42 protein-coding genes are annotated in these 43,504 nt (G+C 59.6%); 18 read left to right on the top strand and 24 right to left on the bottom strand.

Going from position 1 to position 43,504, the window contains the following annotated elements:
- Positions 1–316: 316 nt before the first annotated feature.
- Positions 317–1,057, top strand: coding sequence for a VWA domain-containing protein (locus tag E1297_RS17160; protein WP_155140379.1), 741 nt, complete (start codon positions 317–319; stop codon positions 1,055–1,057).
- Between the two features lie 4 nt (positions 1,058–1,061).
- Positions 1,062–1,778 (top strand): DnaJ domain-containing protein, encoded by a 717-nt coding sequence (locus tag E1297_RS17155; protein ID WP_155140377.1) that lies wholly within the window; start codon positions 1,062–1,064, stop codon positions 1,776–1,778.
- Positions 1,779–1,795: 17 nt separating this feature from the next.
- Here E1297_RS17155 and E1297_RS17150 read toward each other — a convergent pair whose 3' ends face one another.
- The gene (locus tag E1297_RS17150; RefSeq protein ID WP_155140375.1) at positions 1,796–3,463 is read right to left on the bottom strand and encodes a D-alanyl-D-alanine carboxypeptidase; all 1,668 of its coding nucleotides are present in this window, start codon (positions 3,461–3,463) and stop codon (positions 1,796–1,798) included.
- A gap of 700 nt (positions 3,464–4,163) precedes the next feature.
- On the opposite strand from E1297_RS17150, the gene E1297_RS17145 reads away from it, so the two are divergent.
- The 3 genes from E1297_RS17145 (at position 4,164) to clpA (ending at position 7,712) form a co-directional block, all read left to right on the top strand.
- Positions 4,164–4,496, top strand: a complete 333-nt coding sequence (locus tag E1297_RS17145; protein ID WP_155140373.1) for a phasin family protein — start codon at positions 4,164–4,166, stop codon at positions 4,494–4,496.
- A 417-nt stretch (positions 4,497–4,913) separates the two neighbouring features.
- The gene (gene clpS / locus E1297_RS17140) at positions 4,914–5,246 is read left to right on the top strand and encodes an ATP-dependent Clp protease adapter ClpS (protein ID WP_155140371.1); all 333 of its coding nucleotides are present in this window, start codon (positions 4,914–4,916) and stop codon (positions 5,244–5,246) included.
- A 12-nt stretch (positions 5,247–5,258) separates the two neighbouring features.
- A complete protein-coding gene (gene clpA, locus E1297_RS17135) occupies positions 5,259–7,712 on the top strand; it encodes an ATP-dependent Clp protease ATP-binding subunit ClpA (RefSeq protein ID WP_368669595.1) in 2,454 nt (817 codons plus the stop codon).
- 93 nt (positions 7,713–7,805) lie between these two features.
- Here the strand turns inward: clpA and E1297_RS17130 are convergent, their stop codons facing one another.
- Entirely contained in the window at positions 7,806–8,678 is an 873-nt protein-coding gene (locus E1297_RS17130) for a LysR substrate-binding domain-containing protein (protein ID WP_196223344.1), read from the bottom strand.
- Between the two features lie 118 nt (positions 8,679–8,796).
- Here E1297_RS17130 and E1297_RS17125 point away from each other — a divergent pair, with 118 nt between their 5' ends.
- The 3 genes from E1297_RS17125 (at position 8,797) to E1297_RS17115 (ending at position 10,692) form a co-directional block, all read left to right on the top strand.
- The gene (locus E1297_RS17125) at positions 8,797–9,501 is read left to right on the top strand and encodes an SDR family oxidoreductase (protein ID WP_155140367.1); all 705 of its coding nucleotides are present in this window, start codon (positions 8,797–8,799) and stop codon (positions 9,499–9,501) included.
- A gap of 82 nt (positions 9,502–9,583) precedes the next feature.
- Positions 9,584–10,342, top strand: a complete 759-nt coding sequence (locus tag E1297_RS17120) for an AzlC family ABC transporter permease (protein ID WP_209015827.1) — start codon at positions 9,584–9,586, stop codon at positions 10,340–10,342.
- On the top strand, positions 10,339–10,692 hold the full coding sequence (locus E1297_RS17115; RefSeq protein WP_155140365.1) for an AzlD domain-containing protein: 354 nt from the start codon (positions 10,339–10,341) through the stop codon (positions 10,690–10,692). The genes E1297_RS17120 and E1297_RS17115 overlap by 4 nt, the downstream gene beginning before the upstream one ends.
- Here the strand turns inward: E1297_RS17115 and E1297_RS17110 are convergent.
- The 4 genes from E1297_RS17110 to E1297_RS17095 all read right to left on the bottom strand — a co-directional run bounded on the left by E1297_RS17110 (position 10,689) and on the right by E1297_RS17095 (position 13,943).
- Positions 10,689–11,117 carry an HIT family protein gene (locus E1297_RS17110; RefSeq protein WP_155140363.1) on the bottom strand — a complete coding sequence of 143 codons (429 nt, stop codon included), beginning with the start codon at positions 11,115–11,117 and terminating at the stop codon, positions 10,689–10,691. The two genes, E1297_RS17115 and E1297_RS17110, sit on opposite strands and share 4 nt — an antisense overlap.
- A gap of 186 nt (positions 11,118–11,303) precedes the next feature.
- On the bottom strand, positions 11,304–12,581 hold the full coding sequence (locus E1297_RS17105; RefSeq protein WP_155140361.1) for a GNAT family N-acetyltransferase: 1,278 nt from the start codon (positions 12,579–12,581) through the stop codon (positions 11,304–11,306).
- Between the two features lie 84 nt (positions 12,582–12,665).
- Positions 12,666–13,427, bottom strand: a complete 762-nt coding sequence (locus tag E1297_RS17100; RefSeq protein ID WP_155140359.1) for a glycerophosphodiester phosphodiesterase family protein — start codon at positions 13,425–13,427, stop codon at positions 12,666–12,668.
- 54 nt (positions 13,428–13,481) lie between these two features.
- Positions 13,482–13,943, bottom strand: a complete 462-nt coding sequence (locus tag E1297_RS17095) for a RidA family protein (RefSeq protein ID WP_155140357.1) — start codon at positions 13,941–13,943, stop codon at positions 13,482–13,484.
- A 262-nt stretch (positions 13,944–14,205) separates the two neighbouring features.
- Here E1297_RS17095 and E1297_RS17090 point away from each other — a divergent pair, with 262 nt between their 5' ends.
- Positions 14,206–15,048: a cell envelope integrity EipB family protein gene (locus E1297_RS17090; RefSeq protein ID WP_155140356.1), complete on the top strand. Its 843-nt coding sequence runs from the start codon at positions 14,206–14,208 to the stop codon at positions 15,046–15,048.
- Positions 15,049–15,063: 15 nt separating this feature from the next.
- Here E1297_RS17090 and E1297_RS17085 read toward each other — a convergent pair whose 3' ends face one another.
- Genes E1297_RS17085 through E1297_RS17075 form a run of 3 tightly spaced genes read right to left on the bottom strand, consistent with a single transcriptional unit; the run spans position 15,064 to position 17,377 of the window.
- On the bottom strand, positions 15,064–16,392 hold the full coding sequence (locus E1297_RS17085) for a DNA polymerase IV (RefSeq protein WP_155140354.1): 1,329 nt from the start codon (positions 16,390–16,392) through the stop codon (positions 15,064–15,066).
- Positions 16,393–16,416: 24 nt separating this feature from the next.
- Positions 16,417–17,088 carry a hypothetical protein gene (locus E1297_RS17080; protein WP_209015826.1) on the bottom strand — a complete coding sequence of 224 codons (672 nt, stop codon included), beginning with the start codon at positions 17,086–17,088 and terminating at the stop codon, positions 16,417–16,419.
- The gene (locus E1297_RS17075) at positions 17,078–17,377 is read right to left on the bottom strand and encodes a DUF3572 domain-containing protein (RefSeq protein ID WP_244327794.1); all 300 of its coding nucleotides are present in this window, start codon (positions 17,375–17,377) and stop codon (positions 17,078–17,080) included. Before E1297_RS17075 ends, E1297_RS17080 begins: the two co-directional genes overlap by 11 nt.
- Before the next feature lie 136 nt (positions 17,378–17,513).
- On the opposite strand from E1297_RS17075, the gene E1297_RS17070 reads away from it, so the two are divergent.
- The 3 genes from E1297_RS17070 to E1297_RS17060 all read left to right on the top strand — a co-directional run bounded on the left by E1297_RS17070 (position 17,514) and on the right by E1297_RS17060 (position 20,694).
- Positions 17,514–17,885 (top strand): response regulator, encoded by a 372-nt coding sequence (locus tag E1297_RS17070; RefSeq protein ID WP_155140352.1) that lies wholly within the window; start codon positions 17,514–17,516, stop codon positions 17,883–17,885.
- A gap of 634 nt (positions 17,886–18,519) precedes the next feature.
- Positions 18,520–19,458, top strand: coding sequence for an alpha/beta fold hydrolase (locus tag E1297_RS17065; RefSeq protein ID WP_196223343.1), 939 nt, complete (start codon positions 18,520–18,522; stop codon positions 19,456–19,458).
- Positions 19,459–19,707: 249 nt separating this feature from the next.
- The gene (locus tag E1297_RS17060) at positions 19,708–20,694 is read left to right on the top strand and encodes a zinc-dependent alcohol dehydrogenase family protein (RefSeq protein WP_155140348.1); all 987 of its coding nucleotides are present in this window, start codon (positions 19,708–19,710) and stop codon (positions 20,692–20,694) included.
- Between the two features lie 74 nt (positions 20,695–20,768).
- Here the strand turns inward: E1297_RS17060 and E1297_RS17055 are convergent, their stop codons facing one another.
- The 10 genes from E1297_RS17055 to E1297_RS17010 all read right to left on the bottom strand — a co-directional run bounded on the left by E1297_RS17055 (position 20,769) and on the right by E1297_RS17010 (position 32,341).
- Positions 20,769–21,233: a hypothetical protein gene (locus tag E1297_RS17055; RefSeq protein WP_155140346.1), complete on the bottom strand. Its 465-nt coding sequence runs from the start codon at positions 21,231–21,233 to the stop codon at positions 20,769–20,771.
- Between the two features lie 273 nt (positions 21,234–21,506).
- The gene (rpmG, locus tag E1297_RS17050) at positions 21,507–21,674 is read right to left on the bottom strand and encodes a 50S ribosomal protein L33 (RefSeq protein ID WP_155140344.1); all 168 of its coding nucleotides are present in this window, start codon (positions 21,672–21,674) and stop codon (positions 21,507–21,509) included.
- 171 nt (positions 21,675–21,845) lie between these two features.
- Positions 21,846–22,589 carry an NUDIX hydrolase gene (locus E1297_RS17045; protein WP_155140342.1) on the bottom strand — a complete coding sequence of 248 codons (744 nt, stop codon included), beginning with the start codon at positions 22,587–22,589 and terminating at the stop codon, positions 21,846–21,848.
- Positions 22,586–23,053 (bottom strand): DUF983 domain-containing protein, encoded by a 468-nt coding sequence (locus E1297_RS17040; protein WP_155140340.1) that lies wholly within the window; start codon positions 23,051–23,053, stop codon positions 22,586–22,588. The genes E1297_RS17045 and E1297_RS17040 overlap by 4 nt, the downstream gene beginning before the upstream one ends.
- Positions 23,050–25,305: a ribonuclease R gene (gene rnr / locus E1297_RS17035; protein ID WP_155140387.1), complete on the bottom strand. Its 2,256-nt coding sequence runs from the start codon at positions 25,303–25,305 to the stop codon at positions 23,050–23,052. The genes E1297_RS17040 and rnr overlap by 4 nt, the downstream gene beginning before the upstream one ends.
- Positions 25,306–25,367: 62 nt before the next feature.
- Positions 25,368–28,103, bottom strand: coding sequence for a type I DNA topoisomerase (gene topA, locus E1297_RS17030; protein WP_155140338.1), 2,736 nt, complete (start codon positions 28,101–28,103; stop codon positions 25,368–25,370).
- 156 nt (positions 28,104–28,259) lie between these two features.
- Entirely contained in the window at positions 28,260–29,399 is a 1,140-nt protein-coding gene (gene dprA / locus E1297_RS17025) for a DNA-processing protein DprA (RefSeq protein WP_368669593.1), read from the bottom strand.
- Complete coding sequence (gene plsY, locus E1297_RS17020; protein WP_368669592.1) at positions 29,396–30,046, bottom strand: glycerol-3-phosphate 1-O-acyltransferase PlsY; 651 nt, start codon at positions 30,044–30,046, stop codon at positions 29,396–29,398. Before plsY ends, dprA begins: the two co-directional genes overlap by 4 nt.
- 25 nt (positions 30,047–30,071) lie before the next feature.
- Entirely contained in the window at positions 30,072–31,373 is a 1,302-nt protein-coding gene (locus E1297_RS17015) for a dihydroorotase (protein ID WP_368669591.1), read from the bottom strand.
- A gap of 11 nt (positions 31,374–31,384) precedes the next feature.
- Entirely contained in the window at positions 31,385–32,341 is a 957-nt protein-coding gene (locus tag E1297_RS17010; protein ID WP_155140334.1) for an aspartate carbamoyltransferase catalytic subunit, read from the bottom strand.
- Positions 32,342–32,487: 146 nt separating this feature from the next.
- On the opposite strand from E1297_RS17010, the gene E1297_RS17005 reads away from it, so the two are divergent.
- Positions 32,488–34,155, top strand: a complete 1,668-nt coding sequence (locus E1297_RS17005; protein ID WP_368669590.1) for an acyl-CoA dehydrogenase family protein — start codon at positions 32,488–32,490, stop codon at positions 34,153–34,155.
- Positions 34,156–34,280: 125 nt separating this feature from the next.
- Here the strand turns inward: E1297_RS17005 and E1297_RS17000 are convergent, their stop codons facing one another.
- Together E1297_RS17000 and ruvX are read right to left on the bottom strand one after the other, a co-directional pair.
- The gene (locus E1297_RS17000; protein ID WP_155140332.1) at positions 34,281–35,213 is read right to left on the bottom strand and encodes an AEC family transporter; all 933 of its coding nucleotides are present in this window, start codon (positions 35,211–35,213) and stop codon (positions 34,281–34,283) included.
- Positions 35,214–35,243: 30 nt separating this feature from the next.
- Positions 35,244–35,750 (bottom strand): Holliday junction resolvase RuvX, encoded by a 507-nt coding sequence (ruvX, locus tag E1297_RS16995; RefSeq protein WP_155140381.1) that lies wholly within the window; start codon positions 35,748–35,750, stop codon positions 35,244–35,246.
- A gap of 133 nt (positions 35,751–35,883) precedes the next feature.
- On the opposite strand from ruvX, the gene E1297_RS16990 reads away from it, so the two are divergent.
- Together E1297_RS16990 and mdlC are read left to right on the top strand one after the other, a co-directional pair.
- The gene (locus tag E1297_RS16990; RefSeq protein ID WP_155140330.1) at positions 35,884–36,591 is read left to right on the top strand and encodes a metal-dependent hydrolase; all 708 of its coding nucleotides are present in this window, start codon (positions 35,884–35,886) and stop codon (positions 36,589–36,591) included.
- 160 nt (positions 36,592–36,751) lie between these two features.
- A complete protein-coding gene (gene mdlC / locus E1297_RS16985) occupies positions 36,752–38,356 on the top strand; it encodes a benzoylformate decarboxylase (RefSeq protein WP_155140328.1) in 1,605 nt (534 codons plus the stop codon).
- A gap of 127 nt (positions 38,357–38,483) precedes the next feature.
- On the opposite strand, the gene E1297_RS16980 is transcribed toward mdlC, so the two are convergent.
- The 3 genes from E1297_RS16980 to E1297_RS16970 form a co-directional block, all read right to left on the bottom strand.
- Entirely contained in the window at positions 38,484–39,404 is a 921-nt protein-coding gene (locus tag E1297_RS16980) for an alpha/beta fold hydrolase (RefSeq protein ID WP_155140326.1), read from the bottom strand.
- Between the two features lie 149 nt (positions 39,405–39,553).
- The gene (locus tag E1297_RS16975; protein WP_155140324.1) at positions 39,554–40,042 is read right to left on the bottom strand and encodes a YHS domain-containing (seleno)protein; all 489 of its coding nucleotides are present in this window, start codon (positions 40,040–40,042) and stop codon (positions 39,554–39,556) included.
- Positions 40,043–40,166: 124 nt separating this feature from the next.
- Positions 40,167–40,754, bottom strand: coding sequence for a TetR/AcrR family transcriptional regulator (locus E1297_RS16970; RefSeq protein WP_155140322.1), 588 nt, complete (start codon positions 40,752–40,754; stop codon positions 40,167–40,169).
- Between the two features lie 108 nt (positions 40,755–40,862).
- Between E1297_RS16970 and gatC the strand changes: the two genes are divergently transcribed.
- The 3 genes from gatC to gatA are packed head-to-tail and all read left to right on the top strand — an operon-like array spanning position 40,863 to position 43,157.
- Positions 40,863–41,150: an Asp-tRNA(Asn)/Glu-tRNA(Gln) amidotransferase subunit GatC gene (gene gatC, locus E1297_RS16965; protein WP_155140320.1), complete on the top strand. Its 288-nt coding sequence runs from the start codon at positions 40,863–40,865 to the stop codon at positions 41,148–41,150.
- Positions 41,151–41,166: 16 nt separating this feature from the next.
- On the top strand, positions 41,167–41,676 hold the full coding sequence (locus E1297_RS16960) for a GNAT family N-acetyltransferase (protein WP_155140318.1): 510 nt from the start codon (positions 41,167–41,169) through the stop codon (positions 41,674–41,676).
- A complete protein-coding gene (gene gatA / locus E1297_RS16955) occupies positions 41,673–43,157 on the top strand; it encodes an Asp-tRNA(Asn)/Glu-tRNA(Gln) amidotransferase subunit GatA (RefSeq protein ID WP_155140316.1) in 1,485 nt (494 codons plus the stop codon). The genes E1297_RS16960 and gatA overlap by 4 nt, the downstream gene beginning before the upstream one ends.
- Positions 43,158–43,504 lie beyond the last annotated feature (347 nt).

The following is a 43,504-nucleotide window of genomic DNA, read 5'->3' as shown; positions in this document are numbered from 1 at the left end:
TTGATCTTGGTGGCGTCGGCATCTATTCCCTGCTTTTGCGGTAGATGCCCTTCGGGGCGATCCTTGGAATTGTTTTATCAGACCCGTCAACCCTCACCGGTTGGCGGGTTTTTCACGGCTGGCTCCCCGCGCTGTTTCGTTCTGTGGTTCCTTGATGCCTGCATCCGAAAAGCGGGGGAAGCGGGAGCGGTATGACTGGCTTTCACGGGAATGCGAGCTAAATTCCTTGAGGACTGGAAAGTGTGCGGGAGGGGTGCTGCCGGTTAGGGCCCGAACCTTGCCGCGATTTGAGGTGTTTTAATCCGCGGGCGTGTGCATGAGCAAATCTCCGATAGACAAAACGGGTTCCGGACCGTCCCTCAAAAGCAGAAGCGGGCATTCGCCACCACAGAGTTCCTCGGCGTCGGATGTTGCTGCGTTTTTGAAAGCGGCCAAGCAGATTGACCCGGAAGGCCGGGGGCGCTTGGTGTTTGCGCTTGATGCTACCATGAGCCGTCAGCCGACATGGGATCAGGCCTGTCACATCCAGGCGGACATGTTTCGCGAAGCGGGGAAGATTTCCGGGCTCAGCATCAAGCTTGTCTATTTTCGCGGGTTCAATGAATGCCGGGCTTCACGTTGGTTTACCGACGCGGGGGAGCTGGCTGGTGCCATGTCCCGCATCGACTGCCGTGGCGGCCGGACGCAGATCCGGAAGGTTCTTGCTGCTGCCATTGAAGCCGCGCGTGACAGCAAGATCAGCGCGGTGGTCTATGTCGGCGACTGTATGGAAGAAGACATCGACAAGTTGTGTCACAGAGCTGGCGAACTGGCACTGTTCGGAGTGCCGGTTTTTCTGTTTCAGGAGGGGAGAGACCCGGTGGCGGAGCAGGCGTTTCGCGAAATCGCGAGGATCACAAAGGGGGCTTACTGCCGGTTCGATGCCGGTTCGGCGCGCCATCTGGCGGATCTATTGAAGGCCGTTGCAATTTATGCTTCCGGGGGCCGTCAGGCATTGACGGCGCTTGGAAAATCGGGACATTCCGGAGCGCGTCTGTTAATCGGTCAAATGAAATAACCGCATGATCTATTTATTGTTGGGCATTGCCGCACTTGTCCTGTTCCTGTTCATTGCCAACAGTTTCGTGAATGCCAACCCGCGGGATCTTGCGCGTCAGTTGCGCCGGCTCGCTGGGTGCGTTCTGATGTTGGTTGCGGTTCTTTTTGCGATCACCGGACGGTTTGCCTTTGCCATTCCGCTGGCGGCATTCGGTCTGTCGCTGCTGGGCTGGGGCGGAATTTCACGTCTGGGAGGATTTTCAGGTGCGGGCAGCGGCCAGCCCTCGGGCGGGCAAAGGTCGCGGGTGCGCACGGCGATGGTCGAAATGGAGCTGGACCACGACAGCGGTGACATGACCGGCACGGTTCTGGCCGGGCAGTTTCAGGGGCGGACGCTTCAGGATCTGCAGCCGCCGGATCTGCATGCGCTATGGCAAGAGGCTGCGGTTGACGAGCAGAGCCGCGCCCTAATCGAAGCTTATCTCGACCGCAGGTTTTCCGGTTGGCGTGAAGACTTCGAGGCGGATGGAGCAGAGCGGCAAGGCAGCCCGGCGGGCGCGGGCCCCATGACACAGGAGGAGGCCTACCAGGTCCTGGGGCTTTCTCCCGGCGCCCGGGACGCGGAAATTCGAGCGGCGCACAAGCGGCTTATGAAGGGGGTCCACCCCGACCAGGGGGGGTCCACCTTCCTGGCCGCGAAACTCAACGAGGCTAAAGACACGCTTCTCAGAAGACATTGAGACCATCCGTTACGCGTTTACTGGTAAATGGCGAAGCAGGCGAATTTTGCCTTCTTCAGTGTTTTGCAGGCATCCCAGGCGGCGGTTTTGGTTTCAAAGCCGACAAAGCGTGCGCGGTAAAGGGTCTGGCCGCCGGATTCGACCGGCTCGGTGTAGGGAACCCGTGACCGCAACGTAGACCCGGTCGCGTCGGAAGCCTTTTTCAGCATTTGCATGGCGCCCGTTTCGGAATCGGTCGCGGCAATCTGGATTTGCCACATCGGTTCCTGAACGGGCGTGTTGTTGGTGGCAACCGTGATCGAGGTTGTTTCCTCTGCGTCGGCGCCTGCCACCTGTGCAACGGGCGTGTCCGGGACGGCAGGGACGGCTGCCGGTTCGACAGCAGTGGCGGCGGCCTTTTTCCTGGCCGTGTTCTCCGTCACGCTGCCGTCTTCCGCCAAAACACCGCTTTGTGCCTCAACGCTGTCCTCGGTGACAATCGTGACCTTGGCCATCGTGATTTGCGGGCTTCTTTCCGGAGCCGGGGTCGGGACCGGGGGCAGGCTGGCCACTTCAAACGTGTTGTCGAGCCTCGAGCGGACGTCTTCGGCCGGAATGTCTACGGTTTTCGAGATCAGGGCGGAAATGCCGGTTTCCGCTTTTACAGGCGGTGCTGCGAGCGCCAGAACAACCGGAGCTTCCGGAGCTGTCTGGGGGAGCGGCGCCCGGGGCGCTTCCACGGCTGCGATCTGGGTTCCGGGCTTAGCAAAGGGCAGCGGTACATTCTTCAGGGCTGCTGCCTCAAAAGCGGGTTGCAAGCTGCGTGATGCAATCAGGGGCGCGGTACGGCGGCCCTTGCTCGCCTTGGGAAGGTACTGCTTGATCAACTTGGTCATGAAGGCGTTGCGCGACGCGCCGGTTTTGCCGCCCATCACAACGGCAACGATGTGCCGGTTGTTGTGATTGACATTTGACACAAGGTTAAAGCCCGACGCTCGGATATATCCGGTCTTGATACCGTCCACACCCTTGACCCGGCCAAGCAGCTTGTTGTGATTTCCGTAGGTCCGGCCCTTGTAGGTAAACGAACGGGTGTTGAAATAAGTGTAGTATTGCGGAAATCGTTCCTGAATGGCGCGGCCGAGTGTTGCCATGTCCCGGGCTGTTGTCCGTTGTCCGGAGTTCGGCAGCCCGTGCGGGTTCTTGAAGGTCGTTTTCGACATTCCCAGCTGGCGGGCGGTCCGGGTCATGCGGCGGGCAAATCCCGCTTCCGATCCGCCGATGTTCTCCGCAACCACGGTGGCGACATCGTTGGCCGATTTGGTCACGAGCGCCAGGATGGTATCCTTGACCTTGATGGTCGACCCCGGCTTCAGGCCAATTTTTGACGGCGGTCGTCCGGAGGCATAAGCGGAGACATTGAACCGTGTGTTCAGCCCGATGCGGCCAGCCTCAAGTTCCTCAAAGACGATGTAAAGCGTCATGATCTTGGTCAAAGAGGCCGGGTACCGGTAGGCGTCCGCAGATGAGGCGTAAAGGGTCTTGCCTGTCTTGGCGTCAACCACGATACCTGCATATTTCGGATTGGCGTTGGCTGGAGGCGGGGCAGTTGCAAGTGCTGCCGCGAGGATTACAGCCTTGACGGCCAATCCGATTTTCCCGGCGATGTTGATCCGACCAATCCCAAACACAATAATCAATCCCATTTTGGGTCAAAATTTAACTTTCTGACAAGGGCCGCCTGAGCTTGGTGCGATGGCTAAAAGGCTCGGGAGCCCCGACGGATCCTTGGAGTATTTGACTGAAGCGCGGTTACGAATGTGTAAAGAAGGTTTCCAATTTTGGTAAAAAAGTTTAGATGAAAATTAATGTTAATAAAGTGCTAAATGCATCTCGTTTGACCGCTGGTTGTGTTTTTTATTGATGTTTTTGACCGTGTTTAAAATACTAATCTAATTAATCTCGCCGGTTTCGAGCTTTTGTTTTTGTTGATGTTTCTTAATTGATCGGTTCTGCGATTGTTTTCAGTTGGATATTTATCCGCAACAAATAATGCGCGCTCGTTATGCTGCATTTTACCGTTTTTCTGCCGGTGAGGGCTCCTTGGGTGGATAGGGTTTCGCCTTGCCGGTGTCAGGTTGCTGGGCGTGTGCGGCAACTCTGCTCAAATCGTTAACGCCGGGCTGTCTGTGCCGTTTTAAAGGCCCGTACATTGCTGTTTCGCATCTTGATTGCGGACATGTAGGTAATGGTTTCATTGAAAAAATTTGCAATCTTTGAGGGATGTTGCGGTGCAAAATATCGCTTGACTTCCATTGTGCAGTGCATAAAATTCTCCCGCAAGGTTACTCGCGACCAAATCGGTTCGGGGCCGCTCCGACTCGGTGTCAGAAAAAGGGCAGAAGAATGCTGAATAACTTCGAAGAAATTCAGAAAATGGGCAAGGATCAGATGGATATGGCTCTGGAATCCTTAGGCTCGATGAGCAAGGGGTTTCAGGCGATCGCGTCAGAGGTGGCCGATTATCAGAAAAAGTCCTTCGAGGAAGGTTCTGCCGCGTTTGAAAAGGTGGCTGCGACCAAGTCCCTCGACAAGGCTTTCGAAGCTCAGGCCGACTACATGAAAACCGCCTATGAGGGGTTTGTCGGCGAAATGACCAAGATTGGTGAAATGGTGACTGACTTGTCCAAAGATGCCTACAAGCCCTACGAAGGCTTGTTCGCAAAAGCGGGTAAGTAACGCGGTTGCACCTGACATAAAATGACTTCTGGAAACCCGGTCTCATTAAAATTGGCCGGGTTTTTGTTTTTTCACAGGCTAATTTCAGACTTTTGAACAGGCTCGAGGTATTTTCGCCGGGCTTGCCCGCATTCATGTGATGTCCTGATCTTTTAAACCAAAATTGCCACCCTACATCCAATTTTGAACAGGCGCTCCGGCGCGCGATTGCCGTTCCTCGCGGACTTGCCAAAATCGGCCATTGCGCCGGAAGGGTAAGCGCGGCAGGATCGTGGATCAACGTTCGAGCCGCAGGGGTTGGGTGTACGGGAAACGCTGTCCGAAGATACCGGGCATACCCGTGTTTCCGGACTTTTCCTCTCGTCTTGGCGTTGTTAGGATCGTGTCGGTCGTCAATGAAAAGGCAAGAGCACAGCAATGGCAAGCGGGGCTGATTATGGCGGCGACGGCGGAGATGCCGGAACGGTCGTCGTTACCAGGACCAAAACCGTCACGAAGCGTCCGAACCTGTATCGGGTGCTGCTGTTGAATGACGACTACACTCCAATGGAGTTCGTGATCCATGTTGTCGAGGCTTTCTTCCAGAAGAACAGGGAAGAAGCGACCCGGATCATGCTTCATGTTCATCACCACGGCGTTGGGGAGTGCGGGATTTTTTCCTACGAGGTCGCCGAAACGAAAGTGACGCAAGTCATGGATTTTGCCAGAAAGCACCAGCATCCCTTGCAGTGCGTCATGGAAAAAAAATGAAGGATAAAGCACGTGCCGTCATTTTCCCGCAGTCTTGAAAAGGCCCTTCATCAGGCGCTGGCGTTCGCCAATGAGCGGCAGCAGGAATACGCGACACTGGAACATCTTCTGTTGGCTCTCCTGGACGATCAGGATGCGGCAGCGGTCATGCGCGCTTGCAACGTCGACCTTGATGTTATCAGGCGTAACCTGGTCGAATACATTGACAATGAACTCGACAATCTGATTGTCGACAGCGAAGACGACTCCAAGCCGACTGCCGGATTCCAGCGGGTGATCCAGCGGGCCGTGATCCATGTCCAGTCCTCGGGCCGCGAGGAGGTGACCGGCGCGAATGTGCTTGTTGCGATCTTTGCCGAGCGTGAAAGCCATGCCGCCTACTTCCTGCAAGAGCAGGACATGACCCGCTACGATGCGGTCAATTACATTTCTCACGGGATCGCCAAGCGGCCGGGCATGTCGGAGACCCGCTCCGTCGAGGGTGCGGACGAAGAGGACACCGTAACCGGCACCGAAAGCGAGAAGAAGCCGAAACAGAAGACGGATGCGCTTGAAGCCTATTGCGTCAACCTCAACAAGAAGGCCGTCACCGGCAAGATCGATCCTCTGATCGGCCGCGACGAGGAAATCTCGCGCACCATCCAGATCCTGTGCCGCAGGTCCAAGAACAACCCTCTGTTTGTCGGGGATCCCGGCGTTGGCAAGACAGCGATTGCAGAAGGCCTCGCCCACCGGATCGTCAATGGCGATGTGCCGGAGGTTCTGAAGGACGCCACGATCTTCTCGCTCGACATGGGCGCGCTTCTGGCCGGTACCCGCTATCGCGGGGACTTCGAGGAGCGGCTGAAGCAGGTCGTCAAGGAAATCGAGGATTATCCCGGTGCGGTGATGTTCATCGACGAGATCCACACGGTGATCGGGGCAGGGGCGACTTCGGGCGGGGCGATGGATGCATCCAACCTGCTGAAACCGGCTTTGGCCTCCGGCGCGATCCGCTGCATTGGTTCGACCACCTACAAGGAGTACCGGCAGTTCTTTGAAAAGGACCGGGCCCTTGTGCGCCGGTTCCAGAAGATCGATGTCAACGAGCCGACCATTTCCGACGCGATCGACATTCTGAAAGGGCTCAAACCCTATTTCGAGGACTTCCACAAGGTTCGCTACACCAATGATGCGATCATCACGGCGGTGGAACTTTCAGCGAAATACATCAGCGACCGGAAACTGCCGGACAAGGCGATTGATGTGCTGGACGAGACCGGCGCGTCGCAGATGCTTGTCCCGGAATCCAAGCGCCGCAAGACGATCGGCGTGAAGGAAATCGAAACCACGATCGCGACCATGGCGCGGATCCCGTCGAAATCTGTCTCCAAGGATGATGCGGAAATCCTGTTGAGTCTGAATGCCGATCTGAAGCGGGTCGTTTATGGGCAGGATCAGGCAATCGAAACCCTGTCCTCTGCAATCAAGCTGGCCCGCGCCGGCTTGCGTGAACCTGACAAGCCGATCGGCAGCTATCTGTTCTCCGGTCCGACCGGTGTCGGCAAGACCGAGGTTGCGCGGCAACTGGCTTCCTCGCTCGGTGTGGAACTGATCAGGTTTGACATGTCCGAATATATGGAACGTCATACGGTCAGCCGGCTGATAGGCGCGCCTCCCGGCTATGTCGGGTTTGATCAGGGCGGTCTCCTGACCGACGGCATCGACCAGCATCCGCACTGCGTCCTGTTGCTGGACGAGATCGAAAAAGCCCATCCGGACCTGTTCAACATCCTCCTGCAGGTGATGGACCATGGCAAGCTGACCGACCACAATGGCAAGCAGGTCGATTTCCGAAACGTGATCCTGATCATGACCACGAATGCGGGCGCGTCCGACATGGCCAAGATGCCCGTCGGATTCAACCGCGTGAAGCGGGAGGGCGAGGACGCGGAAGCCATCAACCGCTTGTTTACGCCGGAGTTCCGCAACCGTCTCGATGCGATCATTCCGTTCGGCAACCTGCCGATGGACGTCGTCTACAAGGTGGTCGACAAGTTTGTCATGCAGCTTGAGGCCCAGCTGGCCGACCGCAATGTCACGTTCGAACTGACAGACGGGGCGACCAAGTGGCTGGCAAGCAAGGGGTATGACAGCCAGATGGGCGCACGCCCGCTCGGCCGGATCATTCAGGAGCACATCAAGCGGCCGCTTGCGGATGAGGTGCTGTTCGGCAAGCTGAAGAAGGGCGGTACGGTCAAGGTGTCCGTTTCCGAAGACGAGGCCGGTCTCCTGCTCGAAAGCGTCGAGGAGCGCAAGGCGCCACCTCCGAAGCCAAAGGAAAAGCCCAAGGCCAAACCGAAGCGCCGCCGGAAGCCGGCAACGGCCAAGGCTGCCACGGCAACCAAGTCGACCAAACCGCCGTCACGCAAGGGCGGCGGGTCCGCAAAGAAAAGTCTGGTTCCGAAAGTGCCGCTGGCGGATTAGGGACATTCAGGAAAATCCCGACGGGCGCCGGTTTAGCGCCCGTTTTGTCTCGGGGCTTTTGCCAAGCCGGTTTGGGGCGCCCCGGGGCATCCTCTATGCGCTGCGTTCCTGATCCAGCAACCAGTCCAGGGCCAACCGGGGAAATGGGGCGAGACCGTCCCGTGTTTTGGGATAGACCACATAGTAGCCGGACATGGATGGTGATGGTGTGCGCCAAAAGGCCTGAAGATCGCCGGTTTCGATCATGTGTTTGGCAATCAGTTCCGGAACGAGCGCAACTCCGTGCCCGCTTCTGGCCGCGTCAAGCGCCAGCCCGGCATGATTGAACGCTAGTTCTGCTACAGGTGGTGTCAGTCCACCCGCGTCGAAGCATTGGCGCCAATAGGCATGATTGTCGAAAATCAGGGGGACGGAGAGAAAGTCGCTCAAGACCGGAGCAGCCGGAATAGTCTTTGCGACAGCTGCATTCCCGACCGCCACCAGATCCATGCCGGACAGCAGGTGATGTGCTAGCCCGACGAAAGGCGGCCGTCCGATCCGGATTGCGAGATCGCTTCCGTCCTTGCCAAAGACCGTCAATGCCTCGCTCGCCTCGACCCGCAACTCGATGTCCGGATGCGCGGCCCGAAAGCCGGGGAGACGTGGAAGAAGCCATTTGGAGGCAATGGAAGGCGGGACGCTGAGCGTGACCTTTCGAGGCTCTTGCCGTTCGAACACCCGAAACGCATCACTGACCTGCGCCAGTCCTTTGGCCAGTTCCTTGTGGAAGTCCAGGCCGGCCGGGGTCAGGGCAACACCGCGTGCGAGGCGCACGAACAGTTTTTGACCAACTTCGGCTTCCAGGGTCCGAACCTGCTGTGCGACTGCGCCGGGCGTCAGGTGAAGCTCGAGTGCCGCCTTCCGGAAGTTGAGGTGCCGGGCGGCTGCATCGAAAGTCTTGAGCCGGTTCAGATTGGGATGCTGCATGGGGCCGTAAGCAAGTAGTTTTTCTACACCCTCGCAGGAGAAACGATCGTTGGTCAAGCCGTGCGGTGAGGCATATTTGTAAACGCGCGGACGATTGACCATGAAACGGAGAAAAGCGATGGCAGACCTGAAGGTGGCTCTTATCATGGCGGGTGGCAGCGGCATGGGTGCGGATGCGGCGCGGCGGCTTGCAGCCGACGGGTTCAAGGTTGCGATCCTGTCGTCGTCGGGCAAGGGAAAGGCGCTTGCCCAGGAGCTGGGCGGCCTCGGTCATACGGGTTCAAATCTGTTTCACTCCGATTTGCAGGTGCTGGTCGACAACACGATGGCTGCGTTCGGCCGGATCGATGTGCTGGTCAATTCGGCGGGCCACGGACCCAAGGGTGATATTCTGGAGATCACGGATGAAGACTGGCATCAGGGCATGGAAGTCTACCTGATGAATGTCATACGGCCTGTCCGTCTGGTGACGCCCTTGATGGTCCGTCACGGCGGCGGGGCGGTGATCAATATCTCGACCTTTGCCACGTTTGAACCGGATCCGAATTTTCCGACCTCTGGTGTATTCCGGGCCGGGCTTGCGAGCTTCACAAAGCTCTTTGCCGACAAATATGCTCGTCACAATGTCCGGATGAACAATGTATTGCCGGGTTTCATCGACAGCCTGCCTGAGACAGAGGAGCGCAAGGCCCGGATACCGATGGGCCGTTATGGCCATCAGGCCGAAGTCTCCTCGCTGATTTCTTACCTTGCATCCGATGAAGCGGCCTATGTGACCGGTCAAAACATCCGGATCGATGGCGGGCTGACCCGATCGGTCTGAAGGCGGGAGCGCATTGACATGGGTGTCGTGAAGCGATTTATAAGGTTCCCTTCCTATTTCCAGATCTCAAGGCAGCGACCTCGTGTCCGGCGACCTGAAGCTTTCCGATAGTATCTTGCAAACCGAGCATCCGGCATCGTTCTGGTTATGGTGCGGCGCGCGCGCGGCGGTATCGATCCCGGCCTTCATCCTGACGGCTGCATTCATTGGCTATGCAGGCCTGGCGCGCGAGAGCGGGCTGACACTGTATGAAACCCTGGCCATGACCGGTTTCATCTGGGCCTTGCCATCAATCGTCATTCTGACCGGAGCGATGTCGTCGGGCATGGGCTTGATCCCGGCGGCAATTGCGGTTGCTCTGGCGTCGGTGCGGTTGATGCCCATGACCATGGCCTTGATGCCCTCGATGAAAGTGCCCGGCAAGACACGCACCTGGCAGCTGTTGGTGGCGTCCCACTTCATTGCTGTTACCGCCTGGGTGTTCGCCATGAGAAACCTGCCGGATCTGCCGAGAGCCGCCCGGCTGCCGTTTTTTGTCGGCTTTGGCGGTGCCGTCAGCAGCTTTGTCTTCGTCATGACCGGGATTGCCTATGTGGCGGTCGAACGTCTGCCGGATGTTGTGGCCGGCGGTCTTGTGCTGCTGACGCCGGTCTATTTCCTTTGTTCGCTGTGGGGCGCTGCGAAGCTGACGGCGGACAAGACGGCGATGGTGGCGGGGCTGATCCTCGGGCCGTTTTTCTTTCTGGTCCTGCCCGGACTTGACCTGCTGTGGACCGGACTTGCGGGCGGCACACTCGCCTATGCCGGGTCTGCCGTTTATCGCCGGGGGCTGCTCAAATGACCGGCGAGGAGCTGGCGTCTGCCTGGTGGTGGCCCTATGTCATGATTCTGGTCGCGGGCTGGCTGGCGACCGATATCTGGCGCTGGCTGGGAGTGCTGGCGGGTGGACGGCTTCGTGAAGACGGAGAGCTGCTGATCTGGGTGCGCTGCGTGGCAACGGCCCTTGTTGCAGGTGTCATCTCCAAGCTTGTGCTGTTTCCAGAAGGTGTGCTCGGGTCGACGCCTGTTTGGTTGCGGCTGGCGGCGGCCCTGATCGGCTTTGTCGTGTTTCTCGCGGCCCGGCAGCGGGTCATTTTTGGCGTGCTGGCCGCCGAAGCATCTCTGATCGGCGGCTGGTTGCTGCTGGTTTAGTTGAGTGCCGCACGGATCTTGTCCGCGTTTGCTGCCAGTTCGTCGTTGTCCGCCATCTGGCCGGTGTGCGGTTTCAGGCCGACCCCCTCGAAACGCGGGATCACGTGAACATGGGTGTGAAACACGACCTGCCCGCCAGCAGGCTCTGAAAACTGCTGGACGGTGGTGCCATCTGCGCGGAAGGCCTTCATGACGGCGCGCGCCATTTTCTGGGCCGTCGCCATCACGGCTGCGAGGTCGTCCGGGGCGATGTCGAAAATGTTTCTGGACGGTGCTTTCGGGATCACCAGAACATGGCCGTCTTCCCGCGGCATGATGTCCATGATCGCGAGCGTCTTGTCATCCTCGTAGACTGTGTGGCTGGGCAATTCACCGCGCAGGATTTTGGCAAAGACGTTTTGATCGTCGTAATCGGCTGTCCACATGTCGAAAGGGTTCCCTTGGAAAATTTCCTGGCCGGAAAGAGTGGCTTTGTGCGGCGCGAAGACTAGCCCTTCAGTCAGCCTGAAAGCAAGGCATCGTCTGCGGGTTCAAGCCTTCATGTGGGGGCTGCTTCACAAGTCTTGCAGGCTCAGGGAAATGATTCAGGAGTTTTGGAACTCATGAGTTCCTCATTCCGGTGAGCCGGTTTTCTTGAACGGGGCATGCTCGGACAGGATTGCGTTTTCGCGTTCAACCGCGCGGCGCTCGTGATCCAGAAAATCGGACACCGCATCACGAAGGCCGGGATGGGCGATCCAGTGTGCGGAACGCGTGGTCGTTGGCATGTAGCCGCGCGCGAGCTTGTGAGCCCCTTGTGCGCCGGCTTCAACACGCTTCAACCCGCGTTCAATGGCAAAGTCGATGGCCTGATAGTAACAGACTTCGAAATGCAGGAACGGGTGATGTTCAGTGCAGCCCCAATTGCGGCCGAACAGGATGTCCGAGCCGATGAAATTGAGCGCACCGGCGATGTACCGGCTGTTGCGTTTGGCCATGACCAGAAGGATCTGGTGCGACATCTTTTCGCTGACGGCAGAAAAGAAGGTTCGATTGAGATAGGGACGTCCCCATTTGCGCGCGCCGGTGTCCTGATAAAACCGGTAGAACGCATCCCAATGCGCTTCGGTGAGGCCGTCTCCTGTCACCCACTCGATCTCGATATCGGCGGCTTCGAGTGCGGCACGGCGTTCCTTCCTGATCGCCTTGCGTTTGCGCGACGCCAGATCGCCCAGGAAGTCGTCAAAGGAGGCATAGCCGCGATTGTCCCAGTGAAACTGCTGGTCGGTGCGCTGCAGATAGCCGATTTCACCGAGATCATGCCATTCCGGCTCGGTCAGGAAGGTGATGTGGACGGACGACGCGCCACTGCGGCTACAGACCTCGACGAGACCGGAAGCAAGCGCTTGAAGACCGGCGCCGCGGTCAATATCCGGTGCTGTCAGGAAACGGCGCCCGGTCGCGGGCGTGAAGGGAACAGATACCTGCAGTTTCGGGTAATAGTCTCCGCCTGCCCGCTGAAACGCATCCGCCCAGCCGTAGTCGAACACATACTCGCCCTGGGAATGGCTCTTGAGATAGGCCGGGACGGCCCCCCAGATCCCGCCGTTTTCCGATTCCAGGATCAGGTGCCGGGGCATCCAGCCGGTCTGCCGTGTCGTGCAGCCGGTTTCTTCCAGAGAACTCAGGAAGGCGTGTGAAATGAACGGGTTGAACGCTGTGTCCCGACAGAGTGGTTCCGGTGTTTCAGCCAGGGATTCAAGCGTGTCCGGCAGTCCTTGGGTGCGGAGTTTTCCCTTGGGGCCAAGGCACCAGCCGGGATTGGCGACCCGGTCCCAGTCTGCAGGTGCGATGTCCGTCAATGAACCAAGGATTCGCAGCCGTGCTGTTGGAACGTCGGGTTCTTCCATGGGTGTGTCGATCCCCTCCGGGCTCGGGTCTTTGGCAACAGCACTTAAGATTAGGGTTGTTGTGCTGCGGCGCAAGACCGGGTTTTAGCCCTTGTCCGGGTTGAAGCCCTCGAACACGATCTGATCGGCGTAACGCGCGGCAATCTCGCGTTGCCCGGTGGTCCGCACCGTCCAGGTCATGAGCGGAACATTGAACAGGCGGCGCAAGACCGTGGGGCCGAGGCGGGGCAGGTCGTTGACGCCATAGGATACGAAATGCGGCCGGGTACGCGGCGCATGGAGGATGTGGCGCATGATGAACCGGTCGATCCGTGTGAAACGGCGGTAATCGCCCTTGTTGTGAGCGCCGTCCGCGACGATCCCGCGCAGGACATGCCGGTTATGTGCCTTTGCAACAGACAGCATGTCGGCATCGAAGCTCTTGATGCAGGCAGGGCCCTTGTAGGCGGCCACCTGATCGACGACATGACGGACGAAATCGGCTTGTGCATCCGGCCGCATCAGCGACTTGACTTCGATCACTAGCGGGACCCGGCCATCCACTAGGCCCAGAAGGTCTTCAAGCCGCCAGAGCTTGTCGGTCCCGGTTTGCATGTCGATGCAGGTCAGTTCGGACGCGGTCTGGCCGATTACCGGGCCGGTTCCATCGGCAAGCCGGTCCAGTGTGTCGTCGTGGAAAACAAGCGCCTTGCCGTCTGCCGTTTCCTGAACATCCACTTCAATTCCGAAATTCCGGTCCATCGCGGCGGAAATGGCGCTTGGTGTGTTTTCGATTACCCCGTCATCGGGCATGTGAAAACCGCGATGCGCGATCGGGCGTGCCATGATCGCCTTCAGATCGTTCATGAAACTGATGTCCCCATGCAGAAGGCGCCGAGCCGTGCCCGGCGTCTTGTCAAGTTATTCGACTTCGAAAATGGCTTCGATTTCAACGGCAACGCCGAAGGGCAGGCTGCCTGCGCTGACGGCCGAGCGTGCGTGACAGCCCTTGTCGCCGAGAACCTCGACCATGAAGTCGGAAGCGCCATTGATGACCTTGGGCTGCTCGGTGAAATCCGGCGTCGAATTGACGAAACCGACCAGTTTGACCAGACGCACTTTTTCAAGGTCGCCGGTTGCTGCCCTGGCCTGCGCCAGAAGGTTGATGGCGCACAGTTTGGCCGCGGCCTGTCCGCCGTCCACGGAAATGTCCGCACCAACCTTTCCGACATGCTGAATGCCGTCCGCATTCATTGGGAGCTGACCGGAAATGAACAGTTGATTGCCGGTCTTGACGAAAGGCACATAATTGGCGGCCGGGGCCGCTGGCGTCGGCAAGGTAACGCCGAGGGCTTCGAGACGTGAGTCAACGGTCTGTGACATCAAAGAAAACTCCGGTAAGAATCAGGGGCCTGCGTGTCTTGGCCGATCTTTTGAAGGGACGCAAGGCACGATATCGGTCTGGAAGTGACGCCATTGCCTTTATCGAGGAAAGCTTCAGCCAGATACGTGGTCCACAAGCTGTGGCAACAAACGCGGAAGGCCCGTCACGGGGTGGTTCTTGCCCCGGCAAGCGTCTAGAGTTCTCCCTGTCTGTGACCGCCGATAACACTTGATCCATGTTCCGGCGGGATAGGAGAAAAGTATGCAGCGTATTTTTGGTGCCCTTCTGTGTCTTGCGAGCGCAACCGGTCTGTCCGGGACCGTCCATGCTGCGGGAGCCCCCGTGTCGCTTGCGCCGCACCGGGCGGTCTATGACATGCAGCTTGGGGATCTGGGCCAGAACTCCGGTCTGGCTGGCCTGAGCGGCCTGATGGTTTACGACTTTAGCGGCAATGCCTGTGACGGCTACAGCGTCAGCTTCCGGTTCGTGACCGAATTTCAGGATGCAAACGGCGGAACGCAAGTCACGGACCTGCGAACCACGTCGTTCGAGGCGCCCGATGCCGGATCCTATCAGTTTCTGACCAAGATCTACATTGATCAGAAGCTGTCTGAATCGACAAAGGGAGAAGCGCGGGCCCGCAACGGCAAAAAGCAGGTCGAGTTGAAAGAACCCGAAGAGCGGTCACTCAGCATCGGCAACACGGCCATGTTTCCGACCGAACACCTGAAACGGGTCATTTCGGCAGCCCGATCCGGCGAACGTTTTGTGGCAGCCGACATTTTCGATGGCTCAGAAACCGGCGACAAGGTCTATACGACGACGTCCGTGATTGGTGCAGGCCGGAACGAAACACTGCCTGCGCCCGCAAATCTTGCCGGTCTCGAACGGGCCCTTGATACCGCCACGCATTGGCCCGTCACGATTGCCTATTTTGAGCCTCTGGAGGGCCTGCAAGGTGAACAGATGCCGGTCTATCAGCTTTCCTTCGAACTCTATGAAAACGGTATCAGCCGGCAGTTGAAACTGGACTATGGTGACTTCACCATCGAGGGAAAGTTGCGCGAGCTGGAGTTTTACGACACCGCGCCCTGCGTCCGGTAAGCGTCCGGCGACAATTCAGCGGTCCTCCCGTCCGCTCCCCGGCCCAAGCGACAGGCCGAGTTCGACTGCCGACTTGCCGAACTTGTCCCGGAGGCTGTCCATGGCAAGCTCCGCTTTCTTGCGCCGTTCCGCAGTTTCGTCGATGAGATCTTGCGGATCGGCACGCTCATCATCGCTCAGGTCGCTGACGCCAATGCCGATCAGGCGGAACCGCCTGCCGTCGGCCTCCCGTTCCAGAAGGTCCACCCCGGCCTGGTAGATCTTTCCGGCCAGTTGGGTCGGGTCGGACACCTGGCGTGCGCGGGTGACCGTCTTGAACTGGGCTGTCTTCAGTTTCAAGGTCACTGTCCGGCCGGCAATGCCCGCCGTCTTCAAACGCGCGGACACCTTTTCCGACAGTCTCCAGAGAATCCGGCGCAAGGCGTCGAAGTCCGAAATGTCCTGATTGAAGGTCGTCTCGTTGCTCACGCTCTTGACTCCCCGCTCCGGTTTGACGGTGCGCTCGTCCTCGCCCTGACACAGCTGCGAAAGACGCAGGCCCATGACACCGTATCGGGCGGCAAGATCCGAAGGCTCCATGGTCTGGAGCTGACCGATGGTCCTGATCCCGTCGGCATAAAGCTTTTTCTGGAACACCTTGCCGACACCCCAGATCAGGCTGACCGGTTTGTCCGAGAGGAAGTGTTTTGCTTCCGCCTGACCGATGACCGAAAACCCGCGCGGTTTTTCCAGATCCGAGGCGACTTTCGCGAGAAACTTGTTGGGGGCGAGGCCGACCGATGCAGTAATCCCGATTTCGGCCTCGATCTCCCGGATCAGGCGGGCCAGTGTTTCGGCCGGACTTGCATGATGGAGCCGCTCGGTTCCGGTCAGGTCGAGAAACGCCTCGTCGATCGAGAGCGGTTCAACAAGCGGGGTCAGCGCCTGCATCCGTTCGCGGATCTCGCGGCCAACAGCGACGTATTTTTCCATGTCGGGCCTGATCACCACCGCGTCGGGACAGGCCTCCAGCGCCTTGAACATCGGCATGGCCGAGCGAACACCATAGATCCGCGCGATGTAGCAGGCGGTCGACACCACCCCGCGCCGGCCGCCGCCGATGATCACCGGCCGGTCCGAGAGATCCGGATTGTCCCGCTTTTCGATGGACGCATAAAAGGCATCACAATCGATATGGGCAATCGTCAGCTGGTCCAGTTCCGCATGGATCACCAATCGCGGGCTGCCGCAAGACGGGCACCGGGGAAGATGGGCCTCAGCACGGAGACCGCAGTCCCGGCACAAGGCCTTGCGCGGAACACAGGAGGTGTGCGTTCCCGGTTTGTTTTCAATATTGTCTGTCATGCCAATTCACGGCGCCAAAATGCTTTAGTTTGTCACAATAGCGCTGATGAACGCAGCTGTCTCGGCCCAGTCACTGGTCAGAAGCGCAATATGGGGATCAGGCGTGAGGACCGTCCTGAACCGTTGATCGGCAATGAACTGGATCTGGACGGAAGAGGGCAGGCTGGCGCGGACCGACCTGTGATTGATGTGGCTGTCATCGATAAACACCACCGGGGCCGGACGGCCTGCCGACAGGGCTGCGACTGCGCCGCCCTTCGGACCCGCATTGGTCACGACCGGATAGGGAAAGCCGCAATCGGACAGGAGCTTTTCCCGGATTGCCTTGTTGTGCGCTCCCGGCAAATTGGTCAGGAACACGATATCCCACATGTCCGAAAGCTGCTTCAGGGCCTTGTCCGCACCGTCGACAGGTCTTTGACGGTGGCTCTCTGAATCAAAAAAGGTTTCCAGATGCCGTCTGACCTCCTCCGACGGCAGCGGCTCTGTTTCACCCCGACGTGCGATGTTTCCGGTCAGCTTGTATTCGAAGCTGAGGAACACCAGACCGAGGTCTTTGAGGTATTGTTCCAGATGGCTTGCCAGATGCAGGATCACTTCGTCCACGTCACATACGATCAGAGGCCGGTGTGACCGCGGCAGGGCGGCAATCTGGTCAAGGACGTTGCGGCTTGCCGGGTGCGGCTCAGACATCATAAAGACCGTCATCGGAGAGGGTAAAGCGCGCGGCGGCGATCATCGTCGGGCGCAAGCCGGCATTCTCGCAAAAGGCCAGGAGCAGGGCTTCATCGCTCATGTAGAACTCCAGAACACCGGCCAAAAAACCGGGTTCTGCAGCCGCTTCGCGAATCGATTCCGGCCCAATACCGGCCATGGCCAGAAACCGTCCCACAAGTTCCGGGTCGCGCGCCAGTTGGGTCAGAGCCTCCATCGCGATTTTCTGGGCTTCTTCGGGTGCCATCGTTTTGCCGGGCTTGGTCAGCATGGGGATCTTTGCCTTTCTGAAACGATTACGCTTTAAAAGGACCTACCTTGGAGAGGTCACGCGTTCCAGTTTCTAGAGGCGAGCGAGACTTTAATACAGTGCAATTCCTCGGCCGGGCCGGAAAAAGGGCTTTGACATGGCGAAAACAGTTTTGATCGTTGAAGACAATGAGCTGAACATGAAGCTCTTTCATGATCTTCTGGAAGCGCACGGCTATGAGACCCTTCAAACCCGGACCGGCATTGAAGCGCTGGACCTGGCCCGCGGCCATCATCCCGATCTGATCCTCATGGATATCCAGCTGCCCGAGGTCTCCGGCCTTGAGGTGACGAGGTGGATCAAGGAAGACGAGGACTTGCGCACCATACCGGTGATTGCCGTGACTGCCTTTGCGATGAAAGGCGACGAGGAACGCATCCGGCAGGGCGGCTGTGAAGCCTACATTTCCAAGCCTATTTCGGTGGCGAAGTTTCTCGAGACTGTGCGCACTTACTTGGGCGATGCATGATATCTGCGAAGTCTCGCAAGCATATCATCAAGTGTAGCCTGTGGTTTTTCCCGAGGTGATTCGCCGCGAGCCTTTAATCGGAAAATGTGGATTTACCATGGTTGACGACCACATGTGTAAAACGTCCGGAAATTGTTGATTTCCTGCACCACTCCGCTAGGGTGACGAATGGTTATCGGTTACTAGTTAGTTAGCCATAACATGACAGGTCTTGAGGTGCCCTATAATAAAGGGACCCGGGGCTGGTCACGGCAAACAGATTCCCTACGGAATGCTCAGGTCCGCCGCATCTCCTGGGTCCGTGGGGTCGGCCGGCGGCGAGGCGGGACAGCGAGTGGCCTCCTCGATCCCCGATACTCCCGCCGGCCACCTATTGCCCTGAAGCATTTCATTTCGAGTGAAACCCGCGAACCTTGTGGCTGGCTTGTCTGTGTCCGGGCCTGACTGCGGCACTGCGACGAAAGACTATTATATTCCGTAGCGTTATCCCCGGTAAATGGTGGTTGGTAATTCCGGAGGCAAAACGCATCCTCCAGACGTCTCGGACCCTGTCACATTTTCGCAGGGGCAAATCGTCTTGCTTGAGAAGGGCGGGCTGTCGCGCGCCGCAATTTGCTCAATGGGAGGTTGTTTCATGAAGAAAAGGATCGTAGCCGCGGTTGTACTGGCCGTGGCGTTGGTGTCTGCCGGTTTCACATTGTACACCCCGGATCTGGGGCGCACGGATCTGGAGGCCCGGTATGCAAACACGGATTCGAAATTTGTCGAGGTCGACGGGTTGAGAATGCACTACCGGGATCAGGGGAGCGGGCCTGCGTTATTGTTGATCCACGGGTCGAACGCATCCCTGCACACCTGGGAAGGCTGGGTGAAGGAGCTGTCAGACGATTTCCGGATCATTTCTTTCGATCTTCCGGGCCACGGGCTGACCGGACCGGACGCGAAGAAGCGTTATGGCTGGATTCCGCAAGCGGAACTTGCCGGCCGGTTGATGGAGGCGCTGGACATTGAACGGTTTTCCGTTGCCGGCAATTCGCTTGGCGGCGCCATTGCGTGGAACCTCGCCGTTCTTGAGCCGGAGCGTGTCGAGAACCTTATCCTGATCGACAGCATCGGCTACCCGCGCGAGGAGCCGTTGCCTCTGATCCTTCGGGCCTATGGCACGCCTGTGCTCGGCGACGTCCTGACGGTCGTGACCCCGCGTGCGGCCATCCGCGACAGTCTGGAGAGTGTCTATGGCGATCCTCAAAAGGTTGGGCCGGAGATGGTGGAGCTGTATCACGACCTCAATCTGCGTGAGGGCAACCGGCAGGCGACCCATGAGCGTTTGTCACTGGCCGACGACAATGATCACCTGAACAAGCTGGCGTCCCTGCAGGTGCCGACGCTGATCCTTTGGGGGGCGAAGGACACCTGGGTGCACCCGAAATATGCCGGTTATTTCGCCCGCGATATCAAGAACAGCGATGTCATCATCTATGATGATCTGGGGATGTTCCGATGGAGGAAGCGCCTGCCCGGACTGCTTCGGATGCGCGGGCGTTTCTTGTGCAGTGACGGGATGTTTGTGTAAGCTGTGAGGCCTCGCCGCAGGGAGGCGGCAGGCACTGAAATCCTGAAAAGCGCATGCGGGCAGATGTTTGCCTGAATGCGCTTTTTTCAATTGTACTGTTCGTTGCAGCAAGTTGCGCAAAGGCTGCCCGCATTGCTGTTCAGGACGCGATTATGCCGGAAAGCGGAAAACTGAATTCAAGATCTGCTGCGTTTTATCGGGTTTGAATGGAAATTAGATAGGTCTTCCAACAATCAATGGAGACCTCCGATGAAGTCGATGATCCTCAATGCATATGGCGACGCTGCCAAATTCGAGAGGGCCAATCTTCCGCTGCCGCCGGTCAAACCGGGCCATGTCCTGGTTCGGGTGGCTGCGGCCAGCGTGAATACGGTTGATACGATGATCCGCCAGATGGGCAAGGACCTGCCGTTTTCTCCGGATCTTCCGGCTGTTCTGGGCATGGATTTTGCGGGCACCATTACCCAAATCGGCGAAGGCGTCACAGGTTTTGCGGTTGGGGACGAGGTTTATGGCTGTGCAGGTGGCCTTGCGGATCTTCAAGGTGCGCTTGCTGAATACATGTTGGCCGACGCCCGGCTGATTGCAAGGAAGCCGAAGTCCCTGTCGATGCGCGAGGCGGCGGCCATTCCGCTGGTTGGCATCACCGCTTACGAGGGGCTGGAACGTGCCGGTATTGCCAGGGACAAAAAGATCCTGATTCAGGGTGGGGCCGGGGGTGTCGGTCATGTTGCCGTTCAGTTGGCACGGCATTTCGGTGCCGAGGTCTACGCGACCGGGGGAGGTGACAGGCAGATCGCGGTTATCGAAGGTTTCGGCGCGACGGCCATCGATTTCAAGGCTGACAGGATCGAGGACTATGTTGCGCGCCATACTGGCGGCGCCGGGTTCGAAATCGTGTTTGACACGGTCGGGGGCGCGAACCTACCGAATTCCTTTGAGGCTGCGGCCCTCAATGCGCAGGTGGCCACGACAGTTTCGCTTCTGGAGCTGGACTTGTCACCGGTTCACGTGAAGGGCTTGTCGCTGCACGTGGTTTTCATGTTGATCCCGATGCTGCACGACCTGCAGCGCCAGAACCACGGCAACATTCTCGCCCGTTTGGCAGAGATCGCGGACAGTGGTGCTTTGAGGCCGGTGCTGGATGAAACGACATTTCGTCTGGAAGACGTTGGTGCAGCCTATGACCGTCTGACCAGCGGCAAGGCCATCGGCAAGGTGGTTGTCGAGATGTGATCGTTTCCGATTTGCCGGAACGCACAGGACTGGCGTGCGCTCCGGAGAAACGGCCGCGACCCGTTCCAGGCGGCTTAATTGAGGGCGGGAGACAATTCCCGTCGCAACACAAACTGCCAAGTCCACAACAGTAACAGGATCTGCAAGGGGGCCCGGATGACAAGGTAAACCGGCCCCCATGCGTGGCCGCCCATATCGGCATAGGCCAAAGCCGCATGAATGTTTGCCGGGAAAAAAGCGATCAAAACGGCCGTTGCAGCATATCCGGCAGCGCGCCTGCTTGCGCGAAACACAAGGCCCAAGGCGATTCCGAATTCCAGAACACCGGTTGCCAGCACAAGTTCGCGCCGATAGGGGACGGCTTCGGGAAGCATCGCGATCATGCCGTTTGTTTGAACGAAGTGCCCGACCCCAAAGAAGACAAAGGCCATGGCAAGCCCGATATGGCCGCCAAAACGTGCCCCGTCCGGTCCGGCAAGAACCCGTCCACCAAGCAGGGGCAGGGTTAGAATAGCCAATATCACCAAAGGTGTGGTCATGGAGATCCCCGCTGAAACAGTTCGGGCGTCACGATCATGTGTGACGTAATGGTAAACCGTGTTCCTGGGGGATTTGCAACCCTTTAGCGTACCGGGTGCGATAACCCCGTCTGAGATGCGATGGTCCGGTATTGGCCCGGACCGGCGTGGGCTTCCGGCTTGTAGGGCTCGAAAAACGCGACTGAGGCACCGTGAGTGCATGCTTTGGGGGGGTAAAAAAACAAAAACCGCTGGAAGGTCCAGCGGTTTTTTTGCGTCTGCAGTACAGAAAGCTTACTTGATCTTTGCTTCCTTGAAGTCGACGTGCTTCTTGGCAACCGGGTCGTACTTCCGCTTGACCATCTTTTCGGTCATGGTGCGGGAGTTCTTCTTGGTGACATAGAAAAATCCGGTGTCAGCCGTGGAAAGAAGCTTGATCTTGATTGTTGTCGCCTTGGCCATGGCCTTGGATCCTGTGTTGTTTGGTCGGGCAAACGGTTCTTATGGCCAGAGTGGCTGGCGAATGATCTGCCCCAGTGTCTGAAATCAGCGCGCAACCTACTCATCATGGCGCCAAAGTCAAGGCTTTGCAGGATTTGCAGGGCGGAATCTTGTTAGGTTGGCGTTGCCGTTTCAGATCTCGGTTCTGACAAATGACCCGGCCCGGAAATAGTAATAGGGGACGCCGGTTGCCGGGTTGAGGTCGGGGTCCGACGCCAGCCGGGTTTCGAGATCCGAGAGAATCGTTTTGGTGATGAAGGGCAGGTCCTTCGTGCGGGCTTCTTCCAGTGTCAGCCAGGCAACGTCTTCAAGTTCGCCTGATGGTCCCATGCCGGTTTCCAGCCGGTCTGCGATGGCTCCCGACCAGACGGCGAAAAACCGTGTGTCGAACCGGCGCGGGCGCTTGGGCGGGGTGATTGCACGGGCAACCAGCCGCATCGGGGCGAGGTCCGGACGGACGCCATGCTGTTCGAAGGCCTCGAAACCGGCACCGATCCGGTCAGGCTTGTCCGATTTGCGGCCGATAAAGAGCCCGGCCTCCTCATAGGTTTCGCGGATCGCTGCAAGCGCCAGTCCCTTCAGACGGCCGTCGCTGCGCACGGCCTTGGGGTCCTTGCGAAGCTTGGCTTCCACCTCCGGATGATAGGAACTGGTTACCTTGATGCGCGAATCGGAGGCATCGAGCCGCCCGCCGGGAAAGACGTATTTCCCGGGCATGAAGGTGTGGCGCATATGCCGGCGCCCCATCAGCACGCGCACCGGTCCGCCGCTGGTCCGGTCCAGGATCAAAAGGGTCGAAGCGTCCTTGGGGCGGATATAGGGGTGATCGCCGATCTGTTCGTCACGGGCGAGTTTGTCGGCCATCGATTCGCTCATTTCAATTGTCCGGCCGGGTCGGGTTCCGGCAGGTCCTCCTGTGCGTCAGGGTCAAAGCCGTGCATGTAAAGCGCCCATTGCAACCCGATGAGTGCGCCCTTGATGGGCCTGAGCAGACCAAGGGACAGGATCAGCGTCAAGGGGATCCACAAGGATAAATGCGCCCAGACCGGTGGCCGGTAGAGCAGCTCAACGGCCAGAAGACCCGGGATGATGACATGCCCGACCACGGTGATGGTGAAATAGGGCGGCGCATCATCCGCGCGGTGGTGATGCAGGTCCTCGCCGCAGGAGTTGCAAGCCGTTTGCGTTGCCAGATAGCCCTTGAAGAGCTTTCCCTTGCCGCAATTCGGGCACTTTCCCAAAAAGCCGCGCATCATGGCGGGCATGGCCGGGCGTTTCGGCTTGCTGTTGGATGTGTCCTCGACCGGGCCCGGATCGCCGCTGGTGTATTGAACATTCATTTGCTTTTTCTGCCCCGTTTGGAGCGCACAGGCGGCGCCGCACCCCGGCGGCTCGCCCGGCTTTTTTGAATGCGGGACTTCGAACCGGTCTTCTGGGCACGCTTGCCGCCCGTGCGGCCTTTGCTTTCGATCTCGAAACGCAAAGCACCGGCAAAGGGCGCGGCCTCCACCAGCTTCACGTCGACAAGGTCGCCAAGCTGGTAGGTTTCTCCGGTCTTGTCACCTATGAGGGCATGCGACCCTTCGTCGTATCGGTAATAATCGAGGCCAATGGTTGAAGCGGGAACGAAGCCGTCGGCCCCGGTGTCCTCGAGCCGGACAAACATCCCGGACTTCACCACGCCCGCGATCCGGCCCTTGAAACTGGCTCCGATCTGATCGGCCATCCAAAGCGCAATCAGCCGGTCGATGGTCTCGCGCTCGGCCAGCATCGCGCGGCGTTCTGCCGCGGAAATCTCGGCGCCGATGGCTTCCAGCTTGGACTCGATCCCCTCCGGCAAGCCGTCCTCGCCAAGTCCCAGTGCCGAGATCAGCCCGCGATGCACGATCAGGTCCGCATACCGGCGGATCGGCGAGGTGAAATGCGCATAGCGGCGCAGGTTCAATCCGAAATGGCCGATATTCTGCGGCGCGTATTCGGCCTGGGCCTGAGAGCGCAGGATCACTTCATTGACCAGATGTGCCTGCGGTGTATCCCTGACCTTGCTCAGAATGCCGTTGAACACGGAAGGTCTCAAGCCCCCGGAGGAGGGCAGCTTCATGTTCAGGGTCGACAGGAATTCCTTAAGGTTTTCCAGCTTTTCCGGCGTCGAAGCATCGTGGATGCGGTAGAGCAGGGGAGACTTCTTTTTCTCCAGTGTCTCGGCCGCGGCCACATTGGCCTGGATCATGAACTCCTCGATCAGCTTGTGCGCATCGAGACGCTCCGGCACATAGACATGATCGACGGTGCCGTCTTCCTTCAGCTTGATCTTGCGTTCCGGCAGGTCGAGTTCGAGCGGCTCGCGCGCGTCGCGGCCCTTTTTCAGGCAGCCATAGGCCTCCCATAACGGTTTGAGAATACCGTCGACGAGGGTTTCCGTGGACGCGTCGGTGATGCCTTCAATGGCCTTTTGCGCCTGTAGATAGGACAGCTTGGCAGCCGAGCGCATCATCACCCGGTGGAAGCTGTGGCTGATCTTGCGGCCCGTCTTGTCGAACACCATGCGCACCGCCATGGCCGGGCGGTCTTCCTTTTCCCGCAGCGAGCACATGTTGTTGGAGATGCGTTCGGGAAGCATCGGGATCACCCGGTCGGGGAAATAGACCGAATTGCCGCGTTTCAGCGCTTCCTTGTCGAGTGCCGAGCCCGGGCGGACATAATGGGCCACGTCTGCAATGGCGACATAGACGACGTGGCCGCCCTCGTTTTCCGGGTCCTCATCAGCTTCTGCAAAGACCGCATCGTCATGGTCCTTGGCGTCGGGCGGATCGATGGTGACAAGCGGGATCTGCCGCCAGTCTTCCCTTTTCCCGGGAGTGACCGGTTTGGCCGCTTCCGCTTCCGCCTCGACAGCGGCAGGGAACACATGCGGGATGCCCTGGGATTGCAAGGCGATTTCGGAAATCGCCTTTTCCGAATGCATGGAGCCGAACCGTTCCACTACCGAGGCAACAGGGTGCCCGTAGCGGCCCGAACGTGTCACCTGAACGCTGATCAGGTCGCCGTCTTGGGCCTCCTTCAGATCGGTCGGGTCGATGTCGAGTTCGCGCTGCTTGCGGTCGATCGGCTCAAGATAGGCCGGGCGGTTGGCGTCGCGCTTGCGGAAGATGCCAAGGATCGCCCCCTGCCGCTTTTCCAGAACGCGGATAACGCGGGCGGCGTGGCTCGCTTCCTTGCCGGTTTCTGCTTCCGTCAGCCGGATCAGGGCGCGGTCGCCAACGCCGGGCTGGGCGTTCTTGGACTTCCCCGTAAGGACGAGTATGCGCGGCGCATTTCCCGCTTCGTCGTCCCAGTCGACGGGTTCGCCCAGCAATTCGCCATCGCCGTCGCGGGTCACGATATTGGCCACGAACACGGGTGGCAGGTCACCCGGGCGGATCATCCGTTTTTGCCGCTTTTCGATCAGCCCGTCCTGGGCCAGATCCTTCAGGAGCTTCTTCAGATGGATTCGCGCGCCGCCGATGATGCCGAAATGGCGGGCGATTTCGCGCTTGCCCGCCTTGCCCGGATTGTCGGCGACAAAAGCCAGAATGTCCTCGCGCGAAGGCATGTCGCCGGGGACCTTGGCATGGGCGCGTTTCGCGTGTTTTCTCGGATTAATCCGTTTGGCACTCAAGATGCATCATCCCACGGCACCTCATCGGAAGATGCATCAACCGTGGTCTTGGCTGTGGTTTTCTTCGCGGTGGTCTTCTTGGCAGCCGTTTTCTTTGTGGTTGTTTTTTTCGCTGTCGACTTGGTCTCGCCGTCAGCGGCGGCCTTTTTGGCGGTTGTCTTTTTTGCGGCCGTCTTTTTGGGAGCGGCTTTTTTCTTGGCTCCGCCCTTGGCCGCCTTTTCGGCAATCAGCTTCAGGGCCTGTTCCAGGGTGACTGTTTGCGGATCGGTGTCCTTGGGCAGGGTCGCATTGATCTTGCCATGCTTGACGTAAGGCCCGTAGCGCCCGTCATAGACATTGATCGGCCCGCCCTCTTCCGGATGGTCGCCAAGTTCCTTGAGCGCCGTGGCAGCTGCGCGTCCGCGGCCACCCTTGGAGCGCTTCTCGGCAAGCGCATCAACCGCCCGGTTGATGCCGACGGAAAAGACCTCTTCCGGCGACGACAGATTGGCATAGGTGCCCTCATGCAGCACAAACGGGCCATAGCGGCCCAGCCCGGCGGTGATCATCTTGCCGTCTTCCGGGTGCGGCCCGACCTCGCGCGGCAGTGACAACAGCTGAAGCGCCTTTTCCAGATCAAGGTCAGCGGCGGACCAGCCCTTTGGCAGGGACGACCGCTTTGGCTTGGCCTCTTCGCCCAACTGGACATAGGGGCCGAAGCGGCCCGTCCGCAGGGAGACATCCAGGCCGGTTTCGGGATCCTGCCCGAGCAGTTTCGGACCGTCCGCCCCCGCCTCGCCGTCGCCGTCTGCGGATTTGGCGAGTTGGCGCGTGTAGTTGCATTCCGGATAATTCGAGCAGCCGATAAAGGCCCCGAAGCGGCTGACCTTCAGGGACAACTGGCCGTTGTCGCAGGACGGGCAGGCGCGCGGATCGGACCCGTCTTCCTTTGGCGGGAAGATGTGCGCGCCCAGAACCTCGTTGAGGGCGTCGATCACCTCGGAGACGCGCAAATCCTTGATTTCATCGACATTGCCGGAGAAATCCCGCCAGAAGGCGCGCAGAACATCCAGCCAGGACAGTTCACCGGACGAAATCTTGTCGAGCTGCTCCTCGAGACTTGCGGTGAAATCAAACTCGACATAGCGGTTGAAGTAACTTGCAAGGAACGCGATGACGATCCGCCCCTTGTCCAGCGGGACAAGCTGTTTCTTGTCCAGTTCGACATAATCGCGGTCGCGCAGGGTTTGCAGCGTGGACGCGTATGTCGACGGCCGGCCGATGCCGAGTTCTTCCATCTTCTTGAGGAGGCTGGCTTCGGTGTAGCGCGGTGGCGGCGTGGTGAAATGCTGGCTGGCCTCGATCGGTGCGGACTTTCCGTCGATGGAGGCTGCAGTGAGTGCTGCGCCTTGCTCGACCGCAGGCAGGCGTTTGGAGCTTTCGTCCTCGTCGTCGTCGCGGCCTTCCTGATAAAGCGCCAGAAAGCCGTCGAAGCGGATAACGGAACCGGTCGCGCGCAGGTTTGCGGTCTTGCCGGAACCGGACGCCAGAACCTCGATGGTGGTCCGTTCAAGCACCGCCGATTCCATCTGGCTCGCCATGGTGCGCTTCCAGATCAACTCGTAAAGCCGCGCCTGATCCGGATCGAGGAAACGGGCGACATCCTTCGGGCGGCGGGACAGATCCGTCGGGCGCACCGCTTCGTGGGCCTCCTGGGCGTTCTTTGCCTTGGAGGAATAAAAGCGCGGCTTTTCGGGCACATACTGGTCGCCGAAGTCCTGACCGATCACCTTGCGGGCAGCAGAAATCGCCTCGTTGGCGATCTGGACACCGTCGGTACGCATATAGGTGATCAGACCGGAAGTCTCGCCGCCAATGGAGATGCCCTCATAGAGCTTCTGCGCCACCTGCATGGTGCGGGAGGCGGAAAAACCGAGCTTGCGGCTTGCTTCCTGCTGCAGCGTCGAGGTGGTGAAGGGCGCTGCCGGATTGCGTTTTGCCGGTTTGGAGACAACGCTCTCGACCGCAAAGCTGGCGCTTTCCAGCATGGTCTTGATGCGGGAGGCGTTTTCTTCCGTCTTGATGTCGAGGCGGTTGATCTTCTTGCCGTCAAAACCTGTCAGGCCCGCCTGAAAGCCCTTGTCGTCCGGTGTTTTCAGGTTGGCGAGGATGGACCAGTACTCCTGCGGTTCGAAAACCTCGATTTCCATTTCCCGGTCGCAGATCAGGCGGAGGGCAACCGATTGCACACGGCCGGCAGACCTTGCGCCGGGCAGCTTGCGCCACAGGACTGGAGAGAGGGTAAAGCCGACCAGATAATCAAGCGCGCGCCGGGCAAGATAGGCATCGACCAGCGGCGTATCCAGCTCGCGCGGATTGGCCATCGCTTCCAGAATGGCGTTCTTGGTGATGGCGTTGAACACCACCCGCTGGACCTGCTTGTCCTTGAGCACGCGCTTTTTCTGAAGCACCTCCAGAACGTGCCATGAAATGGCTTCCCCTTCGCGGTCGGGGTCAGTCGCGAGAATCAGTCTGTCGGCATCCTTGACCGCATTGGCGATCTCGGTCAGGCGTTTCTGGGATTTGGGATCCACCTGCCAGCTCATGGCGAAGTCTTCGTCCGGCTTGACCGATCCGTCCTTGGCAGGCAGGTCTCTCACATGGCCGTAGGAGGCAAGCACGTGATAGTCGGAGCCAAGATATTTGTTGATCGTCTTGGCTTTGGCCGGTGATTCCACAATGACGATGTTCATCAGTACCCAAAATGCACGTGGCCGGACGCGCAATCAGGGCGCGCAGTCGGCGATTAAAAGGTCTTATTATGCTTCGCGACGATCTAGGATCGCGGTTCGCGTGTCAAATGGACCTTTGTCGGGCGCCGGTCAAGTGTGGAAAGCCGCGCAATTTGTTCAGTAAAGCAAGGACACCTTCTGGCCCCTGTGGCGTTCCAGCCTTCCTGCAAGTTCAAGTTCCAGCAGTATGACGTGCACGATTCGCGCCGGTTCTCCGGAGAACCGGATCAGTTCGTCGAGCTCCACGGGTGCTGGGCCAAGCGCTGACACGATTGCCTCGCGGGCCGTGTCGGTCGGTTCGGACGGTCCCGGGACCGGATCTGTTTCCGGCGCATCGAAACTGCGGTCAAAGGGAAGTTCCGGCTCGATCCGTCCGGCAAGGCTTTCAAGCACATCATCAGCAGACCGCACCAGTGTCGCGCCTTGGCGGATCAGGCTGTTGGCGCCTTCCGAGCGTGGATCAAGCGGAGAGCCGGGGATCGCGAAGATGTCGCGATTCTGCTCAAGGGCGAAGCGCGCCGTGTGCAGCGAGCCCGAGCCTTTCGCAGCCTCGATGATCACCACGCCGAGGGCCATTCCGGAAATCAGCCGGTTGCGGCGGGGAAAGTCCCGGCCACGCGGTTTCCAGCCGAGCGGCATTTCACTGATCGCATTACCGTCCATCTTGACAATGTCCGCCAGCAAACGGTCATGTTCTGGCGGATAAAGCACGTCGATACCGCCTGCAAAGGCTGCGACGGTGCCGCCGGCAAGGGCTGCCTCGTGGGCTGCGGCATCAATACCGCGCGCCAGACCCGAGACAACCGCAAAGCCTGCCTGCCCGAGATCCCGGGATATCTGTGCGGACAGCTTGCGTCCGGACAGCGACGCATTGCGCGCGCCGACAATAGCGACCGTTTTGGGGTGTCTCAGCACTTCCCCGCCCAGAACCGACAACAGTGGCGGCGGGCCGTCGGCATGCCTGAGATGTGGCGGGTAGTCCCGTTCGCCAAGCGCGACCAGCCGCGCGCCGATCCGCTCATGCGCTTCGAGTTCGGCTTCCGCCTCCGGGAGCGGGCAGATCTTGATGCGCTGCTTGCCGCCTCTGGCGGACAGGTCCGGCAGGGCCTCAAGGGCTGTTCCTGCCGAGCCGAAATGGTTTATGAGATCGCGAAACGTCTGGGGGCCGACATTTTCCGAACGTATCAGCCGGAGCCAGTCGAGACGCTGGGCCGTGGACAGGCCCGGGGAAATATTCGGGGCAGGCGCCCCCTTCACCCGGCCTCACCATTTATCGGCGCGGATTTCGATTTCGACCCGATCTTCGATTCCTTACCCGCCAGCAAGCGTGCGATATTCTCGTGATGCTTGACCCACAACAATATGCTCAGCAGCGTAAACAGCTCGGCCATCTGCACTTGACGAAAGCCGGCATAGAGAATGATCGGCGTGAGCAGGCTGGCGGTCAGGGCCGACAGCGATGAATACCGGAAGAGGTAGGCCATGCCGAGCCAGATAGCGGCAAAGATCAGGCCCACGGGCCAAAACACCCCGAGCAGGATACCGATATAGGTGGCAACACCCTTGCCGCCCTTGAACCGCAGCCAGACCGGGAAGAGGTGGCCCAAGAAGGCGCCGAAACCGGCAATCAGGCCCATGTCCAGGCCATAGAGCCCGGAGACGATCAGGACGGCGAAGGTCCCCTTCAGCGCATCGCAGATGAGCGTGGCGGCTGCCAGCTTCTTGCTGCCCGTGCGCAGCACATTGGTGGTGCCGATGTTGCCCGATCCGATTTTCCGGATGTCGCCATGGCCGCCAAGCTTTGTGAAAATCAGCCCGAAGGGAACAGAGCCCAGCAGATAACCGAAGACAAGCGCTGCCAGGTAGTACGGCCAGGCAAATTCCCAACTGATCGGATCAGGCACGTGCGGTTTCCTCTGTGGATTTTTGTCAAGAGTAAGTGTAGACGGTCTTGCCCGCAACCACCGTCCGCAGGACCCGGCCGGAAAAGCGGGCGTCCTCGAACGGCGAGTTCTTTGACCGTGAGCGGATCGCCTGTTTTTCCAGCACCCACGGGCGGTCGGGGTCGAACACGATCACATCGGCAGGCGCGCCTTGCGCAAGGGTGCCCGCATCAATACCCAGACGCGCCGCCGGGCGGCAGGTCATGGCAGCCAGAAGCGGCAGCAGCTCGATCTGTTCCGCGTGGTAGAGCCGGAGGGCTGCCGCAAGCAGGGTTTCAAGACCGATGGCCCCGTCTTCGGCTTCCGCCCAGGGGTGGCGCTTGGTTTCGACATCCTGCGGATCGTGGTTGGAGACGATGATGTCAATGGTGCCGTCCGCAAGGGCTGCAATCATCGCCTGGCGGTCGTCCTCGTCGCGCAGGGGCGGCGACATCTTGAAGAAGGTCCGGTAGGGGCCGATGTCGTTTTCATTGGTGGTCAGGTGATTGATCGAGACCCCTGCCGTGATATCCAGCCCGCGTTTCTTGCCCGTGCGGATGACATCGGCGCTGTCGGAAGTCGAAATCAGGTTGGCGTGGTATTTGCCGTTTGCCATCGCCACCAGCCGCAAGTCTCGCTCCAGCATGATGATTTCGGCTTCGCGCGGAACTCCGGACAATCCCTTCCAGCTGGCGTTCAGGCCCGCATTCATCACGCCGCCCGCCAGATCCGGGTCTTCGGTATGGTGGATCACCAGCGCATCGAAATCGCGGGCATAGGTCAGCATGCGGCGCATGACCTGAGCGTTGCGCACGGACCGGTGGCCGTTGGTGAAGGCGACCGCGCCGGCTTCCTTCAGGAGGCCGATTTCGGTCATTTCCGCGCCTGCAAGGCCTTTTGTCAGGGCAGCCAGCGGGTGGACATGCACGGTCGCCGTGTCGCGTGCCCGGCGCAGGATGAAGTCGACCAGCGCCGGATCGTCAATGACCGGGTCGGTCTCGGGCATGGTGCAAATCGTGGTGATGCCACCGGCAGCGGCCGCTTCCGACGCACTTGCCAGGGTTTCGCGGTGCTCGGCACCGGGCTCACCGACCGAAACACACATGTCGACAAGGCCGGGGGCGGCGGCCGCGCCCCCGCAATCGACAATATCGGCGCCGTAAGGCGCACCCTGATTGGCGGCCTCCGGGCCTGCGGCGAGGATCGTGCCGTCCACGATGATCACCGATCCCGGTGCATCGAGATTGCGCGCCGGATCAATCACCCGCGCATTGGAGAGGACGAGGGGTTTGGGTGTATCAACAGCCACGGTCGGGTCCTCTAGTTGTTCGGCAGATGGGCGGCAAGCGCCTCGAGAACGGCCATGCGGACGGCCACGCCCATTTCGACTTGTTCCCGTATCAGGCTTTGCGTGCCGTCGGCGATGGCAGCGTCGATTTCGACGCCCCGGTTCATCGGCCCGGGATGCATCACAAGCGCATCCTCCTTGGCATGGGACAGTTTTTCGGCGTCGAGGCCATAGTAGCGGTAGTATTCGCGGACCGAAGGAATGAAAGCGCCGTTCATGCGTTCGCGCTGCAGGCGCAGCATCATCACGATGTCCGCGTCCTTGAGGCCTTCATGCATGTCGCGGAAGACTTCGACGCCCATCTTGCCGATCCCGCCCGGCAACAGGGTCGAGGGGGCGACGACGCGCACCCTTGCGCCGAGCGCATTGAGCAGAATGATGTTGGAGCGGGCCACCCGCGAATGGGCGATATCGCCGCAAATGGCAACCGTCAGCCGCGCGATCTTGCCCTTGTGGCGGCGGATTGTCAGAGCATCCAGAAGCGCCTGGGTCGGATGTTCATGTGGACCGTCCCCGGCATTGACCACCGAGCAGCCGACCTTCCGGGCCAGCAGATGCACGGCTCCGGCCGCATGGTGGCGCACGACCAGAAGATCCGGATGCATCGCATTCAGTGTCGCAGCGGTGTCGATCAGCGTCTCGCCCTTTTTGACCGAGGACGAGGACACCGACATGTTCATCACGTCTGCTCCAAGACGCTTTCCGGCCAGTTCGAACGAGGACTGGGTCCGGGTCGAGGCCTCGAAGAACAGGTTGATCTGGGTTCTCCCACGCAAGACCGACTTCTTCTTTTCGATCTGGCGGCTGACCTCAACGGCCTCTTCCGCCCGGTCCAGAAGGCCGAGAATGTCATGGGGTTGAAGCCCTTCAATGCCCAGCAAATGTCGATGGGGGAAAGGGCTGATCGTGGGGGGGGCTGTCTCGCTCATCGAGACCATGGCTATAGGCGGAAACGCGGCGATTCACAAGCCGCTAAAACCGCTCTATCCAATGTTCCCGTGCACTCTTACCTTTGCGTCAATTATCATGTTAGCCTGCGGGCGGGAGATTTGCCAAAACCGCAAACGGGGGCGTCATGAGCATGCAGAGTGTTTCCAAGGCTGCAGACGAGGAAGTCACGGCCTTTACCACCCATGACGTTGTCAATCAGGCGCCTACCTATGCGGGCTACAATCTCGCCGGGACCGATCCGGTTCTGATGGCGGCTGCGGGCGATCTGGACGAGGCAGCCCGTGCCAGTCTTGTGGCGCATGGCGCCAAATGCGGATCGGAAGCCGTTCTGGAACTCGGGCGGCTCGCAAACCGGCACAAGCCGATCCTGAAAACCCATGACATTCACGGACGGCGTTTTGATCAGGTCGAGTTTCATCCGGCCTATCACGACCTGATGGCGGATGCGTTTTCCGAAGGCCTTCACTCGGCCTTGCTGGACGCAGGGCTTGAGACCCAGATGAGCCGGGCGGCGAAGTTTTTTCTCACGTCACAGGCAGAGACCGGACACACTTGCCCGATCACCATGACCAATGCGGCGGCAGCCGTTTTGGCAAAATACCCGGACGTGACGGCCGACTTCCTGCCGAAGATGCAGACGCGGACCTATGATGCCCGGTTTCTGCCAGCCGCAGACAAGAACGGCATAACGGTCGGCATGGGCATGACCGAAAAGCAGGGCGGAACGGATCTGCGCGCCATCTCATCAACGGCAGAGGCGGGTAACCAAGGCTTCTACGCCATCACCGGCCACAAATGGTTCTTCTCGGCCCCCATGTGCGACGCCTTTCTGGTTCTGGCAAAAACGCAGGCCGGGCCGAGCTGTTTTCTGGTCCCGCGCGTACTGCCGGACGGCCGGGTCAACGGCTTGCGGTTCCAGCGGCTCAAGGACAAGCTCGGCAATCATGCCAATGCATCTTCCGAAGTGGAGTTTCACCGGGCCGAGGGGCTGTTGCTCGGGGACGAGGGGCGGGGGATTGCGACCATCATTGACATGGTGACGCCGACCCGCATCGATTGCGCGTTGGGCTCTGCCGGTCAGATGCGGGCAGCCCTTGCCCGTGCCGTGCATCACTGCCGCCATCGCCGCGCTTTCGGCGCGACTCTGATCGACCAGCCTCTGATGGTGTCGGTTCTCGCGGACATGGCGCTGGATGTTGCAGCTGCGACGGCCTTGTCCATGCGTCTGGCCCGTGCGTCTGCCCTTGCCTGGACCACAAGCAAGGAAGCTGCCTACGCCCGGCTCATGACACCCGCCATCAAGTACTGGATCTGCAAGACAGGTCCGGCCCTGACCTATGAGGCGATGGAGTGTCTTGGCGGCAATGGCTATGTCGAGGATTTCGACATGGCGCGGATCTACCGGGATGCGCCGGTCAATCCGATCTGGGAAGGCTCGGGCAATGTCATGGCCCTCGATGTTTTGCGGGCGCTGGCCCGTGAGCCTGAAAGCCTTGATCTGGTGCTCAACGATCTGGCTGCAGTCGGCATGGAACCGGTGTCGGATGCCTGTTTGCGGATCCGGGATCTGGCGCAAAAGGCGGCTCACGATCAGGGCACCGCACGGACGCTGACCGAATTGCTGGCCCTGTCCGCTGCGGCCGTGGCGCTGGCCAAAGTGGCGCCCGATCCCGAAATTGCAGAGGCCTTTGCGGCAAGCCGCCTTTCTGGCGGCTGGCGGGCGACCTACGGCCAATTGCCTGGCGGCTTTGACGGTCGGGCCGCTATCGAGGCTTTGTGCCCTGCTTCGTAAGGTGATCCCGGATCGATCTTGTCATTGCGGACAACCCTTGATAACCAATCCCTCATGGCGGACCGAAGCTTACTGTTGTCTTGTTGCACTTCGCGTTTGAATTCGCGACCTGACCGCTGTTCTTTCTAAACCGCCGCGAACAGATAGATCGCAAGCGGGATCGTCACCGTTGCAGCGAGGGTTTGCAGGGTCAGGATTTCGGCCATGAGTTTGGCATCGCCGCCCATCAACTTTGCCATCAGATAGGAATTGCTCGCCGAGGGAACCGACAGGGCGATGATGATGGCTGTCAGCGCTGCGCCGGTGACACCAAAAAGAAGTGCGAAACCGGCGCCGATCACCGGCATCAGGGTCAGCCGGATGAAGGTGCCGCTGGTGAGTGCCGGGCCGGGACGGCGCAGGGCTGCCAGATCAAGACCCGCTCCCACGCACAGGATCCCGACCGGCAGGGCAGCACTTGCCAGGATGAAAAGGGCGTCGTCGACAAAGCCCGGAAATTCGATCCCCAGCATGTTGGCGAAAAGACCCGCAAGGATAGACAGGATGAACGGGTTGGTGGCGAGGTCTTTCAGAATCCGCTGGAGTGTTGGCGGTTCGGCATTGGCATAACGGGACAGCACCAGCACGCTCAAGATGTTCAAGACCGGGATCATCACCACCATGGCCAGTGCGATCAGGGCAACCCCCTCGTCGCCAATCAGACTGTCGGCGATGGCAAGTGCGACGAAAGCGTTCCAGCGCAGGGACCCTTGAAAGATCGAGGTGAAACGCGGGCCGTTGATGCTCCAGACCCGCTCGAAGATGGGCCTCAGCCCGAGAACAAGCGCAGAAAGCGTGACAATTGAGGCCAGCAGGGTCGCGCCGATCGGCAGGGCGGGCAGGGCGGAAAAGTCGATATACGCGATCTTTTCAAACAGAACCGCCGGAAACAGAAGGTAGTAGGCGAGCCGTTCGATGCCCCGCCACTGGTCGCCGCTGATCAGGCCACTTCGTGCAACCACATGGCCAGCTGCAATCACAAGGATCACCGGCAGGATGGCGTTCAGCGTTGTCAGCATGGGCAGAGCTTTTTGGGCAGGCCGGCAGTGTTAGTCCGGGTCAGACGGGAGGGGACCGGACAGGCTCATATGGCCGAGCCGGTCGAGGAAGCCCTGTAAAATATACGCAGCCGCCATCTTGTCCACCACCTCTGCGCGCCGGGCACGGCTGGAATCGGCTTCCAGAAGGGTGCGGGTCACCGCCGTGGTCGACAGACGCTCGTCCCAGAACGTGATCGGCAAGTCGGTCTTTGTGGCCAGATTGCGGGCAAAGGCCCGCGTTGCCTGAGCCCTGGGGCCTTCCGAACCGTCCATGTTCAGTGGCAAGCCCAGCACAATGCCGCCGACTTCCTGCTTGGCGCAGATTTTAAGCAACTGCTCGGCATCCAGGGTGAACTTCTTGCGCCGGATGGTTTCCATCGGGCTGGCAATGCCGCGTCCGAGATCGGACAGGGCAAGGCCAATGGTTTTGGTGCCCAGATCGAGACCGATCAGGCGGGTGTTGCGCGGCAGGACCTGAACGAAGTCCTCAAGCGGAAGGGTGGGATCTGAAGCCATGGCGGCGCTGTAACAGGAAGTCGTGCGCATGGCCAGTCTTTGCAGGTCAGGCAAAAACGTCGTGGCCAGACTTGAAGCTCTGTGCAATGGTCGTCTCGCTATTGCATGCATTGGTTTTGAGGAGGCTGTTTTCATGAAGCTCACCTGGTATGGCCATTCCGCATTCAAGGTCGAGATCAAGGATGCTTCGATCCTGATCGACCCGTTCCTGACCGGCAATCCGTCTTTTCCTTCTGATCTCACAGTGGATCAGGTGGCAGATGGCGTGACGCATCTGCTCTTGACCCACGGTCACGACGACCACCTTGGCGACAGCGTCGACATTTTGAAGAAAACCGGCGCGCAGCTGACCGCGAATTTCGAGATCTGCATGTGGGCGGGTGGCAAGGGCATCGAAAACATCAACCCGATGGCGACCGGCGGGACGGTCGATGTCGGCCCCTTCAAGGTGAGCCTGACCCAGGCGCAGCATGCGTCCTCGACCCAGACCGAAGGCGGCATTGCTGTCTATCTCGGCAGCCCGAACGGGGTCATTGTCAGTGCGCCGGATGAGCCGGTCTTGTACCACATGGGCGATACCGACATTTTCTCCGACATGGGCCTGATCAACGAACTTCATGCGCCCAAGGTGGGTCTCGTTCCAATCGGAGACCGGTTCACGATGGGAGGACGCTCCGCGGCGCTTGCCTGCAACCGCTACTTCCTGTTCGACACGATCCTGCCCTGTCACTTCGGCTCGTTCCCGATCATTGACCAGACTGCCGATACCTTTATCGGTGCATTGGGAGACGCTGCCTCGAAGGTGAAGCTGCCGAAGCCTGGCGACAGCATCGAGATCTAGTTCGTTCGGGACGTCGTGACGGACGGAGCAGTCTCATTGTGCCTGTCCTGATTGTCCCGAAAAACCCTCCAGCCGCGCCGGGAGACGCGGTCATATTCCAGGAGCATTACCGACACGTCCAAGCCGAACGGATGTTTGAGCGAAAAATCGGGAGTATAGCATGCCGACTGTAAGAGATGCGACCTATGACTTGCTGCGCCAACTCGGATTGACGACGATCGTGGGCAATCCCGGATCCACCGAGGAGACGTTTCTTCAGGACTTTCCGGACGATTTTCAATATGTCCTCGCGCTTCAGGAAGCCAGTGTTGCCGGCATCGCGGACGGGCTCTCCCAGGGGCTGCGCAAACCGGTCATTGTCAACATCCATACCGGTGCGGGGCTTGGCAACGCCATGGGCTGCATCCTGACGGCCTATCAGAACAAGACGCCCCTGATCGTGACCGCAGGCCAGCAGACCCGGAACATGTTGTTGCTGGAGCCGCTTCTGACCAACATCAAGTCGGAGATGATGCCGCTGCCCTGGGTCAAGTGGAGCTACGAACCGTCGCGGCCCGAAGATGTCCCGGCGGCGTTCATGCGGGCCTATGCGATGGCGGTGCAGCAGCCGTGCGGGCCCGTGTTCCTGTCGCTGCCACTGGATGACTGGGACAAGGAGGTAGACGCTCCGGCCGAAGTCCGAACGGTTTCCCATCGCATTGCCGCCGACCCGGCGCGCCTCGATGCTTTCGCCAAGCGGATCAATGATGCGAAGAACCCTGTGCTGGTCTACGGATCGGACATTGCCCGCTCCGAGGCCTGGGAGGCGGGCATCCGCTTTGCCGAGACCCTGTCCGCGCCGGTGCTGACAGCGCCTTTTGCAGAACGCACACCGTTTCCCGAAAGCCATCCGCTTCATGCCGGAACGCTCCCGGCCGCGATCGGGCCGGTTTGCAAACGGCTGGAGGGGCACGATCTCGTCATCGTCGTCGGGGCGCCGGTCTTCCGCTATTATCCTTATGTGGCCGGAGATTATCTGCCGAAAGGCTCAAGCCTCCTGCAGGTCACCGACGATCCCGACATGGCCGGAAAGGCGCCGGTGGGCGACAGTCTGATTTCGGACAGCAAACTGTTTCTGGAGGCGATTGTCCCGAAACTGAACCAGCGGACGGCATCGGAGACGGTTGCCGCAAAAGAGACGCCGCCTGCTGCGGATCTCGACACCACGCCGCCGACCCCGGACACCATTTACGCCATCATGCGCGAGGTGATGGGCGAGGCTTATGTGCTGGTCGAGGAATCGCCCTCAAATGTGATCGAGCTGGAACGCCAGATCCCGATCAATACGCCGGACACTTTCTACACCTTTGCGTCCGGCGGGCTTGGCTGGGACATGCCCGCGGCGGTCGGACTGGCGCTGGCCGAACGTAATAGCGGCCGGAACCGGCCGGTCGTGGCCGCAATCGGGGATGGCTCTTTCCAGTACTCTGTTCAAAGCCTTTACACAGCCGTGCAGCAGAAACTGCATGTGGTTTTCGTGGTCATGTGCAACGCGGAATATGCGATCCTGAAGGAGTTTGCCGAACTGGAAGAAACGCCGAATGTGCCCGGCCTTGATCTGCCCGGACTTGATATCGTGTCCCTGGCAAAGGGCTATGGCGCCAGGACCCACAGGGCTGAAACGGCAAGGGATTTCGAAGCCGCCTTTGACAGTGCGTTCAAGGAGGGCGGGACGACCGTGATCGCGGTGGAGATATCACCCAAGTTGAGATCGTTGCTGGGGTGAACTGATCCCGGATAAACGTCTTTGAAGGGGGCGCCGGTAAGGCCGCGGATGCCTGCGGCTTTGCAGTATGGCCGCGGTGCGGCAAACAGGGTCCGCAATCGGGCGGGGCAATCCGGCTGCCTTGACGCTAGGAGCGGTAAGTCAGGATCGCCTTTGCAACGGCCTCTCCGAGTTTTTCGGGCTGTTCGAAGGGGATCGCGTGGCCTGCCCGTTCGATTACGGTCAGTGACATCCGGTTTTGAGTGCGTGCCAGAGCCAGATTTGCATCCTTTTGCGACAGAACCGCAGAGAACTGGCCCCTGATCAGGGCGATTTTGCGATTGGAAATCCTGGGCAGCAGATCAATCAGATCGTTGCACGTGGTGTCGCTCAGAACCTGTTCGATACCCTGCGCGAGGTTGATGCTGTTCGGGACGCCGTTCGGCCGGACGCTTTGAGTTGCAGCCGACATGGAGGGCAGCACCGTTTTCAGCGCCTCCGGGTCGGCAAGCGCCATGCGGGCCTCGACCGCCTGGATCAGATCCGCCAAGCTTGCCCCGCCATTGGCCAGCACCTTGATATGTGCGCGAATGTTGTCATCGACATTTGCAGTATCGCGCATGCTCGGGTCGACCAGAATGCACAGGGAGGGGGTGATTTTGCCGCGCTCCATGAGGTTTGCGGACACGCTACCGCCCAGCGAGTGGCCAACGAGAATAGGATAATTGATCCGCATCTTGATGAGCGCGCTTTCGACTGCTTCGATCATCCGCTGGGTGGTGTAAATGCCGTCGTCAAACCCTTCGGACCCGCCATGGCCGGGGAAGTCGAATGCAATGGCAGGCAGCGGGAGCTTGTCTGCAACACTCCGCACGACCGGATCCCAGACATCCGCTCCGTCCGCAGTCCCGTGAAGAAATACCAGAGCCGATTTTTTGCTGGCGATCTGGATCAGGTCGGTATCCGGAGCGCTGCTCCACCAGATCGTTCTGAGTTTGACCGTCGAGTCTATCGGCTTTTCATAACGCTGAAGATCCTTGTTTGCCTGAGTTGCGTGCTGGTTCGTCATGGGTTTGCAGCTTTCAAGAAAAATGTGCGCCTGGAGGATGAGTGAATTCGGTCGTCGGCAATTACCTTACCCTTAATCCCGTCAGACGTGGGAATGCAAAAAAGCCCGCGCAAGGGCGGGCTTTCGAAGACCGGACAAGATCCGTGAAGTTAGCGGATGATCGGTTCTTTCAGGTCTTCCGGCTTGACGTCCTTGATGATTTCCCAATTGAGCGTCGCGTTTGTGATGTGTTCGTCCTGATCGCGTTCAAACCGCTCCTGAACGGGGAGGGAATTGTTCAGGTAGAGCTTGCCGTCCACGATTTTCCAGGCTTCCGGTATGACCGGGACCTTGAAACCTTTCGCTGCGCCAAACGCACAGAACCCGCCGAATTGCGGGGCATATTTGGCCGGATCGGCGACAAACAGATCGCGGTTTTCCGCGCTCGCGAATTTCCAGGTGACGTCGTCATGTTCTGCCGTGAATGCGTCGCTGCCCGGAACCGGCTTGCCATCCGTGAAATAGGCGACCGGGTCGGTTCCGCCGATGGCGGCCCCGTTCTGGACAAAGGTCGTGATTTCATCGGCAAGGGCCGGGGTGGACAGAGTTGCAAAGGACAAACCCAGGGCACCGAGGCCAGCGAAAAAAACGGATTTCATCAGTCTATATCTCCCGCGAACATAGGCGGACCCATCATCCGCCTCCGACGTGAGATTTGCGTTGCCGGGAGGGGATTTGCCAATCAAGCCTCATCACAGACTTGGCACATCCGGTTGAGTGGCGTCAGCTTGCACTTGTGGGCAGGCCGAGCAGAAGAAACACGGCGGTTTCGAGATCACCGCCGGGTAGTGGGCCGGTTGAATTCAGAGCCTCATCCGACCGCTGCCACAGCAACCCGATCAGCAGGTTTGCACGCAGGTCCGCATGTGCCTCGAACGGACTGGCAATGAGGATCTGGCGGATGGAAAACCGCATCGTGTTTTCGAATTCTCTGCGTAGGGCGCCGTAACACTCGACGTGCCGGACCCGGCCAAGCGCGCGCCCTGCATCTGTTTGCCGCAAGAAGGCGTCGGCGGCTTCCGCAAGCATGAAAAAATCCCGCGCCGTGTTTGCGCGCTCCGGCACGGGAAAGGGAAATTGCGTCAGACCGGTGCCGATCAAATCGGAGACGAGGGCGGTCTTGTCCGGCCAGCGCCGGTAAAGCGCCTGCTTGCTGGTTCCGGCAGCTTTTGCAAGGTCGTCCAGACGGAACGCGTCCGCCCCCTTGCCGGCGAGCAACCGGAGTCCGATGGTCCGCAAGCGTTCGGTCAGGTGTTCGGACAGGGTGCGGCCACGGGGTGGCTTGGCGGCGGGTTCAAAAGCGGTCCTCATCAGGACCGTATAGGCGTGAAAACCGGTTTGATCCAGCCGTTTTGACTTGCTGCGGCCGTGAAAACCGGGAATAGAGCAGAGCTGAAATCAACCCAACGAGGACACAACATGTCTGTTGATACCGATACGGTGAAGCGCGTCGCGCGGCTGGCGCGGATCAAGGTGAGCGAAGACGAGGCCACCAAGATGACCGGCGAACTCAATGCGATCCTTGGATTTGTCGAACAGCTGGATGAAGTCGATATCGCCGGTGTCGAGCCGCTGACCTCGGTCGTCGAGCAGACCATGAAAAAGCGCGCGGACGGCGTCACCGACGGCAACAAGGCCGCCGATATCACGGCGAATGCTCCGGCCTCCGAAGATCATTTCTTCATGGTGCCGAAAGTCGTCGAGTAAGCGGGAGTCCACCGGGATGTCCGTTGCCGGAACCGTCGAAATCGCAATTGAAACGCCGTTGACGCGCGACATGCATGCCATGATCGGCGAACTGAACGCGATCCTGCGTTCCCTGACGCCGGAAGAGGCCAATTACAGCATGACAGCCGCGGAGATGGCGGGGCCTGAAACCACGCTCTTCGTTGCCCGTGTCGGCGGGAAGGTCGCCGCCTGCGGTGCGCTCCACCGCCATGGAGGGGGGGTCGGCGAGCTGAAGCGGTTTTATGCCCGGCCTGCCTATCAGGGCCAGGGGCTGGCGCGCCGGATCCTTGAAGAGGTCACTGCGCTGGCACTGCGCGAAGGCTTGAGCAAACTGGTTCTGGAAACCGGCTACAATTACGAGGGCGCGAAACGGCTATATGAAGCGGCCGGTTTCACGTCTTGCGGGCCGGTTCTCGATTATCCCGAAAATTCCTATTCCATCTTTTATCGCAAGCCTCTTGCACCTGCCGGTGCCGGGCCTGTCCGACCGGAATCAAGATCATGACTGACCTTACGAAACTGACCATTGCCGAGGCCCGCGAGGGGCTGAAGAACAAGGAATACAGCTCGCTGGAGCTGACCGAGGCTTTTCTTGCCAACATCGAGGCCGCAAACGGCGCGCTGAATGCCTATGTGGCAGTGACCGCCGACAAGGCCCGCGACATGGCAAAGGCGTCCGACGGGAAACTCGCAAAAGGCGAGGGCGGGGCGCTGGAAGGCATTCCGCTTGGCGTCAAGGACCTGTTTGCGACCGAGGGTGTCCACACCCAGGCCTGCAGCCACATCCTCGACGGGTTCAAGCCGGCCTATGAATCGACCGTCACCGCCAATCTCTGGACGGACGGAGCCGTGATGCTCGGCAAGCTGAACATGGACGAGTTCGCCATGGGCTCTTCCAACGAGACCTCCTACTACGGGGACGTCATCAACCCGTGGCGCAAGACCGGTTCCAATCAGGATCTCGTTCCGGGCGGTTCGTCCGGCGGCTCGGCCTCAGCGGTTGCGGCCAATCTCTGCATGGGCGCGACGGCGACCGATACGGGCGGATCGATCCGCCAGCCTGCCGCCTTCACCGGCACGGTCGGGATCAAGCCGACCTATGGCCGCTGCTCGCGCTGGGGCACGATTGCCTTTGCCTCTTCGCTCGATCAGGCCGGTCCGATTGCTCGTACCGTGCGCGACAGCGCGATCATGCTGAAGTCCATGGCCTCCGTCGATCCGAAGGACACCACCTCGGTCGATATCGAGGTGCCGGATTACGAGGCTGCAATCGGCAAGTCGGTCAAGGGGCTCAAGATCGGCATCCCGGCGGAATACCGGCTGGACGGCATGCCGGGTGAGATCGACGAGTTGTGGCAAAAAGGGATTGCGTGGCTGAAGGATGCAGGCGCGGAGATCGTCGACATTGCCATGCCGCATACCAAATATGCGCTTCCGGCCTATTACATCGTGGCCCCGGCCGAAGCCTCGTCCAACCTCGCCCGCTATGACGGGGTGCGCTACGGCCTGCGCGTGCCGGGCAAGGACATCGTCGAGATGTATGAAAACACCCGCGCCGAAGGCTTCGGCGACGAGGTCAAGCGCCGCATCCTGATCGGCACCTATGTGCTGTCGGCGGGCTATTACGACGCCTATTACCTGAAGGCGCAGAAGGTCCGCACCCTGATCAAGCGCGACTTTGATCTCGCCTGGGAAAACGGCGTCGACGCCATCCTGACACCGGCAACCCCGTCGGCCGCCTTTGCTGTCAACGATCAGGAGTTGCATTCGGATCCGGTGAAAATGTATCTGAACGACATTTTCACGGTCACGGTGAACATGGCCGGTCTTCCGGGTATTTCCGTTCCCGCAGGTCTCGACAAGCAGGGTCTGCCGCTCGGGCTGCAGCTGATCGGCAAGCCGTTCGACGAAAGCACCCTGTTCCAGCTTGGCTCCGTGATCGAGCAGGCCGCCGGGCATTTTTCACCGGAGAAATGGTGGGGCTGAGCCGTCCCTGACAAGCAGTCCCTGCATCACCCCGCAGCCGTTCCGGCTGCGGGTTTTTTCATTGCTGATACGATGCTGTTGAGACGGATCGCTTCATTTGATATCGGTGAACAGGTTGTGTGCGTGCCCAATGAAGCACGAACGTCACTGTCGTCATTCCCGATAAAACCGTTTTTGTCCTTGATGACAGTCCGGTGGCATGATCTGCGTGCTGCAAGAAGGAAAGGGTGCCAGTTTTGCGGACTCGACCGCCTCGTGATTCCATGATCGAAGAGGCCCCTGCATATTATTGGTCTGTGCCGCTGAACGCGCCAATACTGCCCAATATCATCTGTTTGGGATGGAGA

This window comes from Roseibium sp. RKSG952, from assembly GCF_009711355.1.
This window is presented reverse-complemented; position numbering and strand designations above follow the sequence as displayed.

What these genes read in the sequence shown, in the direction of transcription:
- E1297_RS17160 (WP_155140379.1), top strand. Translation starts at nt 317, where the DNA reads ATGAGCAAATCTCCGATAGACAAAACGGGTTCCGGACCGTCCCTCAAA.
- E1297_RS17155 (WP_155140377.1), top strand. Translation starts at nt 1,062, where the DNA reads ATGATCTATTTATTGTTGGGCATTGCCGCACTTGTCCTGTTCCTGTTC.
- E1297_RS17150 (WP_155140375.1), bottom strand. Translation starts at nt 3,463, where the DNA reads ATGGGATTGATTATTGTGTTTGGGATTGGTCGGATCAACATCGCCGGG.
- E1297_RS17145 (WP_155140373.1), top strand. Translation starts at nt 4,164, where the DNA reads ATGCTGAATAACTTCGAAGAAATTCAGAAAATGGGCAAGGATCAGATG.
- clpS (WP_155140371.1), top strand. Translation starts at nt 4,914, where the DNA reads ATGGCAAGCGGGGCTGATTATGGCGGCGACGGCGGAGATGCCGGAACG.
- E1297_RS17130 (WP_196223344.1), bottom strand. Translation starts at nt 8,678, where the DNA reads ATGCAGCATCCCAATCTGAACCGGCTCAAGACTTTCGATGCAGCCGCC.
- E1297_RS17125 (WP_155140367.1), top strand. Translation starts at nt 8,797, where the DNA reads ATGGCAGACCTGAAGGTGGCTCTTATCATGGCGGGTGGCAGCGGCATG.
- E1297_RS17115 (WP_155140365.1), top strand. Translation starts at nt 10,339, where the DNA reads ATGACCGGCGAGGAGCTGGCGTCTGCCTGGTGGTGGCCCTATGTCATG.
- E1297_RS17110 (WP_155140363.1), bottom strand. Translation starts at nt 11,117, where the DNA reads ATGTGGACAGCCGATTACGACGATCAAAACGTCTTTGCCAAAATCCTG.
- E1297_RS17105 (WP_155140361.1), bottom strand. Translation starts at nt 12,581, where the DNA reads ATGGAAGAACCCGACGTTCCAACAGCACGGCTGCGAATCCTTGGTTCA.
- E1297_RS17100 (WP_155140359.1), bottom strand. Translation starts at nt 13,427, where the DNA reads ATGAACGATCTGAAGGCGATCATGGCACGCCCGATCGCGCATCGCGGT.
- E1297_RS17095 (WP_155140357.1), bottom strand. Translation starts at nt 13,943, where the DNA reads ATGTCACAGACCGTTGACTCACGTCTCGAAGCCCTCGGCGTTACCTTG.
- E1297_RS17090 (WP_155140356.1), top strand. Translation starts at nt 14,206, where the DNA reads ATGCAGCGTATTTTTGGTGCCCTTCTGTGTCTTGCGAGCGCAACCGGT.
- E1297_RS17085 (WP_155140354.1), bottom strand. Translation starts at nt 16,392, where the DNA reads ATGACAGACAATATTGAAAACAAACCGGGAACGCACACCTCCTGTGTT.
- E1297_RS17080 (WP_209015826.1), bottom strand. Translation starts at nt 17,088, where the DNA reads ATGATGTCTGAGCCGCACCCGGCAAGCCGCAACGTCCTTGACCAGATT.
- E1297_RS17075 (WP_244327794.1), bottom strand. Translation starts at nt 17,377, where the DNA reads ATGCTGACCAAGCCCGGCAAAACGATGGCACCCGAAGAAGCCCAGAAA.
- E1297_RS17070 (WP_155140352.1), top strand. Translation starts at nt 17,514, where the DNA reads ATGGCGAAAACAGTTTTGATCGTTGAAGACAATGAGCTGAACATGAAG.
- E1297_RS17065 (WP_196223343.1), top strand. Translation starts at nt 18,520, where the DNA reads ATGAAGAAAAGGATCGTAGCCGCGGTTGTACTGGCCGTGGCGTTGGTG.
- E1297_RS17060 (WP_155140348.1), top strand. Translation starts at nt 19,708, where the DNA reads ATGAAGTCGATGATCCTCAATGCATATGGCGACGCTGCCAAATTCGAG.
- E1297_RS17055 (WP_155140346.1), bottom strand. Translation starts at nt 21,233, where the DNA reads ATGACCACACCTTTGGTGATATTGGCTATTCTAACCCTGCCCCTGCTT.
- rpmG (WP_155140344.1), bottom strand. Translation starts at nt 21,674, where the DNA reads ATGGCCAAGGCGACAACAATCAAGATCAAGCTTCTTTCCACGGCTGAC.
- E1297_RS17045 (WP_155140342.1), bottom strand. Translation starts at nt 22,589, where the DNA reads ATGAGCGAATCGATGGCCGACAAACTCGCCCGTGACGAACAGATCGGC.
- E1297_RS17040 (WP_155140340.1), bottom strand. Translation starts at nt 23,053, where the DNA reads ATGAATGTTCAATACACCAGCGGCGATCCGGGCCCGGTCGAGGACACA.
- rnr (WP_155140387.1), bottom strand. Translation starts at nt 25,305, where the DNA reads ATGCCTTCGCGCGAGGACATTCTGGCTTTTGTCGCCGACAATCCGGGC.
- topA (WP_155140338.1), bottom strand. Translation starts at nt 28,103, where the DNA reads ATGAACATCGTCATTGTGGAATCACCGGCCAAAGCCAAGACGATCAAC.
- E1297_RS17010 (WP_155140334.1), bottom strand. Translation starts at nt 32,341, where the DNA reads ATGAGCGAGACAGCCCCCCCCACGATCAGCCCTTTCCCCCATCGACAT.
- E1297_RS17005 (WP_368669590.1), top strand. Translation starts at nt 32,488, where the DNA reads ATGAGCATGCAGAGTGTTTCCAAGGCTGCAGACGAGGAAGTCACGGCC.
- E1297_RS17000 (WP_155140332.1), bottom strand. Translation starts at nt 35,213, where the DNA reads ATGCTGACAACGCTGAACGCCATCCTGCCGGTGATCCTTGTGATTGCA.
- ruvX (WP_155140381.1), bottom strand. Translation starts at nt 35,750, where the DNA reads ATGGCTTCAGATCCCACCCTTCCGCTTGAGGACTTCGTTCAGGTCCTG.
- E1297_RS16990 (WP_155140330.1), top strand. Translation starts at nt 35,884, where the DNA reads ATGAAGCTCACCTGGTATGGCCATTCCGCATTCAAGGTCGAGATCAAG.
- mdlC (WP_155140328.1), top strand. Translation starts at nt 36,752, where the DNA reads ATGCCGACTGTAAGAGATGCGACCTATGACTTGCTGCGCCAACTCGGA.
- E1297_RS16980 (WP_155140326.1), bottom strand. Translation starts at nt 39,404, where the DNA reads ATGACGAACCAGCACGCAACTCAGGCAAACAAGGATCTTCAGCGTTAT.
- E1297_RS16975 (WP_155140324.1), bottom strand. Translation starts at nt 40,042, where the DNA reads ATGAAATCCGTTTTTTTCGCTGGCCTCGGTGCCCTGGGTTTGTCCTTT.
- E1297_RS16970 (WP_155140322.1), bottom strand. Translation starts at nt 40,754, where the DNA reads ATGAGGACCGCTTTTGAACCCGCCGCCAAGCCACCCCGTGGCCGCACC.
- gatC (WP_155140320.1), top strand. Translation starts at nt 40,863, where the DNA reads ATGTCTGTTGATACCGATACGGTGAAGCGCGTCGCGCGGCTGGCGCGG.
- E1297_RS16960 (WP_155140318.1), top strand. Translation starts at nt 41,167, where the DNA reads ATGTCCGTTGCCGGAACCGTCGAAATCGCAATTGAAACGCCGTTGACG.
- gatA (WP_155140316.1), top strand. Translation starts at nt 41,673, where the DNA reads ATGACTGACCTTACGAAACTGACCATTGCCGAGGCCCGCGAGGGGCTG.